At 36.4% G+C, this 57,671-nt stretch carries 61 protein-coding genes and 1 other RNA gene (2 of these 62 only partly in view); 30 read left to right on the forward strand and 32 right to left on the reverse strand.

Translation table 11 applies throughout. From position 1 onward, the window contains the following. Both GWK10_RS10205 and GWK10_RS10210 read right to left on the reverse strand, forming a co-directional pair. A protein-coding gene (locus GWK10_RS10205; protein ID WP_164032247.1) for a PorP/SprF family type IX secretion system membrane protein crosses the window boundary here: on the reverse strand, nt 1-661 show its start. The gene continues 761 nt to the left of window position 1, outside the view; only the first 661 of its 1,422 coding nucleotides appear in the window; the start codon lies at nt 659-661; its stop codon lies beyond the left edge, outside the window. A 91-nt stretch (nt 662-752) separates the two neighbouring features. Further along, the gene (locus GWK10_RS10210) at nt 753-1,982 is read right to left on the reverse strand and encodes a T9SS type B sorting domain-containing protein (protein ID WP_164032250.1); all 1,230 of its coding nucleotides are present in this window, start codon (nt 1,980-1,982) and stop codon (nt 753-755) included. A gap of 333 nt (nt 1,983-2,315) precedes the next feature. Between GWK10_RS10210 and GWK10_RS10215 the strand changes: the two genes are divergently transcribed. Beyond that, nucleotides 2,316-2,912 carry a TetR/AcrR family transcriptional regulator gene (locus tag GWK10_RS10215; protein ID WP_164032252.1) on the forward strand — a complete coding sequence of 199 codons (597 nt, stop codon included), beginning with the start codon at nt 2,316-2,318 and terminating at the stop codon, nt 2,910-2,912. 8 nt (nt 2,913-2,920) lie between these two features. On the opposite strand, the gene GWK10_RS10220 is transcribed toward GWK10_RS10215, so the two are convergent. Next, on the reverse strand, nt 2,921-3,685 hold the full coding sequence (locus tag GWK10_RS10220) for a DUF6503 family protein (RefSeq protein WP_164032254.1): 765 nt from the start codon (nt 3,683-3,685) through the stop codon (nt 2,921-2,923). Between the two features lie 123 nt (nt 3,686-3,808). Here GWK10_RS10220 and smpB point away from each other — a divergent pair, with 123 nt between their 5' ends. Beyond that, nucleotides 3,809-4,267, forward strand: coding sequence for an SsrA-binding protein SmpB (gene smpB, locus GWK10_RS10225; protein WP_164032257.1), 459 nt, complete (start codon nt 3,809-3,811; stop codon nt 4,265-4,267). Between the two features lie 8 nt (nt 4,268-4,275). On the opposite strand, the gene GWK10_RS10230 is transcribed toward smpB, so the two are convergent. Continuing rightward, complete coding sequence (locus tag GWK10_RS10230) at nt 4,276-4,917, reverse strand: protein-L-isoaspartate(D-aspartate) O-methyltransferase (protein ID WP_164032260.1); 642 nt, start codon at nt 4,915-4,917, stop codon at nt 4,276-4,278. 631 nt (nt 4,918-5,548) lie between these two features. On the opposite strand from GWK10_RS10230, the gene GWK10_RS10235 reads away from it, so the two are divergent. The 8 genes from GWK10_RS10235 to miaA all read left to right on the forward strand — a co-directional run bounded on the left by GWK10_RS10235 (nt 5,549) and on the right by miaA (nt 13,399). Next, nucleotides 5,549-6,508 carry a Gfo/Idh/MocA family oxidoreductase gene (locus GWK10_RS10235; RefSeq protein ID WP_164032264.1) on the forward strand — a complete coding sequence of 320 codons (960 nt, stop codon included), beginning with the start codon at nt 5,549-5,551 and terminating at the stop codon, nt 6,506-6,508. Nucleotides 6,509-6,521: 13 nt separating this feature from the next. After that, a complete protein-coding gene (locus GWK10_RS10240) occupies nt 6,522-7,286 on the forward strand; it encodes a creatininase family protein (RefSeq protein WP_204263119.1) in 765 nt (254 codons plus the stop codon). Nucleotides 7,287-7,403: 117 nt separating this feature from the next. After that, nucleotides 7,404-8,291 carry a 3-hydroxybutyryl-CoA dehydrogenase gene (locus GWK10_RS10245; RefSeq protein WP_164032266.1) on the forward strand — a complete coding sequence of 296 codons (888 nt, stop codon included), beginning with the start codon at nt 7,404-7,406 and terminating at the stop codon, nt 8,289-8,291. After that, a complete protein-coding gene (locus GWK10_RS10250) occupies nt 8,291-9,526 on the forward strand; it encodes a DUF1015 domain-containing protein (protein WP_164032268.1) in 1,236 nt (411 codons plus the stop codon). The genes GWK10_RS10245 and GWK10_RS10250 overlap by 1 nt, the downstream gene beginning before the upstream one ends. After that, nucleotides 9,516-10,196 carry a YggS family pyridoxal phosphate-dependent enzyme gene (locus GWK10_RS10255; protein WP_164032270.1) on the forward strand — a complete coding sequence of 227 codons (681 nt, stop codon included), beginning with the start codon at nt 9,516-9,518 and terminating at the stop codon, nt 10,194-10,196. Before GWK10_RS10250 ends, GWK10_RS10255 begins: the two co-directional genes overlap by 11 nt. Nucleotides 10,197-10,207: 11 nt before the next feature. Next, the gene (locus tag GWK10_RS10260; RefSeq protein WP_164032272.1) at nt 10,208-11,566 is read left to right on the forward strand and encodes an exonuclease domain-containing protein; all 1,359 of its coding nucleotides are present in this window, start codon (nt 10,208-10,210) and stop codon (nt 11,564-11,566) included. A 110-nt stretch (nt 11,567-11,676) separates the two neighbouring features. Further along, nucleotides 11,677-12,501: an ion transporter gene (locus GWK10_RS10265; protein WP_164032275.1), complete on the forward strand. Its 825-nt coding sequence runs from the start codon at nt 11,677-11,679 to the stop codon at nt 12,499-12,501. Then, entirely contained in the window at nt 12,491-13,399 is a 909-nt protein-coding gene (gene miaA, locus GWK10_RS10270) for a tRNA (adenosine(37)-N6)-dimethylallyltransferase MiaA (RefSeq protein WP_164032276.1), read from the forward strand. Before GWK10_RS10265 ends, miaA begins: the two co-directional genes overlap by 11 nt. A 201-nt stretch (nt 13,400-13,600) precedes the next feature. Here the strand turns inward: miaA and GWK10_RS10275 are convergent, their stop codons facing one another. The 11 genes from GWK10_RS10275 to GWK10_RS10325 all read right to left on the reverse strand — a co-directional run bounded on the left by GWK10_RS10275 (nt 13,601) and on the right by GWK10_RS10325 (nt 24,663). Continuing rightward, nucleotides 13,601-14,317: a response regulator transcription factor gene (locus GWK10_RS10275; protein WP_164032277.1), complete on the reverse strand. Its 717-nt coding sequence runs from the start codon at nt 14,315-14,317 to the stop codon at nt 13,601-13,603. Nucleotides 14,318-14,335: 18 nt separating this feature from the next. Continuing rightward, on the reverse strand, nt 14,336-15,904 hold the full coding sequence (locus GWK10_RS10280; protein ID WP_164032278.1) for a sensor histidine kinase: 1,569 nt from the start codon (nt 15,902-15,904) through the stop codon (nt 14,336-14,338). An 81-nt stretch (nt 15,905-15,985) separates the two neighbouring features. Beyond that, nucleotides 15,986-16,570, reverse strand: coding sequence for a dephospho-CoA kinase (coaE, locus tag GWK10_RS10285; protein WP_164032279.1), 585 nt, complete (start codon nt 16,568-16,570; stop codon nt 15,986-15,988). A gap of 9 nt (nt 16,571-16,579) precedes the next feature. After that, a complete protein-coding gene (locus tag GWK10_RS10290; RefSeq protein ID WP_164032280.1) occupies nt 16,580-17,542 on the reverse strand; it encodes a CdaR family protein in 963 nt (320 codons plus the stop codon). Between the two features lie 163 nt (nt 17,543-17,705). Next, nucleotides 17,706-18,710, reverse strand: a complete 1,005-nt coding sequence (locus GWK10_RS10295) for a glycosyltransferase (protein WP_164032281.1) — start codon at nt 18,708-18,710, stop codon at nt 17,706-17,708. A 16-nt stretch (nt 18,711-18,726) separates the two neighbouring features. After that, nucleotides 18,727-19,545: an enoyl-ACP reductase FabI gene (locus GWK10_RS10300; protein WP_164032282.1), complete on the reverse strand. Its 819-nt coding sequence runs from the start codon at nt 19,543-19,545 to the stop codon at nt 18,727-18,729. A 14-nt stretch (nt 19,546-19,559) separates the two neighbouring features. Further along, nucleotides 19,560-21,212: a DNA repair protein RecN gene (gene recN / locus GWK10_RS10305; RefSeq protein WP_164032283.1), complete on the reverse strand. Its 1,653-nt coding sequence runs from the start codon at nt 21,210-21,212 to the stop codon at nt 19,560-19,562. Between the two features lie 195 nt (nt 21,213-21,407). Beyond that, a complete protein-coding gene (porD, locus tag GWK10_RS10310) occupies nt 21,408-22,298 on the reverse strand; it encodes a type IX secretion system protein PorD (protein ID WP_164032284.1) in 891 nt (296 codons plus the stop codon). After that, nucleotides 22,291-23,502 carry a bifunctional phosphopantothenoylcysteine decarboxylase/phosphopantothenate--cysteine ligase CoaBC gene (gene coaBC, locus GWK10_RS10315; RefSeq protein WP_164032285.1) on the reverse strand — a complete coding sequence of 404 codons (1,212 nt, stop codon included), beginning with the start codon at nt 23,500-23,502 and terminating at the stop codon, nt 22,291-22,293. Before coaBC ends, porD begins: the two co-directional genes overlap by 8 nt. A gap of 3 nt (nt 23,503-23,505) precedes the next feature. After that, nucleotides 23,506-23,829: a DNA-directed RNA polymerase subunit omega gene (locus tag GWK10_RS10320; protein ID WP_164032286.1), complete on the reverse strand. Its 324-nt coding sequence runs from the start codon at nt 23,827-23,829 to the stop codon at nt 23,506-23,508. A 21-nt stretch (nt 23,830-23,850) separates the two neighbouring features. Then, nucleotides 23,851-24,663, reverse strand: coding sequence for an outer membrane protein assembly factor BamD (locus GWK10_RS10325; RefSeq protein ID WP_164032287.1), 813 nt, complete (start codon nt 24,661-24,663; stop codon nt 23,851-23,853). A gap of 287 nt (nt 24,664-24,950) precedes the next feature. Between GWK10_RS10325 and GWK10_RS10330 the strand changes: the two genes are divergently transcribed. The 9 genes from GWK10_RS10330 (at nt 24,951) to GWK10_RS10370 (ending at nt 34,118) form a co-directional block, all read left to right on the forward strand. Beyond that, nucleotides 24,951-25,448 carry a GNAT family N-acetyltransferase gene (locus tag GWK10_RS10330; RefSeq protein WP_239540742.1) on the forward strand — a complete coding sequence of 166 codons (498 nt, stop codon included), beginning with the start codon at nt 24,951-24,953 and terminating at the stop codon, nt 25,446-25,448. Nucleotides 25,449-25,857: 409 nt separating this feature from the next. Next, nucleotides 25,858-26,985, forward strand: a complete 1,128-nt coding sequence (locus GWK10_RS10335) for an alpha/beta hydrolase-fold protein (protein ID WP_164032288.1) — start codon at nt 25,858-25,860, stop codon at nt 26,983-26,985. Nucleotides 26,986-27,141: 156 nt separating this feature from the next. After that, nucleotides 27,142-27,429 (forward strand): hypothetical protein, encoded by a 288-nt coding sequence (locus GWK10_RS10340; RefSeq protein ID WP_164032289.1) that lies wholly within the window; start codon nt 27,142-27,144, stop codon nt 27,427-27,429. A gap of 258 nt (nt 27,430-27,687) precedes the next feature. After that, nucleotides 27,688-28,143, forward strand: coding sequence for a hypothetical protein (locus GWK10_RS10345; protein ID WP_164032290.1), 456 nt, complete (start codon nt 27,688-27,690; stop codon nt 28,141-28,143). Between the two features lie 454 nt (nt 28,144-28,597). Next, a complete protein-coding gene (locus tag GWK10_RS10350) occupies nt 28,598-30,142 on the forward strand; it encodes a purine-cytosine permease family protein (protein ID WP_204263120.1) in 1,545 nt (514 codons plus the stop codon). Nucleotides 30,143-30,144: 2 nt separating this feature from the next. Continuing rightward, complete coding sequence (locus GWK10_RS10355; protein WP_164032292.1) at nt 30,145-31,629, forward strand: mannitol dehydrogenase family protein; 1,485 nt, start codon at nt 30,145-30,147, stop codon at nt 31,627-31,629. A 112-nt stretch (nt 31,630-31,741) separates the two neighbouring features. After that, nucleotides 31,742-32,569: a LytR/AlgR family response regulator transcription factor gene (locus tag GWK10_RS10360; RefSeq protein WP_164032293.1), complete on the forward strand. Its 828-nt coding sequence runs from the start codon at nt 31,742-31,744 to the stop codon at nt 32,567-32,569. Between the two features lie 115 nt (nt 32,570-32,684). Next, entirely contained in the window at nt 32,685-33,335 is a 651-nt protein-coding gene (locus GWK10_RS10365) for a CPBP family intramembrane glutamic endopeptidase (RefSeq protein WP_164032294.1), read from the forward strand. A 282-nt stretch (nt 33,336-33,617) separates the two neighbouring features. After that, on the forward strand, nt 33,618-34,118 hold the full coding sequence (locus tag GWK10_RS10370; protein WP_164032295.1) for a lipocalin family protein: 501 nt from the start codon (nt 33,618-33,620) through the stop codon (nt 34,116-34,118). Between the two features lie 92 nt (nt 34,119-34,210). Here GWK10_RS10370 and dapA read toward each other — a convergent pair whose 3' ends face one another. After that, complete coding sequence (gene dapA / locus GWK10_RS10375) at nt 34,211-35,086, reverse strand: 4-hydroxy-tetrahydrodipicolinate synthase (protein WP_164032296.1); 876 nt, start codon at nt 35,084-35,086, stop codon at nt 34,211-34,213. 4 nt (nt 35,087-35,090) lie between these two features. Next, entirely contained in the window at nt 35,091-35,618 is a 528-nt protein-coding gene (locus tag GWK10_RS10380; RefSeq protein WP_164032297.1) for a DUF6913 domain-containing protein, read from the reverse strand. A gap of 60 nt (nt 35,619-35,678) precedes the next feature. Between GWK10_RS10380 and GWK10_RS10385 the strand changes: the two genes are divergently transcribed. The 3 genes from GWK10_RS10385 to GWK10_RS10395 are packed head-to-tail and all read left to right on the forward strand — an operon-like array spanning nt 35,679 to nt 37,789. Continuing rightward, nucleotides 35,679-36,437: a 5'-nucleotidase C-terminal domain-containing protein gene (locus tag GWK10_RS10385; protein ID WP_164032298.1), complete on the forward strand. Its 759-nt coding sequence runs from the start codon at nt 35,679-35,681 to the stop codon at nt 36,435-36,437. Next, nucleotides 36,434-37,348: a bifunctional metallophosphatase/5'-nucleotidase gene (locus tag GWK10_RS10390; protein WP_164032299.1), complete on the forward strand. Its 915-nt coding sequence runs from the start codon at nt 36,434-36,436 to the stop codon at nt 37,346-37,348. Before GWK10_RS10385 ends, GWK10_RS10390 begins: the two co-directional genes overlap by 4 nt. Before the next feature lie 54 nt (nt 37,349-37,402). Continuing rightward, a complete protein-coding gene (locus GWK10_RS10395; RefSeq protein ID WP_164032300.1) occupies nt 37,403-37,789 on the forward strand; it encodes a DoxX family protein in 387 nt (128 codons plus the stop codon). Between the two features lie 25 nt (nt 37,790-37,814). Here the strand turns inward: GWK10_RS10395 and ligA are convergent, their stop codons facing one another. The 6 genes from ligA to nadC form a co-directional block, all read right to left on the reverse strand. Beyond that, the gene (ligA, locus tag GWK10_RS10400) at nt 37,815-39,806 is read right to left on the reverse strand and encodes an NAD-dependent DNA ligase LigA (RefSeq protein WP_164032301.1); all 1,992 of its coding nucleotides are present in this window, start codon (nt 39,804-39,806) and stop codon (nt 37,815-37,817) included. 71 nt (nt 39,807-39,877) lie between these two features. Further along, nucleotides 39,878-40,459, reverse strand: a complete 582-nt coding sequence (locus GWK10_RS10405) for an LOG family protein (RefSeq protein WP_164032302.1) — start codon at nt 40,457-40,459, stop codon at nt 39,878-39,880. After that, nucleotides 40,456-41,307, reverse strand: a complete 852-nt coding sequence (prmC, locus tag GWK10_RS10410; RefSeq protein ID WP_164032303.1) for a peptide chain release factor N(5)-glutamine methyltransferase — start codon at nt 41,305-41,307, stop codon at nt 40,456-40,458. The genes GWK10_RS10405 and prmC overlap by 4 nt, the downstream gene beginning before the upstream one ends. Nucleotides 41,308-41,513: 206 nt before the next feature. Continuing rightward, complete coding sequence (locus GWK10_RS10415; RefSeq protein ID WP_164032304.1) at nt 41,514-41,939, reverse strand: DUF2147 domain-containing protein; 426 nt, start codon at nt 41,937-41,939, stop codon at nt 41,514-41,516. A gap of 18 nt (nt 41,940-41,957) precedes the next feature. Then, nucleotides 41,958-42,965: a YihY/virulence factor BrkB family protein gene (locus GWK10_RS10420; protein WP_164032305.1), complete on the reverse strand. Its 1,008-nt coding sequence runs from the start codon at nt 42,963-42,965 to the stop codon at nt 41,958-41,960. 3 nt (nt 42,966-42,968) lie between these two features. After that, nucleotides 42,969-43,826 (reverse strand): carboxylating nicotinate-nucleotide diphosphorylase, encoded by an 858-nt coding sequence (gene nadC, locus GWK10_RS10425; RefSeq protein ID WP_164032306.1) that lies wholly within the window; start codon nt 43,824-43,826, stop codon nt 42,969-42,971. A 67-nt stretch (nt 43,827-43,893) separates the two neighbouring features. On the opposite strand from nadC, the gene rlmH reads away from it, so the two are divergent. Then, the gene (gene rlmH, locus GWK10_RS10430) at nt 43,894-44,367 is read left to right on the forward strand and encodes a 23S rRNA (pseudouridine(1915)-N(3))-methyltransferase RlmH (protein ID WP_164032307.1); all 474 of its coding nucleotides are present in this window, start codon (nt 43,894-43,896) and stop codon (nt 44,365-44,367) included. A 2-nt stretch (nt 44,368-44,369) separates the two neighbouring features. Then, entirely contained in the window at nt 44,370-44,960 is a 591-nt protein-coding gene (locus tag GWK10_RS10435; RefSeq protein ID WP_164032308.1) for a non-canonical purine NTP diphosphatase, read from the forward strand. 25 nt (nt 44,961-44,985) lie between these two features. Here GWK10_RS10435 and GWK10_RS10440 read toward each other — a convergent pair whose 3' ends face one another. From GWK10_RS10440 to GWK10_RS10475, 8 genes are all read right to left on the reverse strand, one after another. Continuing rightward, entirely contained in the window at nt 44,986-45,909 is a 924-nt protein-coding gene (locus GWK10_RS10440; protein WP_164032309.1) for an amidohydrolase family protein, read from the reverse strand. A gap of 146 nt (nt 45,910-46,055) precedes the next feature. Further along, a complete protein-coding gene (locus tag GWK10_RS10445; protein WP_164032310.1) occupies nt 46,056-46,592 on the reverse strand; it encodes a 1-acyl-sn-glycerol-3-phosphate acyltransferase in 537 nt (178 codons plus the stop codon). 5 nt (nt 46,593-46,597) lie between these two features. After that, complete coding sequence (locus GWK10_RS10450) at nt 46,598-47,659, reverse strand: iron-containing alcohol dehydrogenase family protein (protein ID WP_239540743.1); 1,062 nt, start codon at nt 47,657-47,659, stop codon at nt 46,598-46,600. 72 nt (nt 47,660-47,731) lie between these two features. Continuing rightward, the gene (locus GWK10_RS10455; RefSeq protein WP_164032312.1) at nt 47,732-48,373 is read right to left on the reverse strand and encodes a CatA-like O-acetyltransferase; all 642 of its coding nucleotides are present in this window, start codon (nt 48,371-48,373) and stop codon (nt 47,732-47,734) included. Further along, the gene (locus GWK10_RS10460; RefSeq protein WP_164032313.1) at nt 48,360-49,061 is read right to left on the reverse strand and encodes an HAD family hydrolase; all 702 of its coding nucleotides are present in this window, start codon (nt 49,059-49,061) and stop codon (nt 48,360-48,362) included. Before GWK10_RS10460 ends, GWK10_RS10455 begins: the two co-directional genes overlap by 14 nt. Continuing rightward, on the reverse strand, nt 49,058-49,783 hold the full coding sequence (kdsB, locus tag GWK10_RS10465) for a 3-deoxy-manno-octulosonate cytidylyltransferase (RefSeq protein WP_164032314.1): 726 nt from the start codon (nt 49,781-49,783) through the stop codon (nt 49,058-49,060). Before kdsB ends, GWK10_RS10460 begins: the two co-directional genes overlap by 4 nt. A gap of 46 nt (nt 49,784-49,829) precedes the next feature. Further along, entirely contained in the window at nt 49,830-50,390 is a 561-nt protein-coding gene (locus tag GWK10_RS10470; RefSeq protein ID WP_164032315.1) for a DUF4126 domain-containing protein, read from the reverse strand. Between the two features lie 45 nt (nt 50,391-50,435). After that, complete coding sequence (locus GWK10_RS10475) at nt 50,436-51,866, reverse strand: ATP-dependent DNA helicase (protein WP_164032316.1); 1,431 nt, start codon at nt 51,864-51,866, stop codon at nt 50,436-50,438. Between the two features lie 108 nt (nt 51,867-51,974). Here GWK10_RS10475 and GWK10_RS10480 point away from each other — a divergent pair, with 108 nt between their 5' ends. The 3 genes from GWK10_RS10480 to rsmD are packed head-to-tail and all read left to right on the forward strand — an operon-like array spanning nt 51,975 to nt 53,982. Further along, on the forward strand, nt 51,975-52,625 hold the full coding sequence (locus tag GWK10_RS10480; RefSeq protein WP_164032317.1) for a hypothetical protein: 651 nt from the start codon (nt 51,975-51,977) through the stop codon (nt 52,623-52,625). Then, the gene (locus GWK10_RS10485; RefSeq protein ID WP_164032318.1) at nt 52,603-53,439 is read left to right on the forward strand and encodes a DUF3822 family protein; all 837 of its coding nucleotides are present in this window, start codon (nt 52,603-52,605) and stop codon (nt 53,437-53,439) included. Before GWK10_RS10480 ends, GWK10_RS10485 begins: the two co-directional genes overlap by 23 nt. Next, on the forward strand, nt 53,440-53,982 hold the full coding sequence (gene rsmD, locus GWK10_RS10490) for a 16S rRNA (guanine(966)-N(2))-methyltransferase RsmD (RefSeq protein WP_164032319.1): 543 nt from the start codon (nt 53,440-53,442) through the stop codon (nt 53,980-53,982). 19 nt (nt 53,983-54,001) lie between these two features. Here the strand turns inward: rsmD and rnpB are convergent. Next, nucleotides 54,002-54,319: RNase P RNA component class A (rnpB, locus tag GWK10_RS10495), an RNA gene on the reverse strand. 123 nt (nt 54,320-54,442) lie between these two features. Here rnpB and GWK10_RS10500 point away from each other — a divergent pair. The 3 genes from GWK10_RS10500 to GWK10_RS10510 form a co-directional block, all read left to right on the forward strand. After that, entirely contained in the window at nt 54,443-56,275 is a 1,833-nt protein-coding gene (locus GWK10_RS10500) for a DNA polymerase III subunit gamma/tau (protein ID WP_164032320.1), read from the forward strand. 117 nt (nt 56,276-56,392) lie between these two features. Further along, the gene (locus GWK10_RS10505) at nt 56,393-56,962 is read left to right on the forward strand and encodes a hypothetical protein (protein ID WP_164032321.1); all 570 of its coding nucleotides are present in this window, start codon (nt 56,393-56,395) and stop codon (nt 56,960-56,962) included. A gap of 313 nt (nt 56,963-57,275) precedes the next feature. Beyond that, a protein-coding gene (locus GWK10_RS10510) for a hypothetical protein (protein WP_164032322.1) crosses the window boundary here: on the forward strand, nt 57,276-57,671 show its 5' portion. The gene runs 321 nt beyond the window's last position; 396 of the gene's 717 nt are visible here — the first part of the coding sequence; it begins with the start codon at nt 57,276-57,278; the stop codon falls past the right edge of the window.

Consider the following 57,671-nt stretch of genomic DNA (forward strand, 5'->3'; position numbering starts at 1 on the left):
GAACAGAACTTTTTATAGGGTGAGAATACATGAAATGAGTAGAAAAAGTCTTCTCATCAAAATTGGTTAATGATTCTGAAGTCTTTAAGTTATAATCCACTAAGTTTTGTCCATAAATACCAATATCAAATCGACCAATACTTAGATTAATACCCGGCTGTGCAATTACAACAACAGATTCTTCAAAATTCCCTAATGCCGGGTCATTAGTAACATCAGCGTTATTAACTAATGAAGTCCTAAAGATTGGAATATTAACTCCAAAAGAAAGAGTGACTTTGTCATCTAATTGAATTCCGTAAGCTCCATTTACAATCGCACCAAAATTCGTAAGAATTCCAACATTTTGTTGAAAAAGACTTACACTTGTCCCCACTCGCTCTCCAGCTCTACTCGTATAATTAAAAAAATAAGACTTCGGAGAATTATCCAATTCTACCCATTGGATACGGCTATATATACTTAAATCTTGCGTTTCTTGATGAACATACGAAAATGCAGGATGAAATAAGGAACGGTTGTATTTCAAGAGATTCTGATTAGAAATATCAATAAATTGAGATCTAACACTGACTTGCTCTTGGCTTTGTGCTTTAATAACCGATGATGTCGCTATTAATGTACTTGTAAGTACAAAAACTAATTTTGAAATTGTTGTCATGTTTAGGGCTTAGTATGTATTGTAAAAAAAGCCATTGAATTAAATGCTCAATGGCTTTTTAATAAATGTAATAATAATGGTCTTTTTATTATTATTGAACAAGCGTAATTGAACCTTTACCTAAAGCTTGTCCTTCTTTTCTAATCATATAATAAACAATACTAGTCGAATTAGACTTAGATGCTATATCATTATTAGGCCAGTCATTTTGATAGTTTTTAGTTTTAAATATAGGATTCCCATTGGCGGTAAAAATCATAACCTCCACCTCTGAATCATTCAACAATTCACTTGGTAAAACCCATTTATCATTAATATTATCTCCGTTAGGGCTAATAAAACTAGGAATTTTATTGGAATTCTCATTAAATTCGAGCTGCTCTTTCTCTTCTTCATTTAAGGCTATATCGGTCAGATCTTCATCTATTACTGTGACAAAAATCTCCTTAGTAACTTTACAGTTTCCTCTAGTAGCAACCATAGTGTACTTACCCTCTTCAGAAATATCAACTTTATCCCCAGAGCCAAGCTTATTACCATCTTCTGTATACCATTCATAAGAATCTGATCCTGTGGCTGTAAATATCTGGCTTTCGTTTTTACTAAGTGTTACTTCTAAACCAGGTTTTACTTCTACCGAAGATGCTGTGTTGCCGTCTTGGGTTGCATTAACCACATTAGAGTAAACTAGACCGGTACATGCTCCTAAATAAGTCTCGGCATAATAAAGACCCGGCTCGCTAATAGCTAATTCTGCACCAGCTTCCATGAAAAAAACACCATCTTTATACCACATATAACGACTGGTAGATGATTCATCTACACTAATAGTTGTTGTACTTTCAGAACTACATAATACCACATCTTCATAGTTATTCAACTTTAAATATAAATCGCTTATGTAATGTGCCTCAAATGCGCTAGAGGGTTCGCTCACAAATTCTGGGCTCGTAGATCTTACTCTTATTTGATATGAAGATCCATACACATTTTCATCAAAAGAAAATTCAGAATAAAAGAATAATTCTTCGTTTTGATTTTCAACTGCACTTAATATTTGCGGATTTTGAAAAGATCCCTGATCATCTGAAAGCTCAACAATAAAAACATTATCACTAGCAAAATCTTGTGGTTCAATCTCTATAGCAACCTCAAATGAGTTAAAATTTGGTTGAGGACACGCATATTCAAATAAAGGTTTAGGTGCCTTTATTGACTGGGCAAAAGCTGAATTGGACAAGAACAAAAATGTTGACAATAAAAAAAGTCGGCTTAAAACATAGTGCGGTACTATTCTTTTAGGTGTAGATAACTGTTTCATGATGTTTGATTTAGGTAAAGGGGTTAAACGTATTTATCTTTATTTAATTCATTTCATCGGATTTTTGGTTGGGATTGAACATTTTACTTTAGGTTTTTTCTTGTGGCTAAGCAAATGGTTGTTTTCCTTAATCACACTTCAATATTGATCAAAAATTAGTTTAAATACAAATTTATTCGATGAAATGCACAATATTTATCAAACTAACACGTTGGAATTTGATTTCAAATAATACGAAACCTCTCATTAAAACAGTCTCTCATCGATAAATAACGTTAATTAATATACTTTATGGTATTTTTTATTATTTTTGGTGAAAACCCCAATAAAATAATGTCTAAAGCAGTTCGAACGACCGAATATATCATCGAAAAAGTAACCCCTATCTTCAACAAAAAGGGGTATGAAGGAACAAGCATGAAAGACATAACCGACGCTACTGGACTTACCAAAGGTGCTATTTACGGGAATTTTAAAAGCAAAGAAGATCTTGCCCTCACAGCTTTTAATACAGCGCTTAAATACATTTTAACAGGTTTACAGACACGAGTAGAAATTGGAAAGACACCGCTTCAAAAACTGTTTAAAGTAACTGAATTCTATAGCGAATATTATGAATACACCATGGATATTGGTGGGTGTCCTATTGTAAATATTGGCGTAGACGCCAATCATCAAAATTTGATGTTATCTCAACGTGTTCGTGAAATAATACTGAAATGGCAAAATGAGATATCTGTATTAATCGACCTAGGCATTAAAACGGGAAATATTAGACAGAACACCAACTCCTTTTCATTTGCTAAGCGCATGATAGTGCTTATTCAAGGTGGTATTTTCATGAGTACTACCATGAAAGACGGCAGCTACTTAAAAAGTACGACTAAACTAATTGATCGTATGATTCAAGATGAATTATTACTAAATTAAGTAAGCTACTAGCAATTAGAACACTCAGTTAGCGGAATCACTTCGATCTCTTCTAGTTCAATCTTAGAAAGCAGCTTAAGTTCACCTTTCTTAAAATCGATCTCCAGGCTATCAAGAGGGCGCTCTTTATCAATCGGCTTTAAATTATTGTAATCAACAAACCGGATTCCGTTAACTAAACGTGGATTAAAAGCTTCTCTAAATCGTTTTCCACCACCATCGGTGTGGTATTCATAAGCGAGGTAATCAACAAACTTAGTCTCTTTATTAATCCAGTAAATAAAGACATCATCAAAATCATCACCACCGCCCTCTGCATTAAAACTTACCTTTATTCTTTCGTATCGTTGATTTTTAATAGTAGTCGTACCCTCATATTTCTTGTTTACTGCGCGATCATTTAGTCCGTATGGTAACATCGCAAAGTAATGAACCGAATTAACTGATTGGCGATACTTGTCCGAAAGCGAATCAGCTAAAGGATAATATTCTTGATTGATGTATCTAGAAAAACCATCATTAGTCAACTCATCACAAAAGCCACCTAAACTATCAGCAAAAAACCTATTAAGTACATAGCGATTGTTAGAACGAACTGCCTTATAAGCTTTACCACGAAATTTAAATGATACTATGGAGTTTCTATAAACATCTCCTCCTGAGGCACTTATTGAACTATCAACAATAGATTGCACGTCAGGAGTTTTAATATCCTCCTTACAGCTAACAAGAATCAAACTATAAATCACAAGAATTACTGCGGATCGCATCATTAAATTTTGATTTATTCAACAAATGTACACAATATGAAACCTGAAAATAACGAATTAACAATTATTAGCATACGTGTGCAATTCGACAATTGTTAGTACTTTTGGCAGCCATAATAAACAGTTTTGAACAATACGATCAACATAAGAAATAAGAAAGCACGGTTCGAGTATGAAATTCTCGACACCTATATTGCTGGTATTGTTTTAGCTGGAACCGAAATAAAGTCGATCAGGGAAGGGAAAGCTAATATTGCAGAAAGCTTCTGTGAGTTTAACAATGGTGAATTATTCGTAATTAATATGAATATCGATCCATATAGTCATGCTACTTTCTTTAATCACAAGCCAAAGTCTGCACGCAAATTACTTCTAAATAGAAAAGAGCTTAAAAAACTCGAAAAAGAAGTAAAGCATAGCGGCCTTACCATCGTGCCTCTAAAAATGTTTTTGAATGAACGTGGAAGGGCAAAACTTCAAATAGCCCTAGCTCGTGGTAAAAAACTCCACGATAAACGAAATACCATTAAGGATCGCGATAACAAAAGAGACCTTGATCGAGTAAAAAAGAGTTTTAATAAGTAAAGCGACAGTTAGTTCTTGTCCTCAAGCAAGGGAACAAAACGAAATTCGCCAAACTCTTCTTTAGCAAATGCCTTTTCTGAAGTACGAGTAAACAAAGTCATTATTTGCGGATCCTCGCCTACAGGAATAACAAGTCTCCCTCCTACTTTTAGCTGACTCAACAAAGGTTTAGGAACGAAAGGTGCTCCTGCAGTTACAATAATTCCATCGAATGGTGCTTGCTCTTCTAGGCCTTTATAACCATCACCGAAAATAAGTTGTTTGGGACGATAACCAAGTTTAGACAATAACAGTTTTGTCTTTTTGTATAGTTCCTGCTGCCGTTCAATACTATAAACTTTCGCCCCCATTTCTAAAAGAACCGCGGTTTGATATCCTGAGCCTGTACCTATTTCTAGAATATTAGCACCCGACTTAATGCGAAGTAATTCAGATTGAAAAGCTACTGTATATGGCTGTGATATTGTCTGATTAGCCGCAATAGGAAAAGCTTTGTCTTGATAAGCATGCGACTCGAAGCTAGAATCTAAGTACAAATGCCGCGGAATCGTTTCGATTGCTTTTAATATAGCAGCGTCTTTTATTCCCTTTTTTCTGAGAACGTCAGCTAACTGCTTTCGCATTCCTTGATGCTTAAAAGTATCTTTCAAGATGGGTATGTTTAGTTTTTGCAAATAAACAATTCTGACGGGAAATATCTCAAATTAAGACAAAAAAAAGAAGGACAAGGCTCACCTAAACGCCTTGTCCTTCGTGCACAACATTGATTAACCCAATATACTATTTCACGAATGGTATAAAGTCACTAATTTTTTTAAATCTGGTTTGAATGATCTTACCTAACCGGAATGCGGTTAGAAAAACCAAAGTCAAAACTACTACCGAAAGGAGTACCAGAAATAACCTTTCAATAAACACCATAACATGTAGTTCTAGTTTATATTTTTTTGCCACGAGAATCGTTTGGGGTGATTCTCGTAGCGTATAACATTTATGAGCAGGTTAGAATAGTTTACTAGTTTGCTTAAGCGTGTATTCTCTCCTTAATCATCATTTCACTAATTCAAAAAACTTAAAATATCATCTTAACGATGTTTCAAATGTAATATAATATTTGTTATTAACAAATTTTGTTTACAACAAATATTTTAAAAAATTTAATTACCTAAATAAAAACAGCTCAAAAGCCAACAAAATCAGCCATTTAAGCAATCTTCTATTATTTCATTTTTTTTTGCCAAAGCGGTTGCTGAATGGTACTTTTGTGGGAAAATCGAGTGTATGCTTAAAGCAGGAGTACTTGGCGCTGGCCATCTTGGAAAAATTCATTTGCGCCTTCTCAATCAATCAAACAAATATGACCTTATCGGCTTTTACGATCCGGATGCGGAGAATGCGAAACGCGTCTCAGAAGAGTTCGGCTATCAAATTTTTGATACCATTGCGGACTTAATTAAAGCGGTAGATGTAGTCGATATTGTAACTCCTACACTTTCGCATTTTGATTGTGCTAAGCAATGTATAGAAGCTGGCAAACACATATTTATAGAAAAACCGATATCTAATACTGTCGATGAAGCCTTAAAAATGGTCGAATTGGCGAATGTACAGAAGGTTAAAGGTCAGGTTGGGCATGTAGAGCGTTTTAATCCAGCATTTACAGGAGTAAAAGATATGATCGAGACTCCTATGTTTATAGAAACACATCGCTTGGCAGAATTCAATCCACGTGGGACCGATGTTCCCGTGGTACTAGATCTTATGATTCATGATATTGATGTTATACTAAGTGTTGTTAAGTCAAAAGTAAAGCAAATTAGTGCAAGTGGCGTATCGGTAATTAGCGAAACACCTGATATTGCTAATGCACGTATAGAGTTTGAAAATGGCTGCGTTGCTAATTTGACCGCAAGTCGTATATCTTTAAAAAATATGCGTAAATCTAGATTCTTTCAAAAAGACGCTTATATATCGGTAGATTTTCTAGAGAAGAAATGTGAGGTCGTTAAAATGAAAGATGCTCCTGAAACACCAGGAGAATTTGACATGATCCTACAAAATGCCGAAGGGATTAAAAAGCAAATCTACTTTGAGAATCCAGACATCGAAGTAAATAATGCCATTTTAGACGAGCTTGAAACCTTTGCCGATGCAATTAATAACAACACCACTCCAATAGTAAGTTTAACTCAAGGCATGGAAGCTTTAAAAGTTGCGAAGCAAATTATCGATTGCTTCTAAATAATAAAAAATCATGATTAGACCTTACGTTTTAGCCGACACAAATTGGAAACATCTTAAGGACTTTAAGTATGATTTGGCAATTTTACCCTGGGGAGCCACAGAGGCACATAATTATCATCTACCCTATTCAACTGATGTGATCGAGGGAACGGCAGTTGCTGAAGAGTCTGGTAAAATTGCCTGGGAAAAAGGTGCCAAAGTGGTCATACTTCCCACTATTCCATTTGGAGTTAACACAGGACAATCAGATATATATTTAGATGTAAATCTAAATCCAAGTACACAGTTCGCTATCTTAAAGGATGTCATTACTGTCCTAGACCGGCAAGGAATTCGAAAATTTATGATTCTAAATAGTCATGGTGGTAATAACTGGAAATCCATTGTAAGAGAACTGGGACTGCTGTTTCCGAAAATGTTCTTGTGTGTAGGCGAATGGGTAAAAACAGTTGATAGAACTAAGTATTTTGACGACCCGGGAGACCATGCCGATGAAATGGAAACAAGTCTTATTCTTCATCTTGCACCAGATTTAGTTTTAGACAAAAAAGAATGGGGAGATGGAAATGAAAAGAAGAATAAAATAGAAGCTTTTACTCAAGGTTGGGCATGGTCAGAAAGACCTTGGTCCAAAATTAGCGAAGATACTGGTGTAGGCAATCCACAGGCTTCAACAAAAGCCAAAGGGGAACGCTTTTTTAACGCCATATGTGAAAAAATGGGGCAACTGTTTGTTGAAATTGCTGAAGCAGATACTGATAATTTATATGAATAAGACTTATTTCAATTTTAAAGCTGATACTTTTAATTAATAATTCTGAAAAGCATTTTCTTTTAATAAATCATTAATCACAATTTTGAAATTCACTTGAATACAAAAACAACATATCAAATGAAAAACATTGCAGTAATAGGCGCAGGTACCATGGGAAATGGTATTGCACACACCTTTGCTCAAAAAGGATTTAAGGTTAGTCTTATCGATATTTCACCGGAAGCGCTGGAAAGAGGTCTAGGCACGATCGCTAAAAATCTTGACCGCATGATCGTCAAAGAAAAAATTAGTGAAGCGGACAAAAAGGAGACCCTAGATAATATCAATTCTATAACCGATCTTAATAAAGGTGTTTCCAATACCGATTTAATTGTTGAAGCGGCTACTGAAAATGTCGATTTAAAATTGAAAATATTCAAGCAAATTGATGAAGCAAGTCCTAAAAATGCAATTTTAGCGACTAACACCTCATCTATTTCCATTACCAAAATTGCCGCTGTAACTAGTAGGCCAGAAGCGGTTATAGGGATGCATTTTATGAATCCTGTCCCAATTATGAAATTGGTTGAAGTAATCAGAGGATACAGTACTTCCGACGAAGTCACCAATCAAATAATGGAACTTTCTAAGACATTAGGTAAAGTGCCGACCGAGGTAAACGATTATCCGGGTTTTGTAGCCAATCGCATTTTAATGCCAATGATTAATGAAGCGATAGAGACCCTGTATAATGGTGTTGCTGGAGTTAGTGAGATCGACACGGTAATGAAACTGGGTATGGCACACCCAATGGGCCCACTACAATTAGCAGATTTTATTGGCTTAGATGTATGCTTATCAATTTTGCACGTCATGTACGAGGGGTTTAAAAACCCGAAGTATGCCCCTTGCCCACTATTAGTAAATATGGTACAAGCTGGGAAAATGGGTGTTAAATCTGGTGAAGGGTTTTATGATTATTCAACTTCCAGAAAGGCAGAAGTAGTGTCTGCACAGTTCAATTAATGGCCAAAATAATCCCATTTAAAGCTGTACGAGCACCCAAACACAAGGCGAATCTTGTGCCTTCTCGTTCCTACGAAGATTATGATTTTCGGGACTTAGAAGCGCAATTGGCTTACAATCCGTTTTCCTTCTTACAAATCATTAATCCGGGTTATAAATTCCATAAAAATGTTTCGGGTGCCGAGCGTTTTCAACTTGTTAAAAATCGTTATTTAGAGTTTAAAGAAGACAAAACGCTAATTCAAGACGAACAGCCTTGTCTTTATCTCTACAAAATAAAAACTCGAAATAATAGCTTTTGCGGTATCATTGCTGGCACGAGCTCACAAGATTATAAAGATGACCTCATCAAAAAACATGAGGATACACTAGAAAAACGAGAACAATTATTTACCCAGTATCTTAAAACAGTTGGCTTTAATGCAGAACCGGTACTACTCACCTACCCGGATAATGATCAGATCGCAACTACCCTGGAAAAGATAATGCAACTACCAGCTGAATATGAATTTACTACAACCGATCGTGTTTCCCACTTTTTGTGGGTTGTAAATGAGGAGAATCTAATCAGTTCGATTCAATCATATTTTCAAGACCTTGGCTCTGTTTATATTGCTGATGGACATCATCGATCTTCTTCTTCTAACTTATTAACGGACCAGCTAGCTAGAGAAAATCCCGAGCATACGGGAAAAGAGCCCTATAACTTTTTTATGAGTTATTTAATTCCAGAATCCGATCTTAAAATATACGAGTTTAACCGATTGGTTAAGGACCTCAATGGACTAGATAAAGAGTCGTTTTTAATGAAGTTAGACAAATGGTTTCGTATTGAAAACCGCGGAGCGGAGTTATACAAACCATCTAAAAAACATCATTTCGGAATGTATTTAGATGGCGACTTCTATTCGCTATATCTGCGGAAATCTATTTACGAATTCACTGATGCCTTGAGTAGTCTTGATACCCAGATATTGCATAAAATTGTGCTAGAACCTATCTTGGGTATTACTGATTTACGTAATGATAAGCGTATTGAATATGGCTATGGTAAACACAATGTCATAAAAATGAAGAATTTAATTGACGAAGGTGAATTTTCGGTTGGTTTTAGTTTAATTCCTGTAACTATAGAAGAAATGAAAGCTATTGCCGATGCTGGTTTGACTATGCCGCCAAAAAGCACCTATATTGAACCTAAATTAAGAAGCGGACTTACAATTTATGAATTCTGAAAGCAACATAGCAAAAGCTATTAATAGCTACATCGACGAATTGCCGTCGCATGTTACACTTGTCGCTGTGTCTAAAACCAAACCCAATGACACTATTATGGAAGCGTATGATGCAGGGCAGCGTGTTTTTGGTGAGAACAAAATCCAAGATATGGCAACCAAGTGGGAAGCATTGCCAAAAGATATTGAATGGCATATGATTGGTCATGTTCAACGAAACAAGGTAAAGTATATGGCTCCTTTTGTAAGCTTAATACATGGTGTAGATAGCCTTAAACTTTTAAAAGAAATCGATAAACAAGCCAAAAAGAATAATCGAATAATTAACTGTTTATTACAAGTTCATATTGCTCAAGAAAGTACCAAATTTGGCTTCGATGATGCCGAAATTCGCAACCTCATCAGTTCTAATGAACTTTCGGAGTTGGATAATATAGTAATACAGGGCTTGATGGGTATGGCCACTTTTACAGATGATGAAGAACAGATAAAATCTGAATTCAAATCGCTAAACGCCTTATTTACAGAACTGAAAAATAAACCAGACACTGCAAATCTAAAACCTCAAATACTATCAATGGGCATGAGTGGTGATTACCAACTCGCCATTGACTGCGGCAGCACAATGGTACGAATAGGAAGTAGTATATTTGGCGCACGTAATTACTGATAAAATACACTTTGTACGCAATACTGGATATAGAAACCACAGGAGGGAAGTTTAATGAAGAAGGGACTACCGAGGTGGCAATTTACCGTTTTGATGGTCATAAGGTAGTCGACCAGTTTATTAGCCTAGTCAATCCTGAAAAAGAAATTCAACCTTTTGTTGTCAATTTAACTGGCATTAACAACAATATGCTTAAGTCGGCGCCTAAGTTCTATGAGGTTGCCAAGCGCATTGTCGAAATCACAGAAGACTGCGTGATAGTGGCGCATAATGCAGAATTTGATTACAGAGTATTACGCAATGAGTTTAATCGGCTAGGTTTTGACTTTCAAAGAAAAACCTTGTGTACTGTTGAACTTGCTCAACATCTAATTCCGGATCAACCCTCTTATAGCTTAGGAAAGTTAGTTCGAACATTGGGTATTCCAATGAGCGATCGGCATAGAGCATCAGGAGATGCAATGGCTACGGTAAAGCTATTTAAGCTGTTGTTAGCAAAAGATATTGAAAAGAATATTATTCAACAATCTATTCAATCTGGCATTACCACTGTTCTGCCCAGTAAATTACTTGATATTGTTGAGGATATACCTTCGGAAACCGGCATTTTATATATACACGATAAAGCCGGCAGTATTATTTACATTGAGCATAGCCGAAATTTAAAACGAAAAGTTAATCAGCATTTTACAGGACAAAAGGAAATTTCTAAAAGAATACAGAAGCTAGTTGCTAGTGTAACATATGCCTTAACTGGCAATGAGTTAATTGCTCAGCTAAAAGCCTATGAGGAGATCAACACTAACCGACCTAGTCTTAATAAAAATGTAAAACCAATCTTCAGAACCGCCCTTTATAAACAGTCAACAGTAGATGGATATATTCATCTTTCAATAGATAAGCCCGATAAGCGTAAGCAGGAAATCAGCACCTTTACAAGTTATGCCCAAGCGAGAGCTGTTTTAATCAAACTGTCTGAAAAATTTGAATTGTGTGCTAGTGTTAACCGGTTAATTCCGAGAGGGAAATACTGTGTTGAGGAAAATATAGTGTATTGCAAAGGGACATGCGAACAAAAGGAAACTCCGGACACCTATAATCAGCGTGTTGAGGCGCTAATTCAGTACCAGCAATTCGATCATCAAACAATGGCTTTTATTGATCGAGGGCGCGAGGTTGATGAACGTTCTGTAATTCTTATCGAAAATGGAAAATACGCTGGATATGGCTTTTACAATCTCAATTTTCAACTCAATAATTTATCCGTTCTAAAAACAATTATAACGCCTGCTAAAGATAGTATCGAGGCCCGTCATTTGATCAAGGCATATTCTCGAAAGAAAAAAGGGTTAAAAGTAATTGAGCTGTAAAAATTTAGCAGACCCCTTTTTTATCATTGAAGCTAGATTCTTTTGGGACCGCATCCTTTTCAAATAGACAAACTAAGATTTCTTATTTTTACTAAAATCTTCTAACGAAATTGAATACAAAGTCCAGAGCATCTTGGCGACATAGGCTTCATGAAATTATTTATGAAGCAGATACCAAAGTTGGTAAAACATTCGATATTGTTTTATTATGGGTTATTATCTTGAGTATCATTTTGGTAATGCTCGAAAGTGTCCCCAGTTTCGATGCTAAATATCACGATCAACTCAATATTGCGGAATGGATTATTACAATTCTTTTTAGTTTGGAATACATAGCGCGTATTCTAGTAGTCAAAAAGCCAACCAAATATATATTTAGTTTTTTCGGCATTGTAGATTTACTATCAACCATCCCGAAATACCTCTCCTTAATCTTAGGGGGATCTCATTTTTTGGTGGCCGTAAGAGCACTACGCTTACTTCGTGTTTTTCGTATTTTAAAGTTAGTGCGCTACATGGGTGAAGCAAAACTACTAACTAGGGCTCTTCAGGCTAGTAAGCATAAAATATTCGTTTTTATATTTTCTGTTGTAATCCTATCGGTCATATTAGGAACGATCATGTATCTCGTTGAAGGACCAGAACACGGTTTTACAAGTATACCTAGAAGTGTTTATTGGACTATTGTTACACTCACTACTGTTGGCTATGGTGATATCGCGCCTGAAACTGCACAAGGACAATTTATTGCTACTTTAGTCATGATTATGGGTTATGGCATTATTGCAGTTCCTACAGGCATCGTAACATCAGAACTTACTGCTATTAGCAGAGAGTCAAACAACACGCAAGCTTGTCCTAGTTGTATGGATGAAAATCACGCTGATAATGCTATTTTTTGTCATAAATGTGGCGATCGTTTAAATGAAGAATAAGTATCTAATTGCGATCATAGGACCAACTGCCATTGGTAAAACTGCATTATCAATAAAGCTGGCATCTCATTTTAATGCTGAGATCATCTCGGCAGATTCCCGTCAGTTTTTTAAGGAAATGAGAATTGGTACTGCGGTTCCTTCTGTTAAAGAATTAGCCCAAGCTAACCACCATTTTATTCAACATAAGTCCATTTTTGATTCGTATAGTGTTGGTGATTTCGAAAAGGAAGCGATTATCAAATTGGATGATCTTTTCTCAAAAAACAATGTCGTTATTATGGTTGGCGGTTCTGGTTTATATGTTGATGCTGTTGTAAAAGGTCTTGATCATTTTCCTGAGGTTGATCCTTCTATTAGAGAAGAATTAAATTCTCTTTTTGAAAAAGAAGGCATCACTTCCTTACAAACTCAATTGCAAACACTGGATCCAGAATATGCCCAACGTGTCGATATGGAAAATTCACATCGATTGATACGGGCTTTAGAAATTTGTATTGGAACTGGCAAACCATATTCTTCATTTTTAAGTAATCCCAATAAAGAGCGAACGTTTAAAACTATCAAAGTTGGACTCACTGCCGATAGACAGATTGTTTATGATCGTATTAACCGTCGAGTCGATATCATGATCGATGAGGGTCTCTTGGAAGAAGCCAAAGCGCTTCATAAGCACAAAAGCCTCAACGCTTTACAAACTGTTGGTTACAAGGAGCTGTTCCATTATTTTGAAGGAGAATGGGACTTAGACTTCACTATTTCAGAAATCAAGAAAAATACGCGCCGTTTTGCAAAACGACAATTTACTTGGTTTAAGAAAGATGAAACTACGTTATGGTTTGATTATGAAGCAGCGTTGGAAGAAGTGTTAAAAGCGCTCGAAGAAAGAATTTCTTAAGGGATCTCGATACATTTTTCATTTTCTTATCAGTCAATGAAAAACACTCGATGTAAGATGGTTAAAGCGAGATGCTCGTGTCTCCAGATTCGTTCTCGATACAATCCCGATAGCGATCGGAATCACTCGAACTGACATTTCGATTAACAAAAAGCCTCAAGATTTCTCTTGAGGCTTTTACTTTATTTCTTTGAGTTAAAACTATCGCTCTACATCACTTTTTACGACTAGACGGAACCCTTCTCCGTGAATGTTTAGTATTTCTACTTCGTCATCTCTACGTAAATACTTACGTAACTTTGCGATGTATACATCCATACTACGTGATGTGAAGTAATTGTCATCACGCCATATTTTAGTAAGTGCTAATTCACGTGGCATTAGGTCATTTTCATGTAATGCTAATAAACGTAAAAGCTCATTTTCTTTTGGGGAAAGCTTTATTGGCTCTTCGTCTTTATAAGTTAAGAAACGTAGTTTTGAATTCAAGTGGAAATTACCAACAACAAACTCAAACTGCTTACTATCCGCAACAGACTCAGTTGCCTTACGCTGCATAATTGCACGAATCTTATAAAGCAACACTTCTGAATCAAAAGGTTTGTTCAAATAATCGTCAGCGCCTGCTTTGTATCCTTTTAATACATCTTCTTTCATGGTCTTTGCCGTAAGGAAGATAATAGGCACATCGGCGTTTTTTTCTCTGATCTCTTTAGCCAATGTAAAACCGTCTTTATAAGGCATCATTACATCGAGAATACAAAGATCGAAATCATCTCTTTTGAACTTCTCAAACCCTTCCATTCCATTTTTGGCTAGGGTTACATCAAAATCGTTTAGTGTTAAATAATCTTTTAAAACAATCCCGAAATTCGGATCGTCTTCTACCAATAATATTTTCTTTTCTACTGTTTCCATAAGGATCTGTTGATCTTATTAAATTAACGGAAGTTTGATATAAAACGTACTTCCTTTATCTTTTTCACTCTCGGCATATACTTCGCCTTGATGATCGTCTACTATTTTCTTTACATAGGCAAGTCCTAAACCATGCCCTTTTACGTTATGTATATTACCGGTTGTTTCCCGATAAAATTTTTCAAATATTTTTTTCAGCACCACCTTACTCATCCCCATTCCTTGATCCTGTATTTTTACGATGATGTAATTACCAACGTTCTCTGTATACACATCAATTTTCGGGCCATCTGGCGAATATTTGATGGCATTGTCTAACATATTAACGATTACGTTAGTAAAATGCATCTGACTCGCTACCACATCATCTCTTTTGGCTTCTAAATGCGTGTTGATAAAACCACCCCTATCTTCTACAATCAGAGAAACATGTGTGACCGCTTCTTCAACTAAGTCGTGCATGCTTACCCTATCCTTACTAATGTCAAGTTGATTTTTCTCTAATCGAGAAATACGCAATACATTTTCAACTTGTGCATGCATTCGTTTATTCTCATCCTTGATCATTTTTAAATAGATCTTCATCCGCTCTTCATCACCCATTGTTTTGGGATTTTTAATTGCGTCTAGAGCTAAATTAATGGTCGCGATAGGCGTTTTAAACTCATGCGTCATATTATTGATGAAATCAGTCTTAATTTCTGATATCTGCTTCTGCTTTACCAATTGATACAATGCACTGGAATAGGCAATTACAATAATAAGTGTAAACACTACCGAAAGAACAGCCATTCCTAAAATCGAACTCAATATGTAGCTTTTCCGTTTCGGAAAGTTTACAAACAACTGAAAGTTGTCTAAACCATTATTATTTGGAAAAAGCTCTATATCATATTGTCTCAGATTATCAATCTTAAAACCGTCTGACCTCACTTTTGTGGGCAAACCACCACCATAAACCGCATATTCATATTCAATGTCAATATCATTTTTACGCAGCTCATCATTTAAAGCCAACTCCAACTCCTTGTTAGAAACTCGCTTGTGAACGGGTTGTTTATTGCCTACTTCATCATAAGCCTTCAACATAGTAAGCCGCTGTAATTCATCAAACTCACTAACTCGGTTTATCCATTCCTCCGTAGATAAGTTTTTCAAATTGCTATCAGGGTTTTCTCCTAATACAATTCCATACTCTCGACTGATATAGTTTTTTAACTGAATGCTATCTAATCCATCTTCAAAGAACGAGGAAGAAAACCCATAGTCTTCTTCTAAAATACCATGCTGATAAATAAAAGTTTCGTTGGTTTGTGGGTTTTCAGTTTGGTAATACAGACGGAATCTTTCAAGAACCCGACCTGGATTCGTAGTATCCTTTTCTGCTAAAGCCCGATCCATAAATCTATTGAAATCGTTTTCTTTAATTTCTCGACTTACATTGACCAAAATCTGATTGATATTCATTGAGAATTGCTCCTCTTTATCATCAACCGAAGTCTTTATCCAATAGCCCTGAACGAAAATTATTCCAATGAGAGAAAGACTCATTAAAATCACTAAAACAACGAATAGTCTTTTATTCATTCATTCAAAATTAACGTTTTGGGTAGTAGAGCGAATTGTGTTTAACCTATAATTAACAAAAATGTTAAAATTTTGAAGAGGCTAAATCTTTTCAATTAACTGATTGTGAATATACTTAACGTGTTCTCGAGTATCTGCGACGTCAATGTTTTCAATACAATAGGTAGCAAGCACTCGCTTTTTATCATCGCTCCATTGGTTGTTCATTCGCTTCAAAATCGTATCACGATCTGTTTTATCACGCTTCAACACTCTGTCGATTCTGGTTTCGATAGGCGCCGTTACCAAGATGGTAAAATCCAATTTTTTCTCACCTTCATTCTCAAAAATAATGGCCGCCTCCTTGAGAACATAAGGTGCATTTTTAGTGGTAACCCAATCTTTAAAATCTTGGTGTACAGCAGGGTGAACAATGCTGTTTAGGGCAGTTAGTTTTTCTTTATTATCAAATACTTGGCTAGCGATATATGATCGATTAAGTACGCCGTCAACATAAGCTTCCGCGCCGAATAATTTTGTTACTCCTGAGACAATAGCTTCCGATTCAACCATTAACCGCTTGGCTTCAACATCGGCGATGTAAACAGGAATGCCAAGTTCATTAAACATACTCGCTACGGTAGTTTTACCACTTCCTATTCCTCCAGTAAGTCCACCTATTTTCATTCGTGATTGCTATTTTTTTATAAGATAGTCTACAGAGCTACTTAGTAGTTGATAGTTAGTAACCTTATCTGTTGTCGATCTTAATTTAGGAATTAAGACCGCTCCCGCTTCTTTAATGTCATTGTAATCACAACTTATTGTAAAACTATCAGCATTAATGTCTTTATAGTTCTTTAGACTTACGTTATAAGATACTTTCAAACCAGCAGGAAATAATTTTACACTTACACCCTCAGGCACATTTAAAACTGTTATTGGGACTTCAACAGTACCTTCAGTAAATTTCCCTACCACGCCACTTACCACAATATTGGTAGTAGAAAAATTAATTATATCAAGACTATCGGGAATATTGATATCCAATTTTTCAATAAAATCACTATCAATATTTTTTAAGATAAGTGCCTCCGTTTCTAGTTCGGTAATCGCATCAACCAAATCTTCTCTTCCGTTTATTTCAACCATTTCAGGTTCGATAGTCACAGGTGCGGTAAGGTTGTAGCCCGCTTTAAAACTGAGATCGATCTTAGGCTTTAGGGCTATACTTTTTGTTTTATTAATTCCGAATTGAACAATAACTGAGTCTGGACTCAACTGCCCTATTTTTATTTCATTCGGAAATTGGCGTTGTAGCTTCGGCACATTTTGATTGAGTAAAAGAAAATGTTTGTCTTCTTTAAGTGCATTCGCATCAGCCAAGTCAACACTTAAATAAGGTTTGAAAAATCCGTATTTCAATAACCGAAATCCGTTACTTTTTAATTCAACATTGACCGTTTTTGAAGGATCGCCTAACAAAGTTTTCGTCTCTGGAACATTCTGATATCTCAAGTTAAACTCAATATTTGTTTCGTACTGTTGCGACAACTTGATCAAGGACCATAACAGAAAAGATATGAGCAGAAACAGCGCAAAAACATTGAGTTTATGCTGCTTTTTTAACTGACTAATAAAAGTTTTTATAATGTCCATACTATACCAAATATAACATAAAATTAGACTTAAATACTTGTTCATTTTCCTTCTTTCGTTATTGTAAATATCTTCCGTAGCAATGCTATGCAAAAGATTTACTGCTTCAAAAGAAGAAAAAGCAACTACCTATTTTTAGCCTAATTCTATATCACATCTGGTATTACTTTTTAAAGAACAATTTGGGGTACGCTTTTTCAGGATCTTTTTTTAACCAAGCAACATTAATGGTGGTATTAATAAATCCTGAACCATATCCATAGAATTGAATAAGTACTGCTGGAAGACTCATTAAGCCAACTAATAGACTTCTATTCTTAATGGTACTATCTAAAGTTAACACTAAAAAATAGATAGCAAAAGGTATTATGGCAAAATAAAATCCGATAGCAGAAAGCATAATGGCACATAGTAGCGCCAAACAGAATAGCAAGGGAAACCAAAAAACCAGTTTAGCGGTCTCAGGATGCCATGTATTTAAAATTGGACGCACCAACCCGAACTTATGCACCTGCTGATAAAATTTTGTAAAGGAAATGCGTCTTTTATGATACACAAATGCTTTTTCGAAAAGCCTTGTTTCATACCCTGCTTTCCAGATTCGTATCGCAAGATCTGGATCTTCTCCCGGATGAATGCGACCAAAACCATTTGTTTTCTGAAACGCCTCCTTAGAAAGCCCCATGTTAAAACTACGCGGTTGAAATTTACCTACAGACTTATTTTTACCGCGAATACCTCCTGTCGTAAACAACGAGGTCATACTGTAATTAATGGCTTTCTGTAAAGGAGAAAATGAGCTGTGAGCAGCATCTGGACCACCAAAGCAATGAACAAAATCTTTATCGAATGCAGAAGTAACTTCCCGCAAATAGTGTTTAGGTAATAAGCAGTCTGAATCTAAAATCAGGAAATAATCGCCTTTGGCCTTTTGCATGCCATAATTGCGACTATCTCCTGGTCCTGTATTCTCTTTTTTGTAATAACTTATTTGAAGTGATTCCCCATATTTTTCAATAACTTCTTCCGAAGTTTGCTGAGAACCATCTTCTACAATAACTACTTCAAATTCTTCTTCAAATTCCATTTTCTGCATGCTACTAAGCAGCTCATCGATCTCATCAGGTCGATTGTAAACGGGAATTATAAAAGAGAAATAATATTTCATTTAACCACGACAGGGTCTATTCTTCATCTTCAAAACGATCCATTACTTTCTCGCTTACTCCCATGTTTGAGAAACCACCGTCATTGTATAAATTTTGAAGTGTAACACGCTTGGTAAGGTCGGAAAATAAAGTAACGGTATAATCAGCACAATCATCGGCTGTTGCATTTCCTAACGGAGACATTTCCTCGGCATACTTGATAAAGCCACTAAAGCCTTTTACACCTTGACCAGCAGTAGTTGGTGTTGGCGATTGGGAAATGGTATTTACACGTACTTTTTTATCGCGACCGAAGAAGTAACCAAAACTTCTGGCAATCGACTCTAAATACGCCTTATTATCAGCCATATCATTATAATCAGGAAATACGCGTTGCGCTGCCATATAGGTCAAAGCAACAATACTTCCCCATTCGTTCATAGCGTCACTCTTATATAATGTCTGCATTACTTTATGAAAAGAAACAGCAGAAATATCCCATCCTTTAGCGGTCCAATCAGGTTTTAAATCGGTATAATGTCTTCCTTTACGTACATTTACCGACATACCAATTGAGTGCAGTACAAAATCTAATTTACCTCCTAATATCTCAACTGATTTATCTACCAAATTCTGAAGATCTTCAAAAGAGGTTGCATCGGCTGGAATAACTTCTGAACCTGTTTTTTTTGCCAGTTCATTGATTGCTCCCATTCGCAATGCAACGGGTGCATTAGTTAATACAAACTTCCCTCCTTCCTCATGCACTCTTTCGGCCGTTTTCCATGCGATTGAATTCTCATCTAAAGCACCAAAAATGATTCCTCTTTTTCCTTTTAATAAATTGTATGACATTGGTTTTTAGTTTTCTAGTTTAATAATTGTTTAGCGTGCGCCATGGCCGATGAAGAAATCTCTTTTCCGCCAAGCATTTGTGCAATTTCTATAATACGATCATCCTCATTTAGTCTTTTTAGACTTGTGGTTGTGATCTCGTTAATATCTTCTTTATATACTTTGTAATGACTATTGCCTTTAGCCGCAATTTGTGGCAAATGCGTAATGGTAAACACCTGCATTGTTTTACTCATTTGCTGCATGATGGCTCCTATTTTGTTGGATACTTCACCAGAAACACCAGTATCTATTTCATCAAACATGATGGTTGGTAAACGCATATATTTTGATAATATAGCTTTTATCGATAACATGATCCTAGATAATTCACCACCACTGGCCACCTTTTTTAGTTCACCAAAACTGGTACCTTTATTCGCTGCAAAATGGAATTGTAATGTTTCTTTTCCATTGGAAAAAAATGTATCTGCAAGTGTCGTTTGAATATCAAAACGCGCATTTACCATTCCTAAATCAGCTAATATACTTGTCAGTTGATTTGTTAGGGTTGGAATTGCCTTTTGGCGCTTTTCATGAATAGTTTCTGCTATTTTATTTAAGGCACTTTCCGCCTTTGTAACTGCCAATTGCTTCGCCTCTATCTCTGTCTCAATATTGTGAACGGTGCTTACCTTTTGTTCTAGGTCTTCTTGAATCTTAATCAATTCATCAATACCTAAAACAGCATGCTTTTTCTGCAGATCGTAAATAGCTTGTAACTTATCGTTTACTTGATTTAATTTCTGAGGATCGGCTTCTAGATTGTCATTGGCATCTTCAATGGCTGTAGAGACATCATCTAATTCGATCAGGATGCTATGAATACGTTCTTGTAATAGTTTGTATTCAGATGATAGCTGACTAGCTTGTTCTAAGCTATTTCGTAGTTGAGTTGCATTGCTTAAAATCCCGATTTGCTCATCATTCAACACTTTGTTTGCAGTTGCAAGATGAAGTTTGATCTCTTCGACATTATTCAAAGTCTCATAGGTCGATTCAAGACTTTCCAGTTCGCCTGCAATAAGATTTGCTTCCACTAATTCATTCAGCAAAAACTCATTATAATCCTGTTCTTTAGAAGCGTTTTGTTCGAATGCAAGCAGTTCATTTAAGGTACGCTGCGCAGTTTTATATACTTTATATTGCTCTTGATAAGCTTCTAAATCATCATTAGTAGCTGCCAATGCATCAATCACTTTAAATTGGAATGCATTTTCCGTTAGTTGCATTGTTTGATGTTGCGAGTGTACATCAATTAAATAACTACCTAAACCAGATAATACATTCAAATTTACAGGAGAGTCATTTACAAAGGCTCTTGATTTTCCTGAAGGAAGAATTTCTCTTCTTATAATCGTCTCCACTTCATAATCCAGATCATTCTCCTTAAAAAACTCGCGTAATTGATAGCCTTCAATTAAAAAAGAAGCCTCAATAATGCATTTTCTATCTTGATTTTTAAGAGAAGAAAGATCAGCTCGCTTACCAAGCACCAAGGCCAAACCACCAAGTAAAATTGATTTACCAGCACCAGTTTCACCAGTAATAATTATCAGTCCATCAGAGAATTGAACATCTAACGAATCGATTAATGCATAGTTTTTTATGGAAAGTGATGAAAGCAATTGGTTCGGTTTTTTGGTCTTTCTTTTAGGAAACAAATATACCGCTTAGATGGGAAATACTAGTTACGAATTTTGATTTACGAATGTCTAGTTTTGAGTTCAGAGTTATGAGTGCGGAGTTATAAGTTAAAAGTATTACTATGGGAGATATGATAAACTAAAAAAAACTCATATCTAATCTCAAAAATCTTGATTCTAGAATTTAATCCCTTCCCACTTCGAGGCGTAAAAAGGTGCAATTTTATTGAGTGTTTCTACAGTTCTAGTGATACTTATTTGAGGGCCGTCAGAGAAAATACTGAGTACCTCATCACTTTTGGTGTCGAAGAAAGTTTGAAGTAAAAATGAATTAGGTCGGCGCTTGTTCATCAAACTCAAAATATTAAAGGTGTTTGATATTTTAACCTTTGCTTTTTTTGGGTCCTCATGCATTAAATCTAAACCTTGACGGTGGTATTGATACATGACTTGGTGAAATTCCTTGAAGGTATTAGACTGTAAATTATCACTTAACCAAAAACGGTTCCTTCTATTGTTGTCCGCCTGATTCCAGCCTTTAAAACCACTTTGCTGTGCTTGGTTTAATATTTGTTGCGCAATGGCAAAATACTCCTTCCCTCCATCTGGAGTAAAGGTGGCCGCGTCCATACCAATCATTATATAAACGTAATAGCTAATTACCGAAACAAGGTTCGATTCAAAGTTATTCGGATTAAATACTAATGGTTGAAACTCTATGTACTGAAACGCAAAGTCGTTGTCTTTATGAAAGAATACTGGCGTTAAATAGGTAGAGTTATACACTGGTCTCGACACCTGTAACTGAATACTCGCCTGAAAATTACCAGAGTCAAACTGCGATACATTAACAAGCATATTCGAGCTTATCTTTTCAGAATTGGTATAGCGTTTATTGGTCCACTTTCTCTTATTAACGAAGTCGTTTAACGAGCGTTCGAGCGTTTGAAATATCTGCTGATTGGTTTGCCCGATCTTGTCAGAATTAACGGTAACCTTACAATTAAGCTCTTGTGCTGTGGTTAACAACATTGAACTGCAAAACAATAAGCACAAAAATCTACGCATTGGTTTTCTCTAAAATGACCTTAAAAATATCTTTTGCTACCTCACTTTTTGACTTGAGCTCGTAGCGATATACATTTAATTCCTTATCAATTATAGTGATTTTATTGGTGGGTTGTTTAAAACCAGCACCTTTATCATTTAAAGAATTTAGTACAATCATGTCTAAATTCTTTTTTTCAAGCTTCCCTTTGGCGTTACCTTCTTCGTTTTCTGTCTCTAAAGCAAAGCCAACCAGAAATTGCTCTTTTTTAATTTCACCCAAAGACTTTAAAATATCTTGAGTTGGCTCTAATTGAATCTCCAACTTCGCATCTTTCTTCTTTATTTTTTGAGTTGCTACGCTTTTTGGCTTATAATCTGCCACCGCAGCTGCACAGATGGCAATATCAACTTGATTGTAAATAGCGTGACAAGCATCATACATCTCTTGCGCACTATTTACAGGAATCACATTAATTAAAGAATGAACGACTGTTTGATTGGTTGGCCCAGTTACCAAATGCACCTCAGCACCGAGATTTGCTGCCACTTTTGCTAGCTCAAATCCCATTTTACCACTACTATGATTACCTATAAAACGTACAGGATCGATCGCTTCGTATGTGGGACCAGCAGTCATGAGTATTTTTTTTCCTCGAAGTGGCAATTTACTCAACATATCCGCTTCTATAAAAGCGACGATATCTTCTGGTTCAGCCATTCTTCCTTGACCAGAAAGTCCGCTTGCCAGTTCACCACTAGTTGCAGGAATCATGATATTACCAAAGGATTGCAATTTCTCGAAAGATGCAGTAGAACTCGGGTGTTTGTACATATCCAAATCCATTGCTGGAGCGAAATATACAGGACATTTTGCCGAGAGGTATGTCGCTAACAAAAAGTTATCGCTAGCACCCGAAGCCATTTTAGACAAGCTATTTGCCGTAGCTGGAGCTATAATGAAAATATCGGCCCATAAACCTAGCTCAACATGATTATTCCAGACCGCGCCTTCGTTTTCTTCATCCGTAAACGAAGAAACAACTGGGTTTTTGGACAGCGTGGAGAGCGTTAGGGGGGTAACAAAATCGGATGCTGAAGGCGTCATTACGACACGAACCTCAGCACCCGATTTTATAAAAAGCCTTACTAACGAAGCTGTTTTATATGCGGCAATACCAGCAGTTACGCCAAGTAGTACCTTTTTACTTCGTAAGACAGACATTTATTAAGCGTCTTTTTCTGTATTGCGGTGATAGATCTTAGCTTCTAACCACTCTTGTAAAGCCAATGCGTGTGGCTTTGGAAGTTTTTCGTAAAACTTAGAAACCTCAATTTGCTCTTTGTTTTCAAAAACTTCTTCTAAGCTATCGTTATACGTAGCAAACTCCTCTAACTTTTCGATTAACTCTTTTTTAATCTCAGAGTTGATTTGAATAGCTCTTTTTGCAACAATTGAAATGGCTTCGTAAATATTATCGGTTGGTTGATCGAACTCATTTCGATTTATGGTAACCGTGTTTACTGGTGCCTCTGTTTTCTTTAAATCCATATCTGCTATAACTAACTTTTCTTATTTTGTTTCCTGATAATCGACTAATTCTTCGTCGATATCAGTAATTAACTTATCTGCCATTTTAATAAACTCACCTTCTGGTCTAAATGCTTTAAGGTCATCATATGCCTCTCTGGCTTCGGTAAGTCTAGTTTTCTTCAAATACTCATAAGTGTTCATTGCTCGTCTATAAGCCGAATCGAACTTGTAATATAGTGCTTCTTCCTTAAATGGTGTACCGGGATGATCTACTATAAAATTATCTAAAGCTGTAATCGATGAGCGATAATCTCTAATGGTATTGTATTGCTTTGCAATTTCAAATGCCTTTTTATCCAATTTTAAACGAAGCTGTCTTACCATATCGTTAGCTTCAGGAATTTCCTTTGCTGAAGGATATGCATTAATAAAAGCCTGTAATTTTTGAATTGCTGTGATAGTTTCTTCCTGGTCAATACTGTATTTAGGAGAAAGTTTGAATGTACTTTTCGCAGCTAAAAATGCTGCTTCTTGAAGTTTCTCGCTTTTAGGATGTGACTTTACAAAACGATCAAACTGATATGCAGCAGTGTAGTAGTCTTTTATTTGATAGTAACTGTTTGCATAGAAAAACACGATACGCTCCGCCTGAGGTTTCCCTCTAAACTTAGGTATGATTTGTTCAAACAAACGATTGGCTCTTTTAAAATCGCCAGCGTCGTAGTACTGTTGGGCAAGTTCGTACTTGACCTTAGTATCTTCCGACTTTAATGCTTTTTGATACTCGTTACATGAAACAAGTACTGAAAAACAAGCTACTACGAAAAGAAATTGTGCTACTTTTTGAAACATCGTGCAAAATTAGAAAATTATACGGTATTTAAAAGGATTTAATAAAGGAACTTACCCCCTGCCAAATCTATTATCTGGCGCCTAAATTAATCGCTAAATAGAAACGAGCTGTATTTTTAGAAATAGTTTAACGTTATCAGGTATGTCATGATATTTTTATGACCAATTAAATCTTGCTATATCTGGCTCATTTTTTGTATAAATGAATTTGACAAAAAAGCTTTTTATATCTCCTTTAAAATATAGGGTTATGAGAAATAAAAAATTAAATTGCGTATAAACACAAGTTGGCATTAATTAAGAAAACTGAATTGAAAATTAGAGAAGCACATAGAAATGATTATACCATTTCAACTGACAAGGATAAATTAGATATTTTGAACATTCACAAATTCCTTGCAAACGAAACTGATTGGGCTAACGGAATTCCAATTAATACTTTAAAAACATCAATTGAAAACTCTTTGAATTTTGGGCTTTATTACGAAAACAAGCAAATTGGCTTTGCTAGAATAATTTCAGACTATTCAACTATTGCATATTTAGGAGATGTTTATGTTTTAAAGGAATATAGAGGAAAGGGACTAAGTAAATGGCTGATAAATGAAATAATGGAACACCCTAATCTCCAAGGATTAAGACGCTGGATTTTGTTAACTGACACAGCTGAGTGGCTTTATAAAAAATTTGGCTTTACAGAAATACCTAATCCTGAATTTTATATGGAGAAACACAACCCGAATGTATATAACGCAACAGATAAAACTAATGCCAACAATGTATAACCGTTCAGGGAAATTGCCCACGCCCGTAACTTCGCTATGAAATTTTAAAACTTCACATCTACATAAAAGACACCTCAAGAACAGTAAATATCAACTAGCGTAAGTTAGGGCAGTAATCAAAATCTCAAGACTATCGTAGTTCTCAATTTCCCTGAACGGTTACCGAATAAAACGCTGAAAAACCTAAAGACAAAACCAATAAATCTCGGCATGAAGCACACAATATTCATGAACCACTTATAAAGCGCATCCGGCGTTATGAAAGCTCAACGCGAGGCAGACCAAATCCAAAAAATGCCTATCTTCACAAGTGAACAATAACAAATCACCAAAAAAAGCAGAACAACCAAAACGCCGCACACGCTTTATACGGTGACTGTAGTAGAACATTGACACAAGACCTAAAACTATGAAGCTCTTATTCGCTTTTATCACTTGCTCTTTTCTAATTACAATATGTCCGGCGCAAGAAAACAATTCTCAAATTTCTATTGGAGTTAATCATATTATAAAATCATCTAATTTAAATGAAGAAAGAGTGATTCAAGTCCACACACCCGATGGATATTCAGAATCTGAACAAAAATATCCAGTACTGTATATATTGGATGGACAACAGTACTTTTTAAGTGGTGTAGGGGTTCAAAAAGCCTTGCGTAAGCCACGTGCTATCCCAAAAATGATTATAGTAGGCATTAATGATAACGAATCATCGAGATGGACGTGGTTTGGAGATGAAAAAGAGAAATTTTCAAGCTTTTTAATTGATGAAGTTATCCCTTTTATTAACTCTAGCTACAGAACAAATGAAGAACATATAATTTTTGGTTGGGAAGGTGCTGCTTATTATGCGAGTGAATTGATTTTAAAACATCCTGAGGCTTTTAATGGGGTAATATTAAGTAACGGCGGCTATGCTTCTAAAGAAATAATCAAAGACTTTAGCAAAACCAAAGCCACTTATCTATATATGGCCAATTCGAAAAAGGATATTTATAACATAAGTTATACTGCAGAATTTCATGAGATTTTGAAAGAACATGGTCCCCAAAACCTCGTTTGGAAATATGATTTATACAATGATGAAATACATGAGAGCTTAGCACACTTAGCACTCTACAAGGGATTAAAATTCTATTATCACAACTATAATTCACTTGTTTTTGAAAGTATACAACAATACATTGATTTGGGCGGAATGGATTACTTGAATACATATTTTAAAGAACGAGCAAAACGATTCGGTGGAAACGAGGCTATAGACAATAGCACAAAAAATGGATTAATTTGGTTAGCATGGAACAAAGATAATTTTAAATATTTCAATCTGTTCATGACTGAATTCAAAGATGTTTTAACTACAAAAAGATATGCTTCTGCATATTGGCAAAATCGCTTTGGGCAGTTCTACTTAAAACATAAAGATTACCAAAATGCTATTAACCATTTTAATGCAGGGCTTACTAAATATCCAAACTCAAGATTTGAAAAACAAATGAAAGAAGGACTCAGCGATGCGAAAAGCAGGAAAGACTAATTATTTAAAACAGAAAATACAATAAACACTCTACAACAATGGCCAAAAGTAATTGCTTGTTCTCGCGGATTTTCGGTTAGGTGCATACTTGCAAAAGTTAAGTGCTAACGCATGCAACTACTCATAGCGGAAACTGTTGGGCGCTATTAAAAAACAATGAATAAAACTTATACTATAGAACTAAACGGAATTATTCTCGGCACTAGTATGCTGGAAAAAGCGGACCCTTCCATGGGCGTAGTGTTTGGAGAAATTATAATTCGGAATAGTCAAATCGACTATCTCTTTTTAAAATCTTTTTGTGAAAATAACGGAATTGAATTGGCTAGTGATTATCCAGAAGGCAAATTGATTTCGACTACGACTATTGACTCTTTAAAAGTTACAAACTCTGAAGGAATTGCAATTGAGGGGGGTTGGAAATCAAATATCTGGAATGGATAGTGAAGGATTTGAAATTTCATTAGAAGGAATTCCCTACCCTTTTTATGAAGAGGAATTTCCTCATCATGTAAGAGAATCTGAAAACAGGTTTAAATAAAAATAAACGAACGTCTAACAACGGCTATAATTCATTGCGCCCGAAATTTCCTTCGGAATTTCCTCGCTGAAAACAATGGGTTCTCTCCTTTTTGCTATCTTAACCTCTACGTAACGAAACAATACACAAACACGTTGTATGTAATTAAAATAAACATAGGTATGAGTACTCAAACAGAAATTAAACTATCATCTAATTGGACTAATGTAGGGCTTTATGGTGGAAGCCTTCTAGTTTTATTTATGATTCCTATTCTGATTTTTGCTACCAAAGAGCAAGAATTTCATATGGGAATGTTACTTGCAGGAATTATATTTTTGGCTCTAATTGGATTTTTAATATACTTATTCATTTATACCTGTGATGCCAGAATTATTGAGGATAAAATCATTTTGAAAAAACAATTTAGACGAGCAAAGTCGTATTCATTTGATAGGATTGGATATCCAACATCTTTTCAGTTAAAGAGGACCAAATACATTACAGTCGAAATGAAAAATGACGATAATTCGACTGAAAAGTATCTTATAATGAACTCAAAATCATTATTGTCTTTTGAAAATAAAGATGCGGAACAAGCATTAATAAGTTTACGAAATTCGACTCGAAAGAAATAAAAACTAAACACAGCTAAGTGTTTAGCGAATAAGATGCGATTTATGGCTAATAGTGAGGTACGCCTCACCTCGCTATATATAGTAGACAAACAGGTAAATTGTCTATGCCGATCAATTTCAAAAATTAAGTATCTTCACAAGCAAACTATAGCGAATCATTAAATCAAAGCACAATTTTCATAACACAACATAAGCTTTATCCGATACCCGACCGTGGTAATCTATTTAGGATATAAATACTAATCCATAAGCTCGTCTTTGTACAACTAACCAAACAAACATGCAAGAAAAGACAAACTTCCAACAATTTGAAAATCTAGACGAAGAACAATTACCAGTAGCTAAACACAAATTACACGATTGGACTCATTTTGCAGGCCTCTACGCTGCCGAACATGTTGCAGCAACAGAGTTTGTAATTGGGGCGACCTTTGTGGCACTTGGCGCCAAGACGATGGATATCATCCTCGGTCTTCTGATTGGTAATATTCTGGCCGTACTAAGCTGGAGATTCATCACTTCCCCTATCGCAGTTGATACCCGCTTAAGCCTCTATACCTATCTGAATAAGATTGCAGGTGACTCGATGACAAAACTGTATAATTGGGCCAATGTCATTATCTTTTCAGTGATTTCGGCCGCAATGATAACAGTCTCATCCACTGCAGTGCGTTTTGCCTTTGATATTCCGGCACAACTCAATTGGTACCCGACCAATGCTTGGTTTATATTGATTGTATTGGCTGTTGGTATCGTTGTCGTGTCAATTGCGATCTATGGTTTCAATGCCGTTTCTGAATTCTCGGGCATATGCGCTCCATGGCTCTTTGTGATGTTTACTAGTGGTGCTATGGTGCTACTTCCTGCCTTATCCTTAGATGTATTAGATAAAACTTTACCAGCTGGATGGGCTGATTTTATGACCCTCGGCGATCAGAGTATCTGGACAGGCATCAACAGCGATGGCGAGCCTGGAATCGGATTAGTAGAAGTCATCGGTTTTGGTTGGGCTGCTAATACCATTACGCATTTCGGATTGATTGATATGGCTCTGCTACGTTTTGCTAAAAAGAAGAACTATGGATATGCAACCAGTACGGGTATGATGTTCGGTCATTATGTAGCATGGATTGCAGCTGGAATCATGGGTGCCGGTGCCGCCGTCATATTAGGAAAATCTATTGTAGAACTCGATCCAGGTGATGTGGCTTATTATGCTTTAGGCCTGTCAGGTTTTGTGATTGTTATTGTTGCCGGTTGGACTACCGCGATTACGAATTTGTACAGGGCAGGTTTGGCAGCACAAGCAATTTTTTTCAACCATTCTCGAAAGAAAACGACTATTGTGGTTGGTTTGGTCACCGTAGCCATCGCTTGTTTCCCTTTTGTGTTTTCACAAATACTGCCACTACTAACTTATGCTGGGTTGTTGGTTGTTCCCGTAGGAGCGATTGTGTTTGCCGAACATCAGATTTTCCCTAGAATTGGTTTTACACGATATTGGTCTTCATACCGCAAACTAACCTTTAGCATGCCTGCAGTTGCCTCCTGGGGCTTGGGCTTAGTCTTCGGATTTGGCTTGAATTTTTTAGATGTAATTTCCTTCTATTATCTGTTTATTCCTACATGGTTTTTTACCATCGCGGTGTATACGTTGCTCGCATCTAAATACGGTGCGAAAGAGAATTATGCGGAGGAAGTAAAAGAAGAAGAAGTCCGGATGGAAACGATTGAACGTTTTCAAGAGGAACAAGCAAAGAATGAGCCCAGTATTGCAAAGGATGTTTCTTTATTCTCGAAAGGATTAAAATTCATAGCCATTTCGGCCTTGGTAGCTACTTTGGTATTGGCCTGTAATGTGATGTTCGGTAGTGCTACAGAAACAAATTATATTGAAAACCGTGAACTCTTTTATAGGTATGCATTCATCTGTACCATCATTTATTTTGTGCTAGCCTATTGGGCGCTTAAACGCGGAAAATCAAATACAGTAGCATAGGTATGAAAACATCCATACAACTTCAACAAGAAAATTTAGAAGAATTGGGAAGCAATATGCCTGTTCCAACATATAACCGAACGGACAATAAAATTGGAATTGTACATGTCGGCGTTGGCGGATTCCATCGTGCGCATCAAGCATATTATTTGCATCAACTACGACAGCTGGGGGAAGCCCCAGACTGGGGAATCTGTGGAATCGGTTTACGCGATGCAGATACCAAAATAAAGAACATTTTAAAAACGCAAGACCATCTCTACACGCTTATGGTGAAACACCCAGATGGAAAAATCGAACCAGAAGTTATTGGGTCGATAGTTGACTTTGAAATGGGAACTACCGATCCAGAACTAGTCATAGCCCGTATGGCAAATGCGAATACAAAAATAGTATCACTGACCATTACTGAGGGAGGTTATAATTTCAATCCTACCACGGGAAAATTCAATTTTGACAATCCTGACATACAACATGAATTACGCCATCCACAAGACCCAAAAACCGTCTATGGTTTTTTAACTGCCGCCTTAAAAAGACGACGAGATACGGGCTTGCCTGCTTTTACCATTTTGTCTTGTGATAATATCGAACATAACGGAGATATGGCGCGTAAGATGCTTCTTGCTTTTGCCAAAGTGCAAGATGAGGAACTGGCAACATGGATTGCCCAAGAAGTCCGCTTTCCCAATAGCATGGTCGACCGTATTACACCAGTAACGACCAAAGCTGATATTGATACTCTGGCTCAAAACTATGGTGTAGACGATGCTTGGCCAGTGACTTGCGAACCTTTTATACAATGGGTGGTTGAAGATACATTCTCGAACGGACGACCTCCCTTTGAAAAAGTAGGTGTCCAATTTGTACCTGATGTAGGTCCGTATGAGAAAATGAAATTACGACTCCTAAATGCAGGGCATTCAGTTTTGGGAATTTTGGGAGCGATTCACGGGCACACGACCATCAATGCATGTGTAGAAGATGAAGTCTTTGCAAACTACTTACGTGCATTCTTAGACGAAGAAGCTACACCTGTTTTAGGAGACATTGAAGGCATAAATTTGGAGGACTACAAAGACAGCCTCTTAGAACGTTTTGCCAATCCTAATATAAAAGATAGTGTTAGCCGTATTTGCTCAGAAAGCTCGGCTAAACTGCCTAAATTTTTAATCCCAACCCTACATGAGAATTTAGCGGCAGGAGGAAGTTTCAAATTCGCCACTTTAGTCTTAGCAGCATGGTGTTACTATAGTGATAAACAGCTAGACCAACATGGAAAACCACTCGAAATTATTGATGCAATGTCGAATGAATTACACAACATGGCTTCAGAAACGAAAGATGACCCTCTAGCCTTTATTAAACAAGAAAGTCTGTTTGGAGATCTAGCAAAAAAAGATAGTTTTGCTAGTACCTACACTTCAATGTTACAGAAATTGTATACAGGCATTAAGATCAATGAACTGATGCAAAGCATGATTTAGAGCAGTTCATCCGATTTCTAAACTTTGGTAGAATTCAAAAATAAAATACCCACAACAAAGAACTGAGGTAAAAAACGACTCTTTTCAAGTTTATATTGACACAAAATTTTCAATGAAAGCAATAATTATTCTTTTAAAACAGAAAATTAATTTTTCAAATTTTTGGGTCAAAACTGGTTTAATAGTTATAACACTATCAATTTTTGCCAATCACCTTAGTAAACCCGAAAACTTTCCACTACATAAATCCTATAAATTCCCGTGGTTTCCTATAGTTGTTTCAATTCTTCTTGCTGGTATCGCCCTAATTATCGCTTATTTCAATTTTAATTACTTCAAAAGAAGACATTTGGTTGAAAAAGTTACGGTGCACCTAATTTTCCGTTTTCTATTCACGACCTTGGGATATATTTCGATTGTCTATATCCTCTTTTACTTTACTTTAAATGGATTGATAAACGGAATCAACTCCTATAACCTTTATGGTCTACTAACAGGGTACTCTATTTCTATGCTATCATGTACAATAGTCATTACGCTGTTGTTCGCAACGGATATATATAGACTTCATAAGTTCGCATCTATTCAAGGAAAGCTTAAAGTGGAACATGCTGGCAAAATCACCTTGGTAGGTTATGATGAAATCGCATTTTTTTACAGCGAAAACAAAATAGTCTATATTATAAAAACTGATGGCACTTCAATTGTTACAGATTTTACTTTAAACGAAGTTGAACCCAAAATCAGCGAACAAAGCTTTTTCAGAGCAAATAGACAAACCATTCTTCATGCTCGGTCTATTGAACAAGTACAATCCATAGAAAATGGAAAACTACAAGTACTACTCAAACCTACATTGTTTGACAAAAACGCTTTTCAAATAACCATCAGCAGATATAAAAAGCAAGCTTTTATGGACTGGTTTGAAAATAAGATGTAAGTCTGGCCGATTATTCAGCTATTATTTTTATACCATTCAGTAAAAATTCCTGATTTTCTGCAATTTCCCATTATGAGCTATTGTTAATTCGTTTAAAATTTAAAACGAATAAAAAATGAATAAATCCTTTTTAACTACCAAATTGACACCTGTAATCACTATCATTCTTTGCTGTATTTTATACATGTCAGGTTATTTTCAAATGATTATAGCGGCGATATTAATGATAATAGCGAGTGCAGTAGAATACAAAAAAGACTTTTTCAGCTCTTTAGGGTTTCAGCGTAAAAGATTTAATGTTAAAAGCTTATTAGTTATCGCGCCAATATATGGGGCCGTAATTTTCCTGTTTTATTACTACGTCATGCTTCCTAGTATTACTTACATTACGGGGCAACCCATTGACTTTTCTGTGTTCAAACCCTATGCTGGCAACTTGCCTAAAACACTTAGTTTATTGGCACTTATATGGGCATCGGCAGCATTTGCTGAAGAAATTGTTTTTAGAGGCTATTTAATGCGACAGTTCACCCAATTTTTTGGCTCAAGTAACATAAGTCTTGTTATTAACATCCTACTATTTGGGTTTCTTTTTGGTTGGGTACACGCCTATCAAGGGATAACCGGCCAGATATTATCCGGTATGACAGGTATGATACTTGCCATTATTTTTCATCTCCGTAAGAGTGACTTATGGTTCAACATCGCTGTTCATGGTTTTATTGATACGGTCGCTTTGGTTTATATATATTATGGATGGATTTAATTGTTTAAAACGCTTAAAACCTATGTAAAAAATAGCTAATAGAGCATAAATCGAATAGATTTATGCTCATTCACTATCTTTCCTTTTGTAGAAAAATAAGTGTACTAAATGGGACCCGAAAACCTTTCTAGAAAAAATAAGTTCACTATATAAAACGCAGCATTTCATAATGTTCAGAATTAGTTGAGAACGACTGGTAACTATTCTTAAACCAACCTTTGGTAATTAGACGCAACTTTTCATTAAAGTAATCATCATGTTAATAGACTTAAGATCATTTAAATGAAAAAAATCGGATTATTTCTCGTAGTAATTTCTTTTTTATCCTGTTCTAAAGGCAAGGATTCCACTATAGATCCAAATTTAATTGGGCTATGGGAAATTTCTTCTGAATTGGGAATTAATGATATTCCAAGTGTTCAAAACGAAGGCTATGAACGCGTTACACAATTCAATTTTAATATGGATGGATCCTTTGAATTTGGGAGTTTTATTAGAAATATTAATTCAAGGAGTATCCTGGCTTATAGCCAGAGATATTTGGGGACTTATGAAATTGAAGGAGATCGATTGAATCTTACCTATGACTATTGGGGTGCTCAACCTTTAGATGATCAATATGGCGACTTACAAAGCCTAGATGAGCTTATCTTGGTCAATGAAAACCAATTATGGAGTTTCACGTATTCAATAAGCGACAATCAAAAAATTGTTTTCGACTATGATCCTTGCGGACCTGCTGAAAATTGTATTGATAGTTCTACTCTTTATCGTGTAGATTGATTTTTCAGATTATTGATAGCTCGCCACAGAAAGCATAACACGCTTTTATGGTAAAAGTTCATAGTTAACTACAGTATTGTCTTCTTCGTCAATTACAGTCCATCAACAAAAGCTTCTAATCTGGCTCTTAAGTCTTGATTTGCTTTTACCAGTGGCAGTCTTACCACATTTTTTATGATGCCTCGATGCGTTAAAATGGTTTTAATTCCCGCTGGATTCCCATCTTCAAAGATCATTTTTATACCTTCCATTAGTTTATAGTACAATACAAAAGCTTCTTTGCTATTACCTTCTAAGCCGAGTTGTATCATTTTAGAAAACTCCACCGGCGTACCTTGTCCCATTACGGAAATCACCCCATCACCTCCTGACAAAGTAAGATTTAAAGCTAGATCATCATCGCCGGAAATTACCAAGAAATCGTCTGGCGTATCTTTTACCAATTGCATGCCTTGCATGATATTATTTCCAGCTTCTTTTACACCAATTAAATTTTCAAAATTGTTAGCCAATCGCACCACAGTTTCTGGCAACATATTCATTGACGTACGCCCTGGAACATTGTACATAATAATTGGTTTAGGCGATGCCAAGGCTATTTGCTCAAAATGGCGATATAGACCCTCTTGATTTGGTTTGTTGTAATAAGGAGAGACCGATAAAATAGCCGCAAAATCATTGAGATCTGTATTTTTAATGGTTTCAACTACCTGTGCCGTATTGTTGCCCCCAATACCCAAAACCATTGGTAAGCGATTATTGTTCGCCTTAGTAATTGTATCTATTACCAATTGCTGCTCAGTCTTATTCAAAGTTGCTCCTTCGCCCGTCGTACCTAAAACAACAAGGTAATTTACACCGCCTTCGATCACAAAATCGACTAAATTGGCAAGTGCTGTTGTATCAATTGAAAAATCATCATTAAACGGGGTGACCAAAGCCACTCCAGTTCCTCTAAGTGTATTCATTATTTTATATAATCTTTAAAATGGAAAGATACTTGAGTAGTTCTGACTCAAACGAATCGTAGTTCTTAATATCTGTTGAAATCACCAAATCGTTCAAACGTTTGTCAATACCCTCAAATCCTACTCGAAATGCCGCTTGGCTTTGCGCAGCGATTAACTGCGGACCCAAAAGGTCCGGATTATCGAAATAATTAATCAATAAGTCCATCGGATTCTCAGCAAAATGCTGCAAGGCAAAATGCTTTAATCGACCGTTCCAGCCAAAATCAGCTTCAGAAAACATTGTTTTATCAAAATTTGCATGCATCTTCGGATCGGAATGGTAACAGATAAGATTCAAATTAAAATTAGGCAGATCAATCGAGTTTGCCAGTCGTGAAAAAGCTTCGAAATCAGAAAATGATTCCGCATCAACGATGCATCCTACTTTATGAATACCGGTGGACTCATAATTGGTTTTAATATCGTCACGCGATAGCGCTTTCTTTAAAAAATTTTGACTCGTCTTTTTCTTAAGTGCCTCTAAAAACATGTATCTTTAAGCTGTGCTACAAATGTATGTAAAAAGCCTGTTTATTCACAAACCTTAAATATGAAAATACAACAAATTGTTTTATTTATAACTTTTTGTTTTCTAGTAGGATGTAAAAACACATCTCCACATCTTAAAACCATAGAAGCAAAACAACTTGCTATCGATGCTACCATTCCTAACGATCCGACCATCGACAGTATTGTAAAACCTTATCAAAAACGTGTAAATGAAGAGCTTAATCGTGTACTGAGTTATAGCTCTAAAGACATGCATAAAAATGATGGGCACTACGAAAGTACGATCGGCAATTTTATGGCAGATCTTTTATTGGAGCGGGCCAATGCCGTTTTAGAAAAAAGAGAAAATATTAAAGCCGATGTCTGTCTACTAAATCATGGAGGAATTCGATCTGCCATAGGAAAAGGTCCCATCAACATGCAACATATGTACGATGTCATGCCTTTTGAAAACACACTGGTCGCGGTTGAACTTAGCGGTGATAAAATTCAAGAAATGCTAGCTTATTTAAGTAAGGCCAAAAGAGCGCACCCTATTGCTGGGATGACCATTACCCTGGATAAAGACCTTAAGGTAGTCGATGCTAAAATAGGCGGTAAGAAAATTGACGAAAACAAAAATTATCTTGTCGCCACTTCCAATTTTTTATACCAAGGAGGTGATAATATGCACTTTCTGGCAAACCCTGTTAAGTACTATGAGTTAGACTATTTGATTAGGAATGCCATGGTCGATTATTTACAAAAGACTGATACTATCGATGTTTCTTTAGATAACCGCTTTATTCAACGGCAATGAAAAGAAGACAATTTATAGCAAATACGGCAGGCGGAGCTACCTATATGGCAATGGGAAGCGGAATATTACAAGCTTGCGCAACCGACCAAAAAAAGCATATAACGATTCTACATACAAACGATACGCATAGTCATATTGATGCTATTGAAGCCAATCATCCTCGATATCCTAATGCCGGTGGGGTAACAAGACGTGCCCAGCTGGTTGAAAAAATAAGACGGGAAAATGAACATACATTATTGTTAGATGCTGGAGATATTTTTCAGGGTACTGCCTATTTCAATTTTTATGGTGGTGAATTAGAATTTAAACTAATGAGTCATCTAAAATATGACGCTGCGACGCTTGGTAATCATGATTTTGACAATGGCATTGATGGATTATATGCTCAGTTACCCCATGCCAAATTCGATTTTTTAATAGCGAATTACGACTTTAAGAATACCGTTATGAATACGCATACTAAACCATATAAAGTGTACGTAAAAGATGGTATTCGTATTGGCATATTCGGTCTCGGCATACAATTAGATGGATTAGTAACTCAAAAAATGTATAAGGAGACGAAGTTTTTAGATCCCATTGAAATAGCTACTGATATGTCGCGTATTTTAAAAGAAGAAGAACAATGTGATTTGATCATTTGTTTATCTCATTTAGGGTACGAGTATCGGAACGATCCTAACAAACCATCTGACATGACCGTAGCTACCGCTACCAAGAATATCGATCTGATTATTGGCGGACATACACATACCTTTTTAGAACGCCCAACGATCGTAGATAATGCCGAAGGTAAAAAGGTTCTAGTAAATCAAGTTGGCTGCTGGGGGATTAATCTAGGTCGCGTAGATTTTTACTTTGATTCTGCAAAGAATAGTTCAGCTGAAGGAACTTCGATTATTGTTTAGTCCAAAGTGATTACTCAAATTATTGTAACTTTCATGAAGTAAACTAATTGACTAATGAAAAAGTACCTTCCTCTTGTGCTGCGGATTGTTGTGGCAGCAATTCTAATTCAAACCCTTAGATTCAAATTTACAGCGCATCCTGATAGTGTTTACATTTTTACTCAAGTCGGTCTTGAACCAACTGGTAGAATCGGGATAGGTGTAGTCGAACTTATTGCAGGTATTTTGTTGTTAATCCCAAAAACAATTTGGCTAGGAGCTACGCTAACTGTTGGTGTTATAGCCGGTGCAATCTTTATGCATCTAACCAAATTGGGCATTGAAATAAATGGTGATGGCGGTGTTTTATTTTATACTGCAATAGTCACTTTTTCGCTCGCACTAATTATATTGTGGATTTACAGGAAGCAAATACCAATAATTGGAGACAAATTTTCTTAGCGGATAGTTTTTGTTTTGGACAATTTTAAATCATTGCAAGAAAATCACCCTCAGAGATTAAAGGCACTCCCAAATTCTCTGCTTTGGTCTTTTTGCTCGGTCCCATTTTATCGCCTGCAACGACATAAGTCGTTTTTGATGATATAGATGATCCAACTTTACCACCATTATCTTCGATTAGTTTTTTAAGCTCAGTCCTAGATACTTTTTCAAAAACACCGGATACTACAAAAGTTTTACCAGCTAACACATCTGATTGGTTTTCGAGGGCTTCTTGAGATATTTGAAGCTGTACTCCGTAAGATTTTAATCTTTCGACAGTTTCCACATTTTTTTCGTTGGAAAAGAAATCTATTACACTTTCAGCTATTCTACCTCCAATTTCATCGACATTAGTAAGGTCCTCAGATGAGGCGCTTGCTAAATTTTCGATACTCTTATAATGCTTTGCAAGTTTCTTCGCGACTGTCTCACCAACATACCGAATACCCAAAGCAAATAACACCCGTTCAAATGGGATTTGCTTGGAGGCTTCAACACCTGCAACCAAATTCTCCGCTGACTTTTCCGCCATGCGTTCTAATGGCATTATTTGCTCTTTAGTCAACGTATATAGGTCAGCATAGTTGGTTATCAAATTTTCTTTTACAAGTAAAGCCACGGTCTCACCTCCTAGTCCTTCTATGTCCATTGCCTTACGAGAAATAAAATGCTGAATACGGCCGATAATCTGTGGCGGACAGCCCATGTCATTCGGGCAATAATGTTGTGCTTCGCCTTCTTTTCTGATTAAAGCAGTATCACATTCTGGACATGTACTTCGGTATATCGTTTCTTGAGAATTTGTCGGACGTTGACTTAAATCAACCTCGATTACTTTGGGAATGATCTCCCCGCCTTTTTCCACAAAAACAGTATCGCCTTCACGAATATCAAGTTTGGCAATTTGATCGGCATTATGCAAGCTCGCCCTTTTTACCGTAGTACCGCCCAACAAAACTGGTTGTAAATTGGCTACTGGGGTAATGGCACCAGTTCGGCCCACTTGATAACTTATCTCATTTAAAACCGTACTTACTCTTTCTGCTTTAAACTTATAAGCCATTGCCCAACGTGGAGCTTTGGCTGTATAGCCTAGCTCTTCTTGTTGATATAAATTATTAACTTTTATTACTACTCCATCAATTTCATACGGTAAATCATGTCGATGTATGTCCCAATATTCAACAAACTCTAAAACCTCATCAATACTGTTCACCAATTTTGCGACTTCTGGGACTTTAAAACCCCATTTTCTAGCTTTGCCCAAGCTCTCAAATTGGGTTTCTACTCCAAGCTTGGTTCCCGTTAGATTGTAAAGCAAACACTCCAAAGGTCTTTTAGCTACTTCACTACTATCTTGCAATTTCAGACTTCCCGATGCCGTATTTCTAGGATTCATATACGGGTCTTCACCATTTTCAACGCGCTCAATATTCATTTTTTCAAATCCGTCAAGAGGAAGGATAATCTCGCCGCGAATATCAAATTTCGGTGGGTAATCGCCTTTCAACTTTAAAGGCACTGATCGAATAGTACGAATATTAGTGGTCACATTATCTCCTTGAAATCCGTCGCCACGTGTTACAGCCTTTGTCAGCTGACCGTTTTCATAAGTCAAACTTATCGATGCGCCGTCATATTTTAATTCGCAGGTATACTGCACATCACCGTCGACCAATTTTTTAATACGTTTTTCCCAATCTTCTAAATCCTCCTTAGAATATGAATTATCCAGGGAATACATACGGTGTTCGTGCTGTATGGTCTCAAAGTTTTTGGTTACAGCTCCCCCTACCCTTAAGGTCGGTGAATTTACATCGTAAAACTCAGGATGTTTTGCCTCTAAATCTTGTAGTTGTTTTAGTAGGGTGTCAAATTCATAATCGCTTATAGTGGGATTATCTAAAACGTAGTAATTATAATTGTGCTGGGTAAGTTGTTCGCGTAATTGGTTAATCTGTTGTTCGGTGTTCATAATGCAAGCGGCAATGTACTTATAGAAGGTGTTGTTTTTAGATTAATTTCAAATTAAAGTGCAGGAATAGTTTAGGTCAACTCCTTTTTAATCCACTTAGGCACTTCAACTGGTTGGTAGTTATTCATTTTTTCAATTAAGCGTTCTATGTTATCATCAACGATCAACATTTCGAAATTGCTCATTTTTAAGAACCCTTTTCTGACCATATTCTCCAATAGGCCTAACATATCGTCATAAAATCCGCTTGTATTTAATATTCCCATGGGTTTTTGATGTAAACCTAATTGCCCCCAAGTAACCATTTCGAATAACTCTTCCAATGTTCCATAGCCACCAGGTAATGTAATAACTGAATCAGAAAGGTCATGCATCAGCAATTTACGCTCATGCATATTATTAGTCACATGCAGCTCTGTTAAACCTAAATGCACTACCTCTTTCAACTTTAAAAATTCAGGAATCACACCAATGACACGTCCCTTATTTTCAAGTGCACCCTGTGCCACTTTCCCCATAATACCGATCTTACCGGCACCATACACTAAATCAATATCATTGTTGGCCAAATAAGCACCTAACTGATAGCCCTGATCGATTATTTCGGTATCGTTTCCCTCACTACTTCCACAAAAAACTACACAACTTTTCATACTCTTATGGCTTTTATCATTCTTGGTTTCCCAAAGATATCGTTTTTAACAGTCACTTTGATAAAACCAGCCGCCTCACAAACTTCTTTTGTTTCTTCAGATAAATATTCATTGATCTCAAAATAGAGTTTCCCATTTGTTGAAAGAGAATTAAAAGCTAACTCTGCAATCTTTTTATAAAAAATAAGTGGATCATCATCAGACACAAAAAGTGCTTTATCAGGTTCGAATTGCAATACATTTTTTTGCATTAACTCCTTTTCCTGCTCCCGAACGTAGGGTGGATTAGAAACAATAATATCATAGCTTTCAACTAATGCATCGAGACCTAGAATATCAGTCTTTATAAAACTAACCTGCACATTATTTCTTTGCGCATTTTCAGCTGCCTGATCAATTGTTAGCTCATCTATATCAATTGCTGAGACGGCGGCCTTTTGAATATTTTTAGCCAAGGAAATGGCAATACAACCTGAACCAGTGCCAATATCTAAAATGGAAATTTCTTGTTCTAAACTCTGATGATCATCGATAATCCATTGCACCAAGTCTTCGGTCTCTGGACGAGGAATCAGCGTATGCTGGTTAACCTGAAAATCCAAACCAAAAAAATGGGTTTGCCCGATGATATATTGAATAGGTTCGTGATTATTCAAGCGAGATAAGGCAAGGTATAATGTTGTCTCTTCCTCCTTAGAAATCTGCAGGCTGTTGTCTAATGCAAGGCTAAGACGCGAAATACCAAAATGGTGCTCAGTTAGCATAAAAAAGAAACTCGACACTTCCTCACTTCCGTATTGGGCATCGAGTTCTTTGTGGAATATGTTTTTTAATTCGGTGAGTTTCAAATTGGAGTGTTTATATTGGATTTAGAATCGCTACGCTTCTAGATTCAAGACTCAAAACTTCCCTTTATGGGTAACACCTCACCTAACCTCTCCTCAAGGAGAGGAACAGTATTAGCTTTGATCGAAAAGTCCACCTGAAAGACCTTCTAAGTTCGCAAAAAGAGTTATTTCTTTTTTCTTGTTTCTTGACTCTTGCTTCTGATTTACTACTTTACCCGATACCAATTCTGAGTGCGGTATAAAAATGCGATATAGCCGCGTACATTCAATTTATTCGTATCATCTTCATCCACCCAAATCTTGCATTTATATTGTTTTCCTTTTTGTGGATCGAAAATGGTGCCGCCTTTATACTCTTCGCCGTTTTTCTTTAAATTCTTTATGATTGTAAGTCCCAAGATGGGTTTGTCCTTTTCATCACCTTCACATTTTTCGCACAAGACATCCTTTCTGTCTGGATTCAAGATTTCAACAATCTTACCATAAATCCTTCCACCATCTTCATAAATCTCTACAATTGATTTTGCTTCACCAGTTTCATCATCAATACTTTTCCATTTACCCATAACCGATTGAGCAGTTAAGGTTGCTGTTGAAACCAACAGCAGTGTCACTACTAATAGCTTTTTCATCTTTTTACAATTTTACATTTAATCAATATTCGCGTATATATCGGGTTTTTCTTCCTGCTGCTTATGACTTCTTTTAAGTCTACTTAAGGTAGCATTCAGCTCAAAACCAAGTAACAAAATATTGCAATTAAGCCATATATACACCATAAGAATAAGTAGTCCTCCTAATGCACCATACAACTCGTTATACCTTGCAAATTTATCAACATATATGCCAAAAAAGTAGGATGTGAGAATAAATAATAAAGTGGTCAGTAAAGCTCCTGCCGAAAAGAATTTAATCGATCTCCCTTCAGAAGTTCCAAAATAGAATAATGTTGTGGTGATTACATACGCCAGCATAATGAAGAATCCTATTTGTGCTGCTTTCACTCCAAAATCATCTCCAATATCGACATTCGTACCGTACTCTCTACCCGCATATTCGCTTAAATATTCTACCACATAAAACTCAAAATATACTAATGCAACAACACCAATTACTAGCAATACTGAAATTATTAAGCCAACCATAAGTGCGTATGCATACTGCTTAATAAAATTTCTAGTAAGCTCTACATGATACGAATTTTCAAAACTGCTAAAAATAGCGTTGATGCCATTTGCAATTAAAAATATTGATAAAATGAAAGCAGATGATAGTAAGCCTCCGTGTTTTTGCTCTTTTATTTGATAATAGATTTCCCCGAAATAATCGCTTGTTGCCTTTGGCAAGATCGATTCTAAAAACGCTAAAAACTCGATATCAAATTCAGTATGCTCGCCAGGTAAATTAACATAGGGCGCAGCAAAAGGGACAAGATTTACCAAGAAAATAACTAATGGAAAAAGCGCCATAAATAAACTAAAGGCGATTGCACTTGCTCTAGCCGAAAAAGCGCCTTTTACCACGCCGAGGACATACATCTCCAATAAATAATACAAGGAAAGCCCTTCAAAGCCTGGGATTTTTATTCGCTTAAAAAAACGAACAATGATGTTAATGATAGGTATGCGCTCTAGCCGTTCCTCAACCTTATCTGACATTTTTTAGACCGCTTTAAGACTAAGATCCATGTTATTCACTGAATGTGTCAATGCTCCTGAAGAAATAAAATCGACTCCACATTCAGCATAGCTGCGAATTGTTTCATCGGTTATACCTCCGGAAGATTCTGTCAAGCACCGATCACCAATAAGCTCCACGGCCTTTCTAGTATCATCATAATTAAAATTATCTAGTAGAATGCGATACACAGGTCCGGCATCAAGAATTTGCTGTACCTCATCTAGGTTTCGCGCCTCAACAATGATTTTTAGGTCTAACTTATTTTCTGCCAAATAGGATTTAGTTTTTGAAATAGCATTTGCGATACTTCCTGCATAGTCAATATGATTATCTTTAAGCATGACCATATCATATAATCCGAACCGATGATTAACACCGCCACCAATCTTAACGGCCCATTTTTCCAAAGCACGAAATCCGGGTGTCGTTTTTCTAGTATCTAAAATTTTGGTTTTAGTTCCTTTTAGTAATACAACATACTTATGTGTTTTGGTAGCAATAGCACTCATACGCTGCATTGAATTAAGTACCAATCGTTCGGCCTGTAAAATGGACTGCGAACTACCTTCAACATAAAAAACGATATCACCATGTTTTACAGCTTGCCCATCTTTAATTAGCACCTCTACTTTCAAATGAGGATCGACATGAGCAAAAATCATTCTAGCTAACTTGACTCCGGCGATAATTCCTTCATCTTTTACAAGCAATTTTGCCTTGCCTTCTTTCTCTAAAGGAATACAGGCTAAACTACTATAATCACCAGGTCCTACATCCTCACGGATTGCGTTGTGTATTATTAAATCGATTTCTTGGTTGAGATGCCTCTGACTAATCATTGTATCTAAGTTAGTTTTAATGACTTCTAAAGTAGCACAACCGCAAGAATAATGCTAATTTTATAGTATGAATATTTCATTGCTGGCGATCGGTAAAACCGATAAATCCGAACTAACTAGTTTAATTGATGACTACACGAAACGCCTAGGACATTATGTGAATTTTTCTTTGGATATTATTCCAGATATTAAGAATACCAAAAATCTAAACGAAGCACAACAAAAAGAAAAAGAGGGCGAACTATTGTTAAAAAAAGTAAAGTCCAGCGATTATGTAATTTTGCTTGACGAAAAAGGAAAGAATTATGATTCTGTTCAGTTTTCGGGCTTAATACAGAAAAAAATGAATGCTGGTTTAAAACAAGTCTTTTTTGTTATTGGTGGTCCGTATGGATTTTCACCTTCGGTATATCAACGAGCAAACGAGAAATTATCGCTTTCTAAAATGACATTTTCCCACCAAATAATACGTCTTTTTATGGTGGAACAGCTGTATCGTGCATTCACGATCATAAAAAATGAACCATATCACCACAGATAATTATGGATGACTCTATTGAGGAATTAGAACTTGTATTTGCAACGCATAATGAAAATAAGTTTATTGAAGTAGCTGCGCAATTACCAAATCATATTAAATTACTGAGTCTTGATGATATTGGATGCGTTGAAGACATTCCTGAAACGGGTGACACCATTGAAGAAAATGCCATTTTAAAGGCTGATTATGTAAAAGAGCATTATAAAAAAGATTGCTTTGCTGATGATACAGGGCTAGAAGTTGTTGCTCTAGAAGGAGCGCCGGGTGTATATTCAAAGCGCTATGCTGGTGATGACGCTACTGCTGATGATAATATGAATAAATTAATACAATCACTAGAACACATTACAAAACGTAATGCCACATTTAAAACCGTTATCGCTTTGGCTATTGGTGGTGAAAAAACTTTGTTTGTAGGCGAGGTAAATGGCAGTATTACTCACAAACGACATGGTGAAAAAGGTTTTGGCTATGACCCAATTTTTAAACCAGACGGATTTGAAGAGACGTTCGCCCAAATGTCACTCACTCAAAAAAGCGAGATTGGACATCGTGGAAGGGCTATGAGACAGTTGATAGACTATTTGAAATAAGAAGAGTGTTACCCACGACCTTTTGTTACTCTAACCCAAAAACTTTAATTGCGTTCTCATAATACATCTTTTGTAGCTCTTCCTGAGTAAAACCATATCTGTCCATTGTTTCGCGAGCCGGTTTTAGGTCAAAAACAGGAAAGTCCGAAGCGAAAAAGAATTGATCAATACCTATTTCTCTCATCGTCCACATAAGTTCCTCTTGTCTTGGAGAATCAATATATAAATCAGCTATTGCAGACAAATCAAAATAAACGTTGTTTTTATAGAATGGTCCTTTTGCAAAAACTGCGAACAACAACGTTTCATGAAATTGTGTGCCTCTCATATGTGCTAAAACTATTTTGGTATTAGGGTTAGCTAGCGCCAAATCCACAAATTTTCCAGTAGCACCACCATCGGAAGCTGAAATAGAATCAAAAATAACAGTAAGACCAAACTTTCCAGCAGTAGCTAGAACTTCATTAACATTAGGGTCCGTAAGTTCAAAACCTTGATAGAACGGGTGAATTTTTATAGCTTTTGCACCCAGCTTTGCAACCCTTTCTATTTCTTTCAGTGCTTCTTTACCATCCAACGGATGAACAGAACAGATTGGGAAAAATTCTGAATTTTCTTTTGCCAGCTTTAATATATAATCGTTGTGCTGACGCGTGACAGCTAAATTACCTTTGGGAACCATGCTCATAATTCCACATTTAGATACCCCGGCAGCTTCCATTTGACTTTTTAATTCATCAGCAGAGGCAGGAGTACTTGGATTTAAAGATAATTCTTGCCCTGGTAATTGTATGTGGGCATGTGTATCTATAATAGTCTTTATTGTCGAAGAATCAACATTTTCTATAGTAGTTTCCGCTTTTTGCTTCCCGATCGAAGAAGTATCCTTGGTGTTTTTGTTACAAGAAACTAGTATAATACATGCTAAGAAGTAAATTAAGGTTTTCATGGTTTTTTGATTTGGTTAATAATAGAGTGATTTTTAGCAGACATAATCTTTAGTAACTCGAAAGAATCTCAACTAATTCATTATCGCTTAGCTACTTAAAAGCAGCTTCTAAAGTAAAAGTACGAATTTAAATGCGCTTAAAGTGATTAGCTATATTCAGGAATCTTACCCTTCACCCCTTCATAAAACTTCATGATTTCGTCAATATCAGACTCCATATTGTCAGTCATTTCTATAGGATCAGCAATCTTAATGGTCTTTTTGCCGAAGTCAAAAGCAACTTTTATTACAGGAACATTAGCGGCACAGGCAATGTAATAAAAACCAGTTTTCCAAGTATCTACTTTCTTTCTGGTTCCTTCTGGAGCTAGTGCCAATCTAAACACTTCTTTTTTTTCAAAAATTTCAGCGATTTGTTGCACTTGATTCTTGTTTTCAGAACGTGTAATTGGTGCACCGCCCATCCATCGCAAAAGCCAACCAATGGGCGGTCTAAATAGTGAAGCTTTCCCTATAAAATTAATTTCTTTTTTGACCACGGCTCGAATAAGAAATCCTAAAAACAAGTCAAGCCAATGCGTATGTGGCGCGACAACAATAATACATTTAGGAATATCTGACAACTCACCTTCCAGCTTCCACCCAAGCAGTTTGAAATAGATAAATCGGGCGATTGCCTGCATACAACTTACATTTTTTCGTAGAGACCCCTTAATTTTTCTGGAGTCACTGTTTTTCTCCAATCAACACCTACAGCATTTTCCCAAAGAGGACCTAATCCCATAGCAACTTCGATCATAGTATCGAAATCTTCGTCACTTAAATTGGAGCAAACACCTTGCGGTATGGTAATATTATGTTTCTTAACCATTTCCTTGAATTCCGCCACACCCTCGGGGTAAAATTCTTCTAAATGATCAAAAACAATACAGTTTCCTACACCATGGCGTGTTCCTAATAAGTAAGACAAACCATAACTCATTGCATGTGCAACACCAACTTGAGAATAAGCAATACTCATACCTCCGTGCCAACTTGCCATCATTAACTGGTCCTGACTTTCATCATCAACAACTGATTTATGGGTAAAAACATCACGACATAAATCCAGTGCTTTTTCGCCATAACTCTTACTAAAGGCATTTAAATAAGTACCATTTAAAGATTCAATACAATGTATATAGCAGTCCATTCCTGTATAAAACCATTGTTTGGTATCAACTCCTTTGGTTAATTCAGGATCTAAAACTACTTGATCAAATGGTGTGTAATCAGAATTAATTCCCAATTTCTTTTTCGGCCCAGTTAACACCGTAGTTCTTGAGACTTCAGCTCCTGTTCCTGAAATAGTTGGAATTCCGACATGATAAACCGCTGGATATTTTACTAAATCCCAACCTTGATAATCAGCTGAACTACCAGGATTGGTCAACATAATTGATACTGCCTTAGCCAGATCCATTACTGTACCACCACCAATGCCAATTATTCCTTCGGGCACTTCGGCAGTGCGACTAAATATAGTTTCGCGTAAGGAATCTACCTGAATGGTTTTAGGTTCATTATCTGCATTAATAAAAATGATATGGTCGCGGTCTCGTTTTGGAATTCGTTTTATAAATGCATCATTGGTTGAGAATACATCATCTACCAAAAAAACCATCGGACTTTTAGGTGAGCTTCTTTTTTCGGCTAGTATTTGATCTAGTTGATCAAAACTTCCGCGGCCGAAAACCACCCTAGGTACCATAGGAAAATTTTTATACATCATATTAGTTCTTGGTCTATTTAGGTTCTGCAAAACTATTAAAAGAATTACAGATTAATTGGTTGTTTTGTTTAAATGATTTTGAAAGCGCTGGTAAAATGTCCCTATATCTGAGCCGTCTACCAATGCATGGTGCACATGTATAGATACAGGCATTAGTAATTGGTTGTCTCGTTCCTGTATTTTTCCAACAGATATTTTCGGAATTGAATCCTTAAACCCGCTGTGCATGGCATGGGACAAGCTTGTAAAATGAACCCAGGGTATCGCAGAAAAGTGTATAGTTCCGATATTTCCGTTGGAAGGCACTAAGCCCTCACTATTTTGAACTCTATCTATTTCTTGCTGCGTGTTTGCCTGAAATACATCAAAATCGGAATCATAATCAATGTATGAAAATCCAAAAGTGCCGTTAGGCCGGTTAATCGTAGCCGATGCTCCTATTTTTTCATGGATTGATACCTCACCCTCATCATCAATGCGATATTTTAATGATTCTATTTCATTAACCGCGGTGAAGCACTTATGTAAATACCATATAAAAAATGAGTTCTTAGTAGCGTCACAGAATTCTCTAGCAATCTTAACATCAACATTCGCCGTCAAACCATAAAAAGGCTTGTCAAAATCCTTATAAAAATTGAAATGGTCTTTGCGTACCCAAGTATCAATATTTAGTTTTTTAATACTTGACATACTCTAAAATATCTTTAATGCTACTTGCTGTAATAAATTGATCTTCATGTTTTGTGCTAGTGGCTACCTGTTCATGTACCCAGGTGGTGTGAAATGGAACGTGGATTGCCTGAGCTCCAATATTGAGCAGCGGTAAAATATCCGATTTTAAAGAATTACCAATCATTAAAAAATGAGCCGGCGTTATATCAAGATGTTTTAATAAACTAGTATAGTTTTCCTCTTTCTTTTCACTTAAAACTTCTATATGATGAAAGTATTTAAGTAAACCTGATCGTTCGAGCTTTCGTTCTTGGTCCAGCAGATCGCCTTTTGTGGCAACTATGAGTTTATATTTTTTTGAAAGTGTTTCTAAAACCTCATGAACCCCATCCAATAACTCAACTGGCTTTTCGATCATGTTCTTACCGATATCGAGAATTTTATTAATCGTTTCGTTAGACACCTTATTATTAGATAGAACTAAGGCCATTTCAACCATAGACAACATGAACCCTTTAACACCGTAGCCATATAATGGAAGGTTCTCCATTTCCATTTTAAAGAGTTCTTGATCTATCTTATTCGGAGTTTCGTATTGCGAAAGTAGTTTTGCAAATTCTTCTTCTGCCTCCCGAAAATATGTTTCATTTACCCACAAGGTATCATCAGCATCAAAGCCGATTACTTCTATCTCATCAAAATTCATAATAGTTCTCTTGCTCGTTCCAAGTCTTCAGGCGTGTCGATCTCAACCCCTTCAACATTACTTTCTACCATTTTGATCTTTTTCCCATATTCTAAATATCGAATTGCCTCAATTTTCTCCGAAGCTTCCAATGTCAACATCGGTGAGTTATGAAAATCGAGAATGGCCTGCTTTCTAAATGCGTAAACACCTTTATGCTTGTAATAGGTAACTCCGACATTTTTATCTCGAGGATACGGTATAGGAGAACGTGAAAAATAAAGCGCAAAGTTATTTTGATCGACAATTACCTTTACTGTATTGGGGTTATTAATCTCGTCGATATCACTAATTGGAGACATGATCGACGCAAGATCGATCTCTTTTTTAGAATCATCCTTAAAAACATTCAAGACCTTCTCTAAAGCTGTACGCTCTGTAAAAGGCTCATCGCCTTGCACATTAACTACGATATCAATATCAAGATCAGCAACGGCTTCTGCTATTCGGTCTGATCCACAATCATGTTCAGCAATGCTGATTATTGCTTTGCCTCCATTATCGACTATTTCTTTGTAGATAATATCGCTATCGGTAACTACAAAAACATCGTCGAATAACTTGGTTTCGACAGTGGCTTCGTATGTTCTTAAAATAACTGATTTTCCTCCAAGATCTTGCATTAATTTTCCTGGAAATCGGGATGCCGCATAGCGGGCTGGAATCATTGAAATTACTTTCATTGGTCGGGTCTATAATACGACATAAAAGTAGCTATTATTCGTGTATTTAAGTGACTTTGTGTCGAAGCTTTTTATAAAATATCCGCACAATCAAGATGATAATGACCGTTAGTATAAAAGCGAGGATTGGAATAAAAACTGAAGTTACTGATAGGATTCCTGCTGTAGCTGTTTCGACAGTCGATACAGCTGGATTACCAAGCCCTCCTGTTGTTGCTGTACTGGCCAATCGTGTAGCGGCTGAAGTACTTGCAATAGCCGTCGCGGTTCCTCCGCCAGCAATAATGGCAAGCGACCAGGTAATAACTGGGTCTAAATCTGCCATCGTAGCTACCATAACCGCGGTTCCAGCAATTGCCGCAAGAGGCACTGCAACACTATCTAACAAATTATCAACCCAAGGAATGTAGTATGCAAAAATCTCAATTACTGTGGCCACACCTAATACGATTAGCGCTGTCATGCTACCTACCCACATCCAACTTTCGTTAAGTGGAATATGTCCTAGATGTGCCGCCAAGCTAAGTGCAAACAAGGGCACAAAAACGCGAAAGCCTACTGAAGCAGCTAGCCCCACCCCTAAAAAGATACTTAAAATGGTATCCATTGTTCTGTTTATTTAGATTTTGAAATAAAGTTACTATTTCATTTTTTAATCCGTCTCCTCGAAAAACTCTTTTTTAAATCCAATCAGATACAATCTGTCTTTAGCTCGAGTTACGGCCGTATACAACCATCTTAAATACTCACGATCTACGCCATTCGGCAAATAAGGCTGCTCAACAAAAACAGTACTCCATTGTCCTCCTTGTGATTTATGACAAGTAATAGCATAAGAGAATTTTACTTGAAGTGCATTAAAGTATTTATTCTTTTTAACCTTTAGAAATTGGCGGTATTTAGATCCTTCATCCGCATAATCCTGCATCACCTCTTGATATAATTTGTTGGATTCTTCATACGACAATGAAGCAGACTCTGCACTAATAGTATCCAACAATAAAACCGTCTCAAAAGGTTTTTGATTAGGATAATCGACCATTCTGACCTTTACTTCTGCAAAGTTGAATCCGTATAACTCTTTAATACCGAATATCTCTAGAATCTCGATAATATCACCATTGGCTATAAATCCAGCATCACTGCTTTCTTTTAACCAGAAGTAATTATTTTTAACCACCATCAAATAATCTCCCGCCGTAATTTCATGTTCGTTGAATAAAATGCGACTTCGTATTTGCTGATTGTACAAATTGGCGCGTTTATTCGATCGGACAATGATTGCAGTATCTTCCTTTCCGTAAGTATCGTAGGCATCGTTAATCGCGTCTAAAATCTCGTTACCTTCAATAAGTCTTACAATATCTGTAAACCCATCGAGATTGAATTTAAACTCGTCAAAAAAAGATGATGCCAACTGCTCTCTTAATAATGTAGCATTAAAAAGAATACCAGAATCTTGTTGCTGACGCACTACTTCATCCATTTCAATTTGAGTGACATCCTTATTAAATGAAAGCGAGAGTTTATCGGCATCTAGAGCGGGACTCAATTCCAACTTCACAGGAGGTAACTGAGCCGTATCGCCTATTAACAACAACTTACAATTGTGACCCGAATAAACATACATCATTAGATCATCTAGCAAACTTGCGTTTTCAAACAACTTAGAATCTGCAGGAATATCAGGAATCATAGACGCCTCATCCACGATAAAAATGGTGTTTCTATGCTTATTTTGTTGTAGTTGGAATGAAACACCTCCATTCGCCTCCTTTTTAGGAAAGTAAATTTTTTTATGAATTGTAAACGCTTTTGAATTGCTGTAGTTGGTTATAACTTTAGCTGCGCGACCTGTGGGGGCCATCAAAACCGTTTTTAACTTGACATTCCACAAATTTGTGACAATTGTAGATATCATTGTCGTTTTTCCTGTACCGGCGTATCCTTTTAGCAGAAATAAACCGTCCTTATTATCGGATAATAAAAATTCTGATAATTGATTTAACACCGCCGCTTGGGTAAGGGTGGGTTCGTGCGGAAATTTCTTCTGGAGCAATGCGTGGAAAGAACGACTATCCATTAAGGGTATTTAGCATCAAAGATAGCAATGCTTTTTTGGTTAAAAACTTTTGCGATTAAAAAAAAATTGTAGATTTGCGTGTAACACTAATTAAATTTTAGCAAACAAATGAAACGCATCATTCAGATCGCTCTTTGGTTAATCAGTATTGGCCTCGTATATCTTATCTATGACTCGATTAACGCTCCAATACGTTTTGGAAAAGTTAAAAAAGAGCGTTACACCGAGGTGATTGAGCGTTTAAAAGATATTAGAGATGCGCAGATTGCTCATCGTACTGTAACTGGAAAATTTGCAAATGATTTTAACGGATTAATTCAATTCGTTGATACTGCGAAATTTACGCTAACAGAAACAAGAGATTCTAGTTATATGGAATATGATGAGAATTTCCGTATTGACATGTTACGTGAAGTAAAGGTGATCGACACTTTAGGTTTTGTTGCAGTTAAAGATTCATTGTTTAAAAACTCTGACCGATACAAGCAACTAGAGATCGTTCCATCGGCTAAAGAGGGAAGTAAATTCACCATGAAAGCGGATCAGATTGATAAAAACGGATTTAAAATTGCTGTTTTTGAGGCAAGAGTTCCAAAAGATTTTATACTCCACGATCAACCTGACTATTTATTACAGCAAGAAAAGGAACATATTTCTGTAGAAGAAGTAAACGGAGCCGACATTGTTGTTGGGTCTTTGGGAGAGGTAAGTACCAATGGTAACTGGCCAACCATTTATGACACCCCCCAAGATAATTAATAGAAATATAGAAGATAATACACTTCTAGAACTGTCCATTCAGCTTAGCTTGGGTGGACTTTCTTTTTGTATTCTAGATAAGTCTATAAATACATTAGTTCATTATACGTCCTTTCCTTTTCATGAGGTTGCTACACCAAATCAATTATTAGACAAGGTAAAAAGAGTATTTGCAAGCTCGTTAGTATTGCAACAACCCTTTCAAAAGGTCAAAATAATTTATGTTAATGAACTAAATAGTTTTGTTCCCACCGCACTTTTTAGTGATAAGAATCTCGAGGATTATTTAAAATTTAACACTAAGGTATTGCCCAATGATTTCATCACATTTGATGTTTTAAGTAATACTGAAATGGTGAATGTTTATATCCCCTATGTCAATATCAACAATTTTATTTTTGAACAATATGGCACTTTCGAGTACAAGCATTTTGCTTCCTTGCTTGTCAACTCAATCTTAAATACCGCGCCTTCTGATGAACAGGCTGCAGTATATGTTTATGTGCATGACCAACAGTTTGATGTTGTTGTTGTAAAACAGCGTAAGCTACAGTTATTCAATACATTTAAGCATACCAATAAAGAAGATTTTATATACCATCTTTTGTTTGTCGCTGAACAATTAGGATTGAATCCAGATAAATTTCCATTATACTTTTTAGGTGACGTTAAAAAGGATGATGATTTATATGAAATTGCCTACACCTATATAAGGAATGTAGATTTTGGTAAACGAAATGATATTTTTGAGTATAAAGAAGAGCTCGCCCCTCCTACCGATCACGAGGACTATGTATTACTAAACTCGTTCTAAATGCGTATCATCTCAGGGAAATATAAAGGAAAAAGACTTACAGCACCTTCAAAATTACCTGTTAGGCCTACAACGGATATGGCTAAAGAAGCTTTATTTAATATCCTTAATAACCGATTTTATTTTTCAGAGCTACGAGTGTTGGATCTTTTTGCAGGAACTGGAAATATTAGTTTTGAATTCGGAAGCCGCGGAGCTGAACAAATTACAGCAGTTGACAGCTATTATGGGTGCGTAAAGTATATTGATAAAACCGCAAGCGAATTAGAGCTCCCTATTCAAGCTATTAAAAGTGATGTTTTTTCGTACTTAGAAAAAGTACCTACTAAAAGTAATCTCATTTTTGCCGATCCGCCTTACGATTTTAGCAAAGAACAATTTGAAAGGATAGTGACACTGGTTTTCGAAAATGACCTTTTAGAAGAAGATGGTGTATTAATAGTGGAACACTCAAAACATACCGATCTTTCGCAAAATGCATTTTTGCAAGAAGCAAGAAAGTATGGGGGCAGTGTCTTTAGCTTTTTTGAAAAACAGGAATAGGCCGAATAGTTTTACAAATAAAAAAAGCAGGTCATAAGCCGGATTCTGTAACTTAGTAAACTAAGCCCTTATCATTTATCTAGTCCTAACGTTACCGCTAGGATCTAACCGCCTACCCTCCGACTCGAGCGCGCAGCCCTCAAATGTCGGTTTACATGGCGTTGCACCGCGTAGAGTTTACCTGATTTCACTACAGCATTATCTGTACATTCTTTCTGTTGCACTGGTCCTACCTCAATTTACATTGAGGTGACGGGTGTTACCCGCTACGCTGCGCTATGGTGTCCGGACTTTCCTCACTGACGCTAGCCGTCAGAGCGATAAGGAGACCTGCTCAGGCAAATATACCGCTTTCACGTAGTGTCCATCTATCAATAAGACAAGAATTTTCTGTTAATAACTCACAACAAATAAAAAGTCATTCATTTTTATAATTATCCGCATTGTTTAATTTTGTTTTGTGGAGCATTTTATAGTATCAGCCAGAAAATATAGACCCCAAGCATTTCAAGATGTAGTGGGGCAACAGGCTATTACCAATACGCTATTAAATGCCATAAATAATAATCATTTGGCGCAAGCACTTTTGTTCACAGGGCCACGTGGTGTTGGTAAAACCACTTGTGCACGTATTCTCGCCAAAATGATCAATAGTGATGGTACTGAAAGTCCAGATGAGGATTTTGCCTTCAATATTTTTGAGCTGGATGCAGCTTCTAACAACTCCGTTGATGATATAAGAAGTCTTATCGATCAGGTGAGAATACCACCACAAGTTGGGAAGTATAAAGTGTATATTATTGACGAGGTTCACATGCTGTCCTCTAATGCATTTAATGCATTTTTAAAGACACTGGAAGAGCCACCAAAACACGCTATTTTTATTTTAGCGACTACTGAAAAACACAAGATTATCCCTACTATTCTGTCGCGCTGTCAAATATTCGACTTTAAGCGTATAACAGTAGGCGACGCAAAAGAATATCTAAAATACATTGCCGGGTTACAAGGAGTTGAAGCGGATGATGATGCTTTACACATCATCGCCCAAAAAGCAGATGGTGCCATGCGCGATGCTTTGTCCATTTTTGATCGAGTAGTTAGTTTCTCAGGAAACAATTTAACAAGACAAGCCGTATCTGAGAATCTGAATGTATTAGACTATGAAACCTATTTTACGTCTACAGATCTGATACTTAAAAACAATATTCCGCAGCTACTATTACAATTTAATGAGATTACGGCAAAGGGATTTGACGGTCATCATTATGTTACAGGGCTTGCATCTCATTTCAGGGATTTAATGGTCTGTAAAAACGAGGCTACTATTTCACTATTAGAGGTAGGCGAACAAACAAAGGCGAAGTATTTAGAGCAAAGCCGGAAAACAAGTTTATCATTCTTACTAAAGGCGATTGATTTGGCCAATTCAACCGATCTTAAATATAAGGCGAGCAAAAATCAGCGTTTGTTGGTAGAGTTATGCCTCATGCAACTCGCTTCTATTCTTGCACCTGCTGATCAAAACGATCAACAGGAAAAAAAAAATGACAAACCTCGCATAATTCCGCCTGCACATTTCAAAGGTTTTCAAATTGATCTTCCTCAAAAACGAGTAGAAACTGTTGAAAAAGCTATTGAAAAGCATGCAGAGTCAACTCCACCAATCCAGGAGCCTAGTAGTTTACCTGCTGCAACAATAGATACTCCCTCTGATTCTCCAATAGCTAGTGAGCCTATAGCGAAAACCGAACCAATTCCTATAGAAACAAAAGAGGCAGTTGAAGAAGTTAGTCCGACTCCTAAAACTCCGAAATTAAATATCAGTAGCAAGCGGGTTTCTGGCTTGTCTTTGTCTAGCATTAGTAGAAAGAAAGAGCACGAAAAAAGCAAAGAAGACCGACAAGTTGATGAAGAGAACCTCCCTACTGAACCTTTTACCGAGAAACAGGCGCAGGATGCTTGGGAGGCCTACATAAAAAAGCTACAAAATAAGGGCCAGAAAAATATGGCATCAATCGTTGGTATTGATCAGCCTGTTTTACGGGATAAGAAAACACTAGTTGTTGAGTATCCTAATGATACCATGCGGGTGGAACTAGAACGTTCCAAGGCACCATTGCTCAAGTTTCTGCGTGCTCAGCTCCAAAATTACGATGTTGATATTCTAGTTGAAGTAAATGAAACAGCGACTAAAAAGTATGCTTTTACCCCACGTGAAAAATACGAAAAGCTTAAGGAGAAAAATCCGCTTATCGAAACTTTGAGGCAGACATTTGATTTGGATATTTAGTGTTTTCACATCAAAGAGTTAATACCACTTTCACAAGTAATTTACGATCTTGATCTTTAGCAATATCCTTTCTTTTTTTCTAACTTAGGGCTATCCTGCCAACTAAATCCAAGAAAAATGAAACAGTCCGAATCGGATAATTTAGATAAGTTGAAAATGGATTATCAATACACGGTGAACTATATATTTCGCCTATCTGACATTCGTTTTAAACTATTGGGATTATTACCATTAGCCACAGGTATCGCATTCGCTTTTATTGATGAAAACCAATCGCCTGTTACAAGCTTGATCCTTGGAGTTTTTGGATTTTTAATAACTATCGGAATTCTGTTTTACGATCTAAGAAATACGGAGATTTACAATCAACTAATCCATCGAGCGAAAGCCTTAGAGCAGCAGATAGATTTTCCAAAGGCTCAAGCTAACGAAACTAACGGTGGAATTTTCGGAAATCGGAGCTCGAGAAACATCAAGTTTCTTGGATTGTTTAGCATTTGGCATGATAAGGCCCTCGCAATTATTTATAGCACTGTTTGCTGGGTTTGGCTTTTTGTGGTGTTTGCTTCCTCACTGAGTCTGCTACATATCAACATTCTAATCTATACTCCTCTGTCGCTTGGCTTAGCAGCGTTCCTCGCTTTAATTCTATATCGCCATCTGATAGATTTGGATAAAGAAAAATAGATCACAAGCTCTTTTAGTAATTTTCTTTTACATTTATTTATCGAATCGTCATTGCATTAGGCTATCCGCTAAATTGTACCGAGCCTGTCCTTGAGTTAGTACGAGAAGAATAAGGTCGACTCAAAATTGAAACTTAGTCATTTCGACCTAAAATTCTTTCCGTTCGTGTTATTTACACTTTCGAACATTCATTTTTTTTCTATCTTACTAAGGATGATCGATTTTTTCATCATAATTCCTAACTCTCACCCGTTCAATTTCTCTTCTTGAATATTTAGCCAATAAATGCTACTTGGTATAAATCGATATTCGTATGGAACGTTTTAAAAAATTACACCTTTGGATGCTCCTTCCTTTGGTACTAATGCAGGTCGGCATTTTCAATTACTATTGGCCTACTTTCTCTTCCGAGACATGGGAAATTCATATTCATTTTTGGCTGGTAACACTATGGTCTTTTCTTTTAATTATTCAACCTTATCTGGCAACTACTGGAAAAATCGCAAATCATCGCACAGTCGGCATTATTGGTTTTTTACTTGCTGGAGGAGTCATTTTTACGGGATTTAGTTTGTTAGATTTTCCGCTGAGATTAATGGAAAAACTTGATCCTTCTAGCCCAGGTCCTCCCGTCGCTTTTTATTATGGAACTCTGGTCGTAGAGGCTATTTTGATGTTAGCGTTTGCCTATGCTGTACTAAAAAGCATT

It is taken from the genome of Spongiivirga citrea (genome assembly GCF_010671565.1).
Taxonomy (GTDB): Bacteria; Bacteroidota; Bacteroidia; order Flavobacteriales; family Flavobacteriaceae; genus Spongiivirga; species Spongiivirga citrea.

Coding starts and splice junctions, on each gene's coding strand:
- GWK10_RS10470 (WP_164032315.1), bottom strand. CDS start 50,390: ATGGATACCATTTTAAGTATCTTTTTAGGGGTGGGGCTAGCTGCTTCA.
- GWK10_RS10210 (WP_164032250.1), bottom strand. CDS start 1,982: ATGAAACAGTTATCTACACCTAAAAGAATAGTACCGCACTATGTTTTA.
- rlmH (WP_164032307.1), top strand. CDS start 43,894: ATGAATATTTCATTGCTGGCGATCGGTAAAACCGATAAATCCGAACTA.
- GWK10_RS10300 (WP_164032282.1), bottom strand. CDS start 19,545: ATGTCATACAATTTATTAAAAGGAAAAAGAGGAATCATTTTTGGTGCT.
- GWK10_RS10280 (WP_164032278.1), bottom strand. CDS start 15,904: ATGAATAAAAGACTATTCGTTGTTTTAGTGATTTTAATGAGTCTTTCT.
- GWK10_RS10250 (WP_164032268.1), top strand. CDS start 8,291: ATGGCCAAAATAATCCCATTTAAAGCTGTACGAGCACCCAAACACAAG.
- nadC (WP_164032306.1), bottom strand. CDS start 43,826: ATGATTAGTCAGAGGCATCTCAACCAAGAAATCGATTTAATAATACAC.
- miaA (WP_164032276.1), top strand. CDS start 12,491: ATGAAGAATAAGTATCTAATTGCGATCATAGGACCAACTGCCATTGGT.
- GWK10_RS10475 (WP_164032316.1), bottom strand. CDS start 51,866: ATGGATAGTCGTTCTTTCCACGCATTGCTCCAGAAGAAATTTCCGCAC.
- GWK10_RS10445 (WP_164032310.1), bottom strand. CDS start 46,592: ATGCAGGCAATCGCCCGATTTATCTATTTCAAACTGCTTGGGTGGAAG.
- GWK10_RS10365 (WP_164032294.1), top strand. CDS start 32,685: ATGAATAAATCCTTTTTAACTACCAAATTGACACCTGTAATCACTATC.
- GWK10_RS10290 (WP_164032280.1), bottom strand. CDS start 17,542: ATGGACATTATAAAAACTTTTATTAGTCAGTTAAAAAAGCAGCATAAA.
- GWK10_RS10405 (WP_164032302.1), bottom strand. CDS start 40,459: ATGAAAAGTTGTGTAGTTTTTTGTGGAAGTAGTGAGGGAAACGATACC.
- GWK10_RS10235 (WP_164032264.1), top strand. CDS start 5,549: ATGCTTAAAGCAGGAGTACTTGGCGCTGGCCATCTTGGAAAAATTCAT.
- coaE (WP_164032279.1), bottom strand. CDS start 16,570: ATGAAAATAGGTGGACTTACTGGAGGAATAGGAAGTGGTAAAACTACC.
- porD (WP_164032284.1), bottom strand. CDS start 22,298: ATGCGTAGATTTTTGTGCTTATTGTTTTGCAGTTCAATGTTGTTAACC.
- kdsB (WP_164032314.1), bottom strand. CDS start 49,783: ATGAAAGTAATTTCAATGATTCCAGCCCGCTATGCGGCATCCCGATTT.
- GWK10_RS10385 (WP_164032298.1), top strand. CDS start 35,679: ATGAAAATACAACAAATTGTTTTATTTATAACTTTTTGTTTTCTAGTA.
- GWK10_RS10415 (WP_164032304.1), bottom strand. CDS start 41,939: ATGAAAAAGCTATTAGTAGTGACACTGCTGTTGGTTTCAACAGCAACC.
- GWK10_RS10455 (WP_164032312.1), bottom strand. CDS start 48,373: ATGTCAAGTATTAAAAAACTAAATATTGATACTTGGGTACGCAAAGAC.
- GWK10_RS10390 (WP_164032299.1), top strand. CDS start 36,434: ATGAAAAGAAGACAATTTATAGCAAATACGGCAGGCGGAGCTACCTAT.
- GWK10_RS10395 (WP_164032300.1), top strand. CDS start 37,403: ATGAAAAAGTACCTTCCTCTTGTGCTGCGGATTGTTGTGGCAGCAATT.
- GWK10_RS10485 (WP_164032318.1), top strand. CDS start 52,603: ATGACACCCCCCAAGATAATTAATAGAAATATAGAAGATAATACACTT.
- GWK10_RS10345 (WP_164032290.1), top strand. CDS start 27,688: ATGAGTACTCAAACAGAAATTAAACTATCATCTAATTGGACTAATGTA.
- coaBC (WP_164032285.1), bottom strand. CDS start 23,502: ATGTCTGTCTTACGAAGTAAAAAGGTACTACTTGGCGTAACTGCTGGT.
- GWK10_RS10295 (WP_164032281.1), bottom strand. CDS start 18,710: ATGAAATATTATTTCTCTTTTATAATTCCCGTTTACAATCGACCTGAT.
- GWK10_RS10335 (WP_164032288.1), top strand. CDS start 25,858: ATGAAGCTCTTATTCGCTTTTATCACTTGCTCTTTTCTAATTACAATA.
- GWK10_RS10350 (WP_204263120.1), top strand. CDS start 28,598: ATGGATATCATCCTCGGTCTTCTGATTGGTAATATTCTGGCCGTACTA.
- GWK10_RS10215 (WP_164032252.1), top strand. CDS start 2,316: ATGTCTAAAGCAGTTCGAACGACCGAATATATCATCGAAAAAGTAACC.
- GWK10_RS10340 (WP_164032289.1), top strand. CDS start 27,142: ATGAATAAAACTTATACTATAGAACTAAACGGAATTATTCTCGGCACT.
- GWK10_RS10480 (WP_164032317.1), top strand. CDS start 51,975: ATGAAACGCATCATTCAGATCGCTCTTTGGTTAATCAGTATTGGCCTC.
- rsmD (WP_164032319.1), top strand. CDS start 53,440: ATGCGTATCATCTCAGGGAAATATAAAGGAAAAAGACTTACAGCACCT.
- ligA (WP_164032301.1), bottom strand. CDS start 39,806: ATGAACACCGAACAACAGATTAACCAATTACGCGAACAACTTACCCAG.
- GWK10_RS10420 (WP_164032305.1), bottom strand. CDS start 42,965: ATGTCAGATAAGGTTGAGGAACGGCTAGAGCGCATACCTATCATTAAC.
- GWK10_RS10505 (WP_164032321.1), top strand. CDS start 56,393: ATGAAACAGTCCGAATCGGATAATTTAGATAAGTTGAAAATGGATTAT.
- GWK10_RS10320 (WP_164032286.1), bottom strand. CDS start 23,829: ATGGATTTAAAGAAAACAGAGGCACCAGTAAACACGGTTACCATAAAT.
- GWK10_RS10255 (WP_164032270.1), top strand. CDS start 9,516: ATGAATTCTGAAAGCAACATAGCAAAAGCTATTAATAGCTACATCGAC.
- GWK10_RS10460 (WP_164032313.1), bottom strand. CDS start 49,061: ATGAATTTTGATGAGATAGAAGTAATCGGCTTTGATGCTGATGATACC.
- GWK10_RS10380 (WP_164032297.1), bottom strand. CDS start 35,618: ATGTTTTTAGAGGCACTTAAGAAAAAGACGAGTCAAAATTTTTTAAAG.
- GWK10_RS10435 (WP_164032308.1), top strand. CDS start 44,370: ATGGATGACTCTATTGAGGAATTAGAACTTGTATTTGCAACGCATAAT.
- GWK10_RS10440 (WP_164032309.1), bottom strand. CDS start 45,909: ATGAAAACCTTAATTTACTTCTTAGCATGTATTATACTAGTTTCTTGT.
- GWK10_RS10325 (WP_164032287.1), bottom strand. CDS start 24,663: ATGTTTCAAAAAGTAGCACAATTTCTTTTCGTAGTAGCTTGTTTTTCA.
- dapA (WP_164032296.1), bottom strand. CDS start 35,086: ATGAATACACTTAGAGGAACTGGAGTGGCTTTGGTCACCCCGTTTAAT.
- GWK10_RS10370 (WP_164032295.1), top strand. CDS start 33,618: ATGAAAAAAATCGGATTATTTCTCGTAGTAATTTCTTTTTTATCCTGT.
- GWK10_RS10275 (WP_164032277.1), bottom strand. CDS start 14,317: ATGGAAACAGTAGAAAAGAAAATATTATTGGTAGAAGACGATCCGAAT.
- GWK10_RS10240 (WP_204263119.1), top strand. CDS start 6,522: ATGATTAGACCTTACGTTTTAGCCGACACAAATTGGAAACATCTTAAG.
- GWK10_RS10220 (WP_164032254.1), bottom strand. CDS start 3,685: ATGATGCGATCCGCAGTAATTCTTGTGATTTATAGTTTGATTCTTGTT.
- GWK10_RS10245 (WP_164032266.1), top strand. CDS start 7,404: ATGAAAAACATTGCAGTAATAGGCGCAGGTACCATGGGAAATGGTATT.
- GWK10_RS10355 (WP_164032292.1), top strand. CDS start 30,145: ATGAAAACATCCATACAACTTCAACAAGAAAATTTAGAAGAATTGGGA.
- GWK10_RS10450 (WP_239540743.1), bottom strand. CDS start 47,659: ATGGTACCTAGGGTGGTTTTCGGCCGCGGAAGTTTTGATCAACTAGAT.
- GWK10_RS10360 (WP_164032293.1), top strand. CDS start 31,742: ATGAAAGCAATAATTATTCTTTTAAAACAGAAAATTAATTTTTCAAAT.